The sequence below is a fragment of the Actinosynnema sp. NPDC053489 genome, from assembly GCF_044544865.1.
In the GTDB taxonomy this organism is placed as follows: Bacteria; Actinomycetota; Actinomycetes; order Mycobacteriales; family Pseudonocardiaceae; genus Actinosynnema.
Map to the genome: position 1 here is coordinate 114,133 of NZ_JBITXT010000015.1, position 55,247 is coordinate 169,379.

The following is a 55,247-nucleotide window of genomic DNA, read 5'->3' on the forward strand; positions in this document are numbered from 1 at the left end:
CTTGGTGATCGTGACGGCCGAACGAGAGCCCCGGATCCGCTGTGTCGGGGGCGTGGTGCACGACTCGGAGGGTCGACTCCTGCTCGTCCGCAGGCGCAATCCGCCAGGTGAGGGACTGTGGTCGTTACCGGGTGGCCGAGTCGAGCCCGGGGAGTCCGACGAGACCGCAATCGTGCGGGAACTGCGCGAGGAAACGGGACTCTCCGTGACCGTCGGGGCATGGGTCGGGAGCGTCACCCGTCCGGCGCCACGCGGCTGGTACGAGATCCACGACTACGCCTGCCAGGTGCGATCCGGCGTCCTCGGAGCGGGTGACGACGCGCTCGACGCCCGGTGGGTCGACACTGCGATCTTGGCCACACTTCCACTCACCGAGATGCTCCACGAGACCCTGGAGGCGTGGGGCCAACTCCCCCGCCGGTGATCGAAATCCCCCGATCAGGGGAGCCACACCACCCTTTGGCCGTGCGGCGCGGTTTTCGCCACCGCCCGCGCCGACCGGACCTCGCCGTCCTCGACCCGGACGAGCCCGACCACGCCGAACGCCGGCTCGTCCGGCCCGGGGCGCAGGTCGTCCCGCCCCGGCAGCACGTGCGCCAGGCCGTCGTCGTAGCCCTCGTGGCTGAGCCACCACAGCGGCCGGCCGAGGCCGCGCAGCGCCGCCACGAACTCCTCCCCCGCCAGGTACGGCAGGACGTTGCTGGTCAGCACCACCAGGGGCAGGTCGGCGGGCACCCGCGCGGCGGCCTCGCCCAGGTCCGCCACGGCGTCGCCGGCGACGAACTCCGGCGGCGACTTGCGCTGCACGGCCGCGGCCACCCCGAACAGCCGCAGCCGCTCCGGCTGGTCGGCCCACACGCACGCCTCCAGCCACGCGTACGTGTCCTCGTCGGTCAGGTCCGCGGGCGCCCGGTCCAGCCCCACCTTCGCGGCGACCTTCACCGCCTTCGGGATCTTCGGCAGCTCCGCGCCGGGCGCCGGCTCCAGCGCGCAGTGCAGCCCCAGCGCGGCCTTGGCGGGCCCGCCGACGAGCTGCCCGGCCTGCTGGGTCTGGTAGCGGTAGCCGTACTGGTCCAGGCCGAGCAGCAGGCCGGCCGAGCAGCCGACCTCCAGCAGCCCGACCGGTCCCTTGAGCGTGGCGAGCGCCGGGTAGAGCAGGGCGGCCCGGCGCACCTCGTTGGTCTGCACGGTCCGGGTCGAGATCAGCTCCCGCATCCGGTCCGCGCGCTGGAGCACGAAGTCGCGGAACAGCCGCCACGTGCCCTCGTCCGCGCCGTAGGTGCCGCCCAGCGACGGGTAGTAGTTCGACAGCTCGTGGAACGGCTCGGCCTGCACCAGCCGGTGCGCCGCCGCCAGGAGCAGGGTCGCGTGGGCGAACCGCTCCGGGGCGGCGGTCAGCAGACCGGCGACCTCGGCGTCGTCGGCGGCGTGCGCGGCCAGGTGCTCGTACAGGGGCGAGACGCCGTGCGCCTCGCTGCGCGCGAACCCGGCCAGTCGTCGCCGCACGAGGTCGAGCGAGGTCACGTCACTCCTTGGGTTCGGGCCTTCCCGGCTGCTCGCCGCCGCGCGCCTCGCCGTAGGAGCGCTTGGGCACCATGACCTTCCGGCGGAACACGCAGACGACCGTTCCATCCTGTTTGTACCCGCGCGTCTCGACGTGCACGACACCCCGGTCGTCCTTCGACTTCGACGGCGTCTTGTCGAGCACCTCGGTCTCACCGTAGATGGTGTCGCCGTGGAAGGTCGGCTTGACGTGCCGCAGCGACTCCACCTCCAGGTTGGCGATGGCCTTGCCCGAGACGTCCGGCACGGACATGCCCAGCAGCAGCGAGTAGACGTAGTTGCCCACGACGACGTTCTTGCCGAAGTCGGTGGTCTCCGCCGCGTAGTGCGCGTCCAGGTGCAGCGGGTGGTGGTTCATGGTCAGCAGGCAGAACAGGTGGTCGTCGTACTCGGTGACCGTCTTCCCGGGCCAGTGCTTGTAGACCGCGCCGACCTCGAACTCCTCGTAGTAACGCCCGAACTGCACCGTTCGCCTCCGTTGGCCGGCAACTGTGGGGGCCGGTGTGATCGAGGACCACTCCGGCCGGGACGACAGTGTGAGCACCGGGGGAGTACCCTCGGCAACTGGTCTGTGAGCGACTGCACCGCCGCGGCCACTCGACCCGAGGAGGTGAGGACTACCGATGAGTAACGACCCCCATCCTGCGAGTACCTCGCGCGTCCTCGTCGGGGAGCCTGCTTCGCTCAGCTAGGCCCAGCGGTACCGGTCGGGGACGTGCCGTCGTCGTTCGTCGGAGTCGACGCCCCCACCGGAGGACCTCGTGCCCAGCTTGCCCTCGCTCGGCGGCCTGAGAGGCCGCTCGCAGGACCACCGCCCGCCCGTGCCCATCCCCGTGCCGCTGTCGGCCTACGTCGTGGACTGCGGCGTGTACGTCGACGGCAAGCGCCTGCCCGGCCGCTGGTCGCACGTCGACGCGGTCGAGGAGGTGCGCAGGCGCGGCGACGGGTTCGTCTGGATCGGCCTGCACGAGCCGGACGAGCGGCAGATCCAGGGCGTGGCCGAGACGTTCGGGCTGCACGAGCTGGCCGTCGAGGACGCCGTGCACGCGCACCAGCGGCCCAAGCTGGAGCGCTACGACAACATGCTGTTCATGGTGTTCAAGACGGTCCGGTACATCCAGAACTCGTCGCCGGACACCGCCAACGAGATCGTGGAGAGCGGCGAGATCATGGTGTTCCTGGGCCGCCACTTCGTGGTGACGGTCCGGCACGGCAACCACTCGGGGCTGGCGGCGGTGCGCCGCGAGCTGGAGGAGGAGCCGGAGCGGCTGCGCTCGGGGCCCGCCGCGGTGCTGTACTCGATCGCCGACCACGTGGTCGACAACTACCTCGACGTGACCGACCACATCGAGGACGACATCGACCAGATGGAGGCGCTGGTCTTCCAGCCGCGCAGCCGGGTCAGCGCCGACCAGATCTACCTGATGAAGCGCGAGGTGCTGGAGCTGCGCCGGGCGGTGATGCCGCTGGCCGTGCCGCTGCGGCGGCTGGCGGAGGGCTACACGCCGCTGATCCCCGAGCAGGTGCGCTCCTACTTCCGCGACGTGGACGACCACCTCACCGAGGTGTCCGAACGCGTGATCAACTTCGACGAGCTGCTGACGACGCTGGTCAACGCCGTGCTGGCGAAGATCACGCTCCAGCAGAACTCGGACATGCGCAAGCTCGCCGCGTGGGTGGCGATCATCTCCGTGCCGACGATGGTGGTCGGCGTGTACGGCATGAACTTCGACGTCATGCCGGAGACCCACTGGAAGTACGGGTACCCCATGGTGATCGCGGTGATCCTCGTGGTGTGCCTGACGCTGTACCGAATATTCCGCCGGAACCAATGGCTCTGAGTCCGCTCACCTGCCCCTTCCTGCGACGGGATGTTCCGCTATGACCAGGATGCTCACCAACCTGCGGTTCTGGGTGCTCACGTTCCTGATCGGCTGGCTCGCCACGGTGACCCTGCTGATCGCGACGGGTTCCTGACCCCGGGGTTCAGTCCCAGGGCGCGGTGTCCCACGTGAACGGGACGCCGTGCCCCGCACCCGTGCCCAGGCGCAGCGAGATGCCGGCCGGCCACAGCTTGAGCAGCAGCCGGAACTCGTAGGCGCCCGCGGCGTGGGTGCGCCGCGGCTCGTAGACCAGCAGCGCCAGCGGTGCCACCGGCGTGGCGCGGGCGGCGGCGTCGGCCAGGATCGCGCGGCCCATGGCGCGGTCGGCCGGTGAGGCGTACTGCCACACGACCGAGTGCCAGACGACCGTCAGCACGTCCCGCTCCGGTTGGGCGAGCTGCTCGGCCAGCCACTCGGGGCCGGTCGCCCGCCGCACCGGCACGGGGTCGAGCCGGGCCAGGTCGATCGCGGCCTGGAGGCGGGCGAAGCGGTTGACCTGGTCGGCCCACACGAACGACGACAGGTGCAGCCGCCCGTCCTCGGTGGACACGTCCACCGGGTCGAGGTCGCAGCCGGCGCGCCGCACCAGGCGCAGGTCGTGGCGCAGGTCGACCGGCGGCCGTCCCGTCCAGCCCGGGTCGAGGGCGAACGGGCTGCCCGGGTCGCCGAAGACCTCGCCGTCGACGCGGTAGGCGACGCGGTGCGGGCGCAGGTTCAGCCCGCCGGACGCGCCGACCTCCAGCAGCCGGACCGGGAACCTGGCCCGGCGGCCCGCCTCGTCGGCGGCCAGGTGGGTGGCGGTGTGCAGGCCGCCGAACAGGGGCGCGCTGCGGCCCGGCTCGTTGGTCTGCACGACCGTGGACGTGACCAGGGCGCGCAGCTCGTCGGCCTGCTCGTGCAGCACGGTCAGCGCGTCGTCCCAGAGGGTGGCGAAGTCCGGTTCGCCGCCGACCGTCGGGTAGTGCCTCGCCAGCGCCGGCGCGCGGCCCTCCAGCACGAGCCGGTGCAGCGCGCCCGCGAACCGCAGCCCCGGCACGGTGCCGTGCCGGTCGCACTCGGCGCCCGCCATGACCCGCGCGGTCACGCCGCCGCGGGCGAGGTCCTCCGCCGCCGCGACCAGCAGGGCGCGGGTCAGCGGGCTGTGGGCTTCGCAGGCACGGGACGCGTCGAGGAACAGCTCGGCGAGCACCCTGTGACGTTAACCCGGTTTCCCTTGTGCGGCAGTAGGAGGAACGCGCTGTTCACCCTTTCACCGACAACCTGTGGCGGTCGGCGGCAGCGCTTAGGCTCGACGGGTGCCGAGGGTGCTCGCGGTGGCCGACGAGGTGGTCGAGGGCTGGTGGACCGACCGGGTGCGCCGCCACGACGTCGACCTGGTCGTGGCGGCCGGCGACCTGCCGTTCGACTACCTGGAGCACCTGTCGGGCGCGCTGGACCGGCCGTGCGTGTTCGTGCCGGGCAACCACGACGTGGACCTGACGGGGTACGCCAACGTGCGCGGGCTGTGGACGAGGGCGGGCCTGCCGGCGCGCTGGCCCGGCCCGGCGGGCGGCGTGAACGCCGACGCGCGGGTGGTGGACGTCGCGGGGTTGCGGATCGCCGGGCTGGGCGGGTCGATCCGGTACAGCGGCGGGCCGAACCAGTGGACCGAGCGGCAGCAGGCGCGGCGGCTGCGGCGGGTGGTGCGGACGGCCCGGTGGCGGCGGTTGCGCGACGGGCGCGGGGTGGACGTGCTGCTGACCCACTCCCCTCCGCTGGGCTGCGGCGACGAACCGGACCCGCCGCACCGCGGGTTCGCGTGCCTGCACGAGGGCGTGCGGCGGCTGCGCCCGCCGTTGCTGCTGCACGGCCACATCCACCCGCACGGTCAGGCCAGGCCGGACCGCGTGCTCGGCGCGACCCGGGTGGTGAACGTGGTGGGCTACCGGGTGCTGGAGATCCCGACCCGGGCGGGTTGACGAGGAGGAGCGCCGTGCCCCGTGACACCGGCTTCCCGCGCGCCGACGCGGAGAACGACTTCCTGCGCGCCCGCCGCCGCCAGGTGCTGTCGCGGTTGGCCGCGTGGCTGCGCCGCGAGCCCGACGACGTGAACATCACGCTGCCGTTCCACGAGGTGGTGGAGTCGCTGGGGGTGCTCGGCGAGCGGCGGCTGGGGCTGCGCGCGATCCGGCTGGACTCGATCGTGGGCAGCGTGGACCGGACCCGGGACTTCGACCGCCGGTTCCGGCCGACGTCGGCGCGGGTGCGGGAGCGGTGGCAGCGGCTGGCGGTGGCGCAGCGGCGGGGCGAGGCCGTGCCGCCGATCGAGGTGTACCGGGTGGGCGACCTCCACTTCGTGCAGGACGGGCACCACCGGGTGTCGGTGGCGCACGCGCTGGGGCTGGAGCTGATCGACGCCTACGTGACGGAGGTCGTGACGCGGATCGCGGCGCACGGCATCCGGCACCGGGGCGACCTGATCGTGAAGGACTACCGGCGGTTGTTCCTGGAGCGGGTGCCGCTGGGCGGCGAGGCGCGGGCGGCGGTCGTGCTGTCGGACCCGTGGGACTACGCGAAGCTGGGAGAGCACGTGGAGGCGTGGGGGTTCCGGCTGATGCAGGACGAGGGGGCGTTCCTCGACCGGGTGGTGGTCGCCCGGCGGTGGTACGCCGAGGAGTACCAGCCGGTGGTGGGGATGCTGCGGCAGGCGGACCTCGTCGGCGACCGCACGGAGACCGAGGCGTACCTGTGGGTGGCGGCGGAGCGGTACCGGCTGATCCGCACGCACCGGTGGGACGCCGACGTCATCGCGGCGCTGCGCTCGCGCCGGTGAGCTACCGCTGGCCCTCCAGCCGGGGCAGCGGGCGGGCCTGGTCCATCACCCGGTCGGTGTAGCTGTCGAGCAGGCGGGTGGCGACCTGCTGGCCGTAGCCGAGGATGACGGCCCACAGCAGCAGGGCGGCCTGGGACGCCACGCCGATCAGGCCGGTCGTGACGCCGGAGCCGAGGCCGAGGATGCCGACCACCGCGAGGGCCGCGCCGAGCAGCACCTTGATGAGGGCCTGGTAGCCGACCATGACGTACGGCGAGAGGCTGGGGCGGCGGCGCAGGAGCAGCACGACGGCCGACAGCACCGCGCCGAACGCGCCGAACACCTGCGTGAGCCACACGTCCGCGCCGGTGGCCGACTTGCCCGACGGGCACACCGTCGGCAGCTTCTCCGCGCTCACGCACATCGGGATGAGGCCGGGCTTCAGCAGGCCGACCACGCCGAGCGCGGTGTTGACGACGAACAGCACCACGGAGGTGGCGATGAGCTTGTTGCGCAGCGCCCGCGACCCGGCGTGGGCGAAGTCGGAGGCGTCGAACGCGGCCCGCAGGGCGTCCACGACGATCTCCCGCTCGACCGCGAGGGGGAACTCGCCGGGCCGCAACTCCTCCAGCGCCACCCGCCGGGGGTCGTCCTCGTCCAGGTTCTCGGCCACGCGGGCCTTCAGCCCGGGCAGCCGCCCGAGGAACCCCGGGCCCGCCGCGACGACGGCGATCTCGGCCTCGTGCAACGACCTCCAGGCCCGTTCGATGTGCCACCCGGACCACCACGACGCCACCGTCCGCCACCGCGACTCGGTGCGCGTGATCATGTCCTCGACGACGGCGGCCTCCTGCGCGGCGACGGCGCGCCACCGCGCGCTCTCCGGGTCGAGCGGGTCGGGGGGACCGAGCGAGGCGAGGTCGGCGCGCACCCGGTCGAGCCGCGACTGCACGACCAGCCGCCAGTCCGTGATCCGGGGAGCGCGCGTGGCCATGACCAGCATCGTCGCAGCCCCACCCACCTGTCGGGCGATCACCCGAAGGGGTGGCCGATGACCGGAAGGGGGTTGGGGCGCGGGCGAACAGGTGAACCTCGCGCGGGGGCGGGGGAGCGCCGGCTCGGACGGCGCTCCCCCACCCCACCGCCGGGCTCAGGCGGTGCGGCCCGGTTCGACCAGTTCGCGCAGGCGCGGCGGCATGCGCTTCTCCAGGCCGAACGGTTCCAGGTGGGCCTGGAGCACGCCGTCGAACGCCCGCTTCACCGACGCCGGGTCCCAGGTGTCGCTCTCCAGGATCGGCTGCTTGAAGAACGGGTGCCCGACCAGGTGCAGCTGCCTGCCGTTGCACCGGACGATCTGGCCCGTGATCCCGTGCGCCGCGTCGCTGAGCAGGAACAGCACCAGCGGCGCGACCTTGCCGGGCGTGCGGTCGGCCGGGATGGCCCTCAGCGCGCGCTCCGACCTCCACACCATGCGGGTGTGCGCGACCGGGCACACGGCGTTGACCCGGATGTTGTCCCCCTCCAGGTCCAGCGCCCACGACGCGCTGAGCGAGGCCACCGCGCCTTTGGTGGCCGAGTAGGCCCCGAGTTTGCGCTGACCGAGAAACGCGCCCGACGATATGTTCACGATCGAGCCGTGGCCCTGCTCGCGCATCAGGCGCATCGCCGCCATTCCGGTGTATATGACACCCAGGACGTTGACCTCCACGATCTTCCGAATCGATTCCGGGTCGTCCTCCCAGGGCAGCGCCTCGTAGTTCAACCCCGCGTTGTTCACCAGGCCGTCGACGCGGCCGAACTCCGCCTGGCACATTCCCACGATCTTCTCGGCCTCGCTGGGATCGGCCACCGTCGCCGCGCTCGCCACCGCGCGCCCGCCGTACGCCCGGATCCGCTCGGCCACGTGTTCGGCCTGGTCAGCGTCGACGTCGTTGACCACGACCGCCGCGCCGGCCTGTGCGGCCTGCATCGCGTACGCCTCACCCAGGCCACGTCCGGCCCCGGTGATCACGACCGCTTTGCCGTCAAGAATCCCCATCTCGCACTCTTCTCTGTGCTCGGCGGACTCCCCTGCCCCGGGCCCTTTACGGCCGGAGTCGTCTCCGCCTTTCACCCAGCGTTGGGGATCGGCGGCGGCCGCGGCGCGGCGAATGCGGCGAGATGCGGGTTTGCTGCGCTGAATGGCCCAGGGAGTTCGTCCCTGCCGATGCACGCGGCTGGTCGGCAACGCACCGTGAGCAGTGGAAACGCCCGGTCCGCCCTGCCCGGAAAGTGTGAAAGCCGCCCCCGGTGTCCCGGGGGCGGCTCCGCGGGGCGGGCGCGTCAGCTGTAGGTGAGGTTCCGGCCGTCGCGCGGGTCGAACAGCTGCACCTTGTCGGCGTCGAACCAGATGTCGGCCTGCTCGCCCTCGACGGCGGTGGACGTCGCGGCGATCCGGGCGACCAGCGACACGCCGCCGCCGGGCACGTCGGCCGAGCCCGCGTCGGCGGCCAGCTCGGCCAGCTCCGCCGACGTCGCCTGTTCACCCTTCAGGCTGAAATAGGCGAACTTGTCGGAGCCCATCGACTCCAGCACGTCGACGTGGTCGGTGAACGTGACGCCCTTGGCGCGCACGGCGTCGTCCACGAGCCGCGCGTCCTCGAAGTGCTCGGGCCGCAACCCCATGATCACCTCGCGGGGCGCGTCGACGCCCTCCAGCAGGCCGCGCACCCGGTCGGTGAGCGGCACGTCGCCGAGCGCCGAGCGCAGCACGCCGTCCTCCAGCGAGGCCGGCACGAAGTTCATCGACGGGGAGCCGATGAACCCGGCGACGAACAGGTTGGCGGGGTTGTCGTAGAGGTGCTGCGGCGCGCCGACCTGCTGCACCGCGCCGCCGCGCATCACCACGACCCGGTCGCCGAGGGTCATCGCCTCGGTCTGGTCGTGCGTGACGTAGACGGTGGTGGTGCCCAGCTGCTTCTGCAGCCGCGACACCGAGGTGCGCATCTGCACGCGCAGCTTGGCGTCGAGGTTGGACAGCGGCTCGTCCATCAGGAACGCCTTGGGGCTGCGCACGATCGCGCGGCCCATCGCCACGCGCTGCCGCTGCCCGCCGGACAGGTTGGACGGCTTGCGGTCCAGGTGCTGGGTGAGGTCGAGGATCTCGGCGGCGTCGCGGACCTTCTTCTCCACCGTGGCGTCGTCCACTTTGGCCAGTCGCAGCGGGAAGGCCATGTTCTCCTTCACCGTCATGTGCGGGTACAGCGCGTAGGACTGGAACACCATCGCGATGTCGCGGTCCTTGGGCGCGCGCTCGTTGACCCGCTCGCCGCCGATGCGCAGCTCGCCGGAGGTGATGTCCTCCAGGCCCGCGATCATGTTGAGGGTCGTGGACTTCCCGCAGCCGGACGGGCCGACCAGGATGATGAACTCGCCGTCGGCGATCTCGAGGTCCACGTCCCGCACGGCCACCGCGCCGTCGGGGTACTGCTTGGTCACGCTGTCCAGAACGATCTCGGCCATTGCTTCACCCCTTGACGGCGCCGGAGGTCAACCCGGCGACGATCCGACGCTGGAAGAACAACACGAAGAGGATGATCGGGACGGTGATCACCACGGCGGCGGCGGCGATCGACCCGGTCGGGTCCTCGAACTGCGAGCTGCCGGTGAAGAACGACAGCGCGACCGGCACCGTGCGGGACCGCTCGGTGGAGGTCAGCGAGATCGCGAACAGGAAGTCGTTCCAGCAGAAGATGAACACGAGGATCGCGGTGGTGAACACGCCCGGCGCGGCCAGCGGCGCGATGACCCGGCGGAAGGCCTGCCCGGGCGTCGCGCCGTCCATCTTCGCCGCCTTCTCCAGCTCCCACGGGATCTCGCGGAAGAACGCCGACAGCGTGTAGATCGCCAGCGGCAGCGCGAACGTGATGTAGGGCAGGATCAGCCCGGGCCAGGTGTCGAACAGGCCGAGCGACCGCTCGATCTCGAACAGCGGCGAGACCAGGGAGATCTGCGGGAACATCGCGATGAGCAGCGACACCCCGACCAGCAGCCGCTTGCCGGGGAAGTCGAGCCGGGCGATCGCGTAGGCGGCCATCGTGCCGAACACGACCGCGATCGCCGTGGCGATCAGCGCGATGCCGATGGAGTTCACCAGCGCGCGGACGAACTCCGTGGTGGAGAAGATCGACTTGTAGTTGTCGAACGTCCAGGCGCGCGGGATGAAGTTGCCGTCGGCCAGCGTCTCCTTGGTCTTGAACGACAGCGACACGATCCACAGCACGGGGACCAGCGCGTAGGCCACCACCAGGACGTTGAGGACGGTCCAGCGCGCCTTGCGGCCGGTCGTCACGGCCCCTCCGATGCCCGCCATCAGCGCCTCCCCCCGCTGTCGCTGCCCGGCGCGGCGGTGCCGAACAGCTTCACGAACACGAACGCGATGATCGCCACCGCGATGAAGATGAGCACCGACATGGTGGAGCCGATGCCCAGGTTCAGGCCCTTGATCAGGTTGTTGTAGGTCAGCATCGACACCGAGGACGTGCCCTGCGACCCGGCCGTGAGCACGAACAGGTTGTCGAAGATGCGGAACGCGTCGAGGGTGCGGAACAGCAGCGCGACCAGGATCGCGGGCTTCATCACCGGGACCATCACCTTGGTGAACCGCTGCCACGCGGTCGCGCCGTCCATCGCGGCGGCCTTGAGCAGGTCGTCGGGCACCAGGGCCAGGCCGGCCATCAGCAGCAGCGCCATGAACGGCGTGGTCTTCCAGATCTCGGCCAGGATCACGACCAGGATCGCCGGGATCTTCTGGGTCAGCACGGGTTCGCCGCCCGCGATCGTCTCGGCCAGGTAGCCGGTGCCGGGCGTCCAGGCGTAGCGCCAGGAGAACGCGGCGACGACCGTGACGATGCCGTACGGGATGAGCGTGGACGTGCGCACGATGCCGCGGCCGACCAGGGTGCGGTGCATGATCAGCGCCAGCGCCATGCCGAGCACCAGCTCGACCACCACCGACACCACCGTGATCAGGACCGTCACCCACATGGCGTTCCACCAGTACGGGTTGGTCAGCACCGTGACGTAGTTGTCCAGGCCGACGAACTCGGTGCGGTCGGGGAACTTCAGGTCGTAGCGCTGCAGCGACAGCCACACCGAGTACAGGATCGGCCAGCCCGCGACCGCGGCCATGATGAGGATCGCGGGCGCGCACAGCAGCAGGCCCAGCCGCCGCTCGGCCTTGCGGCCCTCGCTGAGCGCGGCCTTCGCCTTGGGCGAGAGCGCGGGTTCGGCCGCGGGGTCGGCACCCGCCCGGCCGGTGTCGGCGTTGACGGCGTGGCTCACGGCAGCACCCCCTTCGAGTCGAGCGCGTCCTGGAGTTCGGTGCGCAGCCGGTCGGCGGTCCGCGCCGGGTCGATGTCCCCGGGCGGCGACAGGATCGTGGAGATGACGGTGGAGACGTTCTGGTAGGCGGGGGTGCGCGGGCGGACGCTCGCGTTCTTCAGCGTGTCCAGGATCGCGTCCTTCATCGGGTACGGCTCGGCCATCTCCGGGTCCTCGTAGACGCTCTCGATGGTCGGCGGCACGCCGTCGTTGATGGCCGCGAACTTCTGGTGCTCGGCGTTGCGCAGGCACAGCACCGCGTCGAACGACTGGTCGGGGTGCGGCGAGAAGGCGCTGACGCCGTAGTTGACGCCGCCGACGGTGACCTTGGCGTCGCCGCCGTCGATCGACGGGAAGGGCGCCCACTTGAGGTTCTTGGCCAGGTCGGGCACGGACTGGGCGGCGGCGTAGACGTACGGCCAGTTGAGCATGAACGCGGCCTTGCCGCCCTCCATGGCCAGCCGGGCGTCGTCCTCGACGGCGTTGGAGAACGACGGGTCGACCACGTCGGAGGTGGCGAACTTCTTGAGCACCTCCAGCGCCTTGACCGCGCCGTCGTCCACCACGGCCTTGGTGCCGTCCTCGTCGAGGATGCGGCCGCCGGCGGAGCGGACCAGCGTGTTGTAGAGCACGACCAGGCCCTCGTACTGCTTGCCGGTCGCCTCCACCAGGCCGGGCTTGCCCTGCTGCTTGAGGCTGGAGCCCTGGTCGATCATCTCGTCCCACGTCTTCGGCGGGGTGGGCACGAGGTCGCCGCGGTACCAGAGGAGCTGGACGTTCGTGTTGTCGGGCGCGCCGTACAGCTTGCCGTCGTAGCGGGCGGTCTCCAGCGGCGTCTCCAGGGTGCCGTTCTCGACCTCGGTCCTGGCGCGACCGGTGAACTCCCGGATCCAGCCCGCCTTGGCCAGCTCGGCGGTCCAGGTGACGTCGAGGCCCAGCACGTCCATGCCGGGGTCCTCGGCGGCGAGCCTGCGGACCATCTGCTCGCGCTGGCCGTCGGCCTCGCGCGGCAGCTTGTGGTAGACGATCCGGTAGCCGTCGGCGCGCTCGTTGCAGTCGTCGACGATCTTCTGGAAGTTCTCCTGCGGGTACTTGTAGACGTTGATGGTGACCCCGCCGTCACCCGAACCACAGCCCGCCAGCGCGGACGACGCGATCAGCGCGGCGCCCCCTGCGACGGCCAACCGATGACCCTTGCGCCTCATCGGTCCTGCCTCCTTCCCGACAGCGGAGGAGCCAGACCGCGACGCCCGGCACCTCGTCGTGCCCACCGGCCGGCTGGGCCGACCGGTGGAACGAACGTAGGCCCGGTGATCAGGTGCCGCAACCACGCGAAGCCCGGAACGGCGTTACCCGATCAGGTGGTGGTGCAAACCTCAGTCCGTGCCGGTTTTGCCCGCGTCGGAGGGCCGCATGGCGAGTTTCGCGAGCAGGTCGCGGCCCCGTTCGGCGGAACGCGGCTGGCAGAGGACGTCGTAACGGCCGGCGACCAGTTGGCTCGCGCTCTGGAAGTCCCGCTTGCCGCGCGCCGAGCCGTAGCCGACGGCGGCGAAGATGAGGCCGAACCCGACGCCGACGACCAGGCCGGCGACGATGGGCCCGAGGCTCGTGCCGGGGCTGGTGTTGAACAGGCTGAGCAGGACGCCGACGAACAGGCCGAACCAGGCGCCCGACGCCGCGCCCGTGCCCAGCACGCGCCCCCAGGTGAGCCGGCCGGTGACCCGTTCGACGAGCATGAGGTCGACGCCCACGATCGTGACCTCCTGGACCGGGAAGTCGTCGTCGGCCAGGAAGTCGACCGCCCGCTGGGCCTCCTCGTAGGTGCTGTACGAGCCGATGGGCCAGCCGGTGGGCGGGGTGGGCAGCCGGGGAGGCACCCCGGGTCGGTTCTGGCCGGAGAAGGAACTCGTCACGGTGACCACCTCTTCGCGGTGCTGATCACCCCATCCTGCCAACACCGGGCGATCGGCGCGAAACGGATGGCCGCGAAACTGACCCGACCGTGACCTGCTGCCCCGGTCGGGCGTCCGCCACCCGACCGTCCACATCCGAACCCGCCGCCGGCCCGGCCCCGCCGGGACGTCAGCCGCGGGACCGGTAGTCGCGCAGCAGGCCGCGGCTGATGATGGTCTTCTGGATCTCGCTCGTCCCCTCGCCGATGAGCAGGAACGGTGCCTCGCGCATGAGGCGCTCGATCTCGTACTCCTTGGAGTAGCCGTAGCCGCCGTGGATGCGGAACGCCTCCTGCGTCACCTCGGCGCAGTACTCCGAGGCGATGAGCTTGGCCATGCCGGCCTCGACGTCGTTGCGCGCGCCGGAGTCCTTCAGCCGCGCCGCGTTGACCATCATCAGGTGGGCGGCCTCGACCTTGGTCGCCATCTCGGCGAGCTTGAACGCGATGGCCTGGTGCTCGGCGATCGGCTTGCCGAACGTCCGGCGCTGCTGCGCGTACTCGATCGCGAGCTCGAACGACCGCAGCGCGATGCCGCACGCCCGCGCCGCCACGTTGACCCGGCCGACCTCGACGCCGTCCATCATCTGCCGGAACCCGTTGCCGGTCGCGCCGCCCAGCACCCGGTCGGCGGGGACGCGGAAGCCGTCGAAGACCATCTCGGTGGTGTCGACGCCCTTGTAGCCCATCTTGTCGATCTTGCCGGGGATGGTGAGGCCGGGCGCGACCTCGCCGTAGCCCTCGGGCTTCTCGACCAGGAGCGTGGTGAGGTTGCGGTGCGGCTTGTCCGCGCCCTCGTCGGTCCTCACCAGCACGGCGGTGAGGTTGGACGTGCCGCCGTTGGTCAGCCACATCTTCTGGCCGCTGACGACGAAGTCGTCGCCCTCGCGCACGGCCCGGGTCCGGATCGCGGCCACGTCGGAGCCCAGTTCCGGCTCGGACATGGAGAACGAGCCGCGCACCTCGCCGGTGGCCATGCGGGGCAGGTAGCGGGCCCGCTGCTCGGGCGTGCCGTGCTGCTTGAGCATGTGCGCCACGATGAAGTGGGTGTTGATCACACCGGACACGGACATCCAGCCGCGGGCGATCTGCTCGACCACCAGGGCGTAGGTCAGCAGGGACTCGCCGAGCCCGCCGAACTCCTCGGGGATGGTGAGCCCGAACAGGCCCATCTCCTTCATGCCCTCGACGATGTCGGCGGGGTAGGTGTCGCCGTGCTCCAGCGCCTGGGCGTGCGGGATGATCTCCTTGTCCACGAAGGTGCGGACCGTCGACAGGATCTCCTCCTGGACGTCGGTGAGTCCAGCGGTCCGGGCCAGGCGCGCCATCGCGTTTCCCTTCGTAGCTCTCGGGTTACCGGCGAGTATGGACCGGTTAACGCGCGTTCGCGCCGCGGAAGTGCTCATCGCCACCCGCTGAACCGAAACAGCCGATAGCCTGGCCGCCCGGACGACCGAGCAGGGGGACGAGATGTCGCAGCCACCGCCCTACTGGCAACCGGGCCACCACCCGGGACCGCGGCCGACGAACGGGATGGCGATCGCGGCGCTGATCACCGCGTTCCTCTTCTCGCCCGCGGGGATCGTGCTCGGCATCGTGGCCCGCAAGCAGATCCGGCGCACCGGCGAGGAGGGCTGGGGCATGGCCACGGCCGGGCTGGTCGTCGGCGCGGTGCTCACCGTGCTGTGGGTCGCCGGGATCGTACTCTGGGTGATCCTGGTGATGGCGCTGTTCCGGCACGGCGGCACCTTGCCCGTGCCGACGCGCTGACCCGGACGCGCGGCCGGGTCACCGGTGCGTGCGGCCGGTCACCCCTCGAAGGCACCGAGCCAGCGGTCGAGGTGGGGGCACGCGGCGCGCAGGCGCGCGAGGCCGAGGTCTTGGACCGCCAGCGGACCGTCGATCGTCTTGACGTAGCCGGGGTGGTAGGCGAGCAGCCGTTTCGAGGGCGCGGTGGCGGGTCCGTCGTTGATCAGCTCGGGACCGCCCGCGCGGTGCACGTCGTCGCGGAGCCGGGCGGCCAGTTCGCCGCCCAGGAGCTGCCCCAGTTCCTCGGCGGCGGCGAAGACCCAGGCCTCCAACTCGTGGATCACGAGGTTGGGTCGGAACCGCGGGTCGCCGACCGCTTCCGCCAAGCGGTGCTCCACGTGCTCGACGCGCTCGTAGACGTCGCCGAACGGCCGGTCGGCCATGCCCGGGCAGTCCGCCGGGAACGCGTAGTAGTCGAACACCGTGGTGAGCACGTCGAGGCTCGTGTCGTTCAGCAGGAGCCGGACGTCGCGCTGGACCTGCGCCCAGCCGGTGATGCCGCCCTTGTGCGACGGACCGGCCGCTGGCCGCTTGGTCTTGACCAGCGACACGCTGGTGACCCACCCGAGCCCTTCGAGGTGCGGACGTATGACGGAATCGGCCACGACCTCCTCGGTCTGCCCCTCGACCAGCAGGTGGACCCGCCGGAAGGCACCGGTCACGTCTGCCCGCCCGGCCTGCCCCCGATCAGGTTCTTCTCCCACAGCTCGCCCAGCGAGTACTCCTCGATCCACGCACCGAGCCGCTCCCGATCCGGCCGGGTGAACGTCGACGCGCCGTCCACGCGCTCGACCACGATCAGGTCGTCGAGGTCGAACTGGTTCATCAGGGTGACCGATTGTGTGGCGACGAGTACCTGACTACGTGCCGACGCTTGCCTCAGCAGACCGGCCAACTGCACCACGGCGTAGGGGTGCAGACCGAGTTCCGGTTCATCCAGCACGACCAGTGAGGGCAAGGCGGGGTGCAGCAGCAATGTCGCCAAGCAGATGAAGCGAAGGGTACCGTCGGACATCTGATTGGCGGAGAACACGATGTCCGAGTCGACCTGTCGCCATCTGAGGCGGAGCCGATCATCGCCCTCGGGTCGGAGCACGAAGTCCCGAAGGAATGGCGCGACCTGCCGAACCACGCCCAAGATTCGACGGTAGGCCGCTCTGTAGGTCTTGTCGCTGCTCTCCGACAGGACCGAGAGCACGGCCGCGAGGTTGCCCGCGTCGCTCCGCAGCATCAGGTTGTCCGAGGTGGGGCCCAGTCTCTTGACGGGAGCGTTCCGGCTCGTGTCGTGGAAGTGGTAGACGCGGCAGCCCCGGAGCAGATCGATGACGTACGCAGCCCAGTCCGCGAAGAACGTCCCTTCGGATTTGTGCAGCCACGTCTCCCGGTGACCCGCCGCGATGTCCCACCGGTCACGCCTACCGGTGACGTTCTCGTGCAGAACCTCGCGCTCGAAGATGAGATCGTCGTTACTACCCGGCACCAGCACGGCCTCGTAGCCGTGCCGAGCGCCGTTGAGGCGGACGCCGATCCGTTCCACTTCCGGCTCGGTGTTCAGCAGCGCCGAAGCACCACCGTTCTTCCCGACGAAGAGCCGGAGGTCGGACTCGATCAACCGCCCGAGCAGTTCGAACACGCGGATGAAGTTGCTCTTGCCGGCGCCGTTCGCGCCGATCAGCACATTCAGCCGGCCGAGTGGCACCGAAGCCGAACGGATCGAGGTGTAGCCCTCGATCTCGATGGACGTCAGCTCCCGGTCGGTCACGCGATCACTCTACGACCACGTGCCGACCGGGAGCCCCAAGAAGTCAGTCTTCCGGCGGCGACCACACGTTCGTGCGGGACATGCCGGCGGCGCGGCCCTTGGACGAGATCACCAGGGCCATCTTGCGCGAGGCCTCGTCGATCATCTCGTCGCCGAGCATCACCGCGCCGCGCTTGCCGCCCTTCTCCGAGGTGAAGTAGTCGTACGCGTCGAGGATGTTCTCGGCGTGGTCGTAGTCCTCCTGCTTGGGGCTGAACACCTCGTTCGCCGCGTCGATCTGGCCCGGGTGCAGCACCCACTTGCCGTCGAACCCGAGCGCGGCGGAGCGACCGGCCACGCGCTTGAAGCCCTCGACGTCGCGGATCTGCAGGTACGGGCCGTCGATGGCCTGCTTGTCGTGGGCGCGGGCGGCCATGAGGATCTGCATCAGGATGTAGTGGTAGGCGTCGCCCACGTCGTAGCCGGGCGGCTGCTCGCCGACCACGAGGGACTTCATGTTGATCGACGCCATGAAGTCGGCCGGGCCGAAGATGATCGTCTCCACCCGCGGCGAGGCGGTGGCGATCGCGTTGACGTTGATCAGGCCCAGGGCGTTCTCGATCTGCGCCTCGATGCCGATGCGCCCGACCTCGTAGCCCATGGTCTTCTCGATCTGGGTGAGCAGCAGGTCCAGGGCGTGCACCTGCTCGGCGGTCTGCACCTTGGGCAGCATGATGCAGTCGAGGTTCGCGCCGGCGCCCTCCACGACCTCGGTGACGTCGCGGTAGGTCCACTCGGTGGTCCAGTCGTTGACCCGGACGACCCGGGCCCTGGCGCCCCAGCCGCCCTCGTTGAGCGAGGCCACGATGGTCTTGCGCGCGTCCGGCTTGGCCAGCGGCGCGCACGCGTCCTCCAGGTCGAGGAACACCTGGTCCGCGGGCAGCGTGCGGGCCTTGTCGATCATCTTCTGGCTCGACCCGGGCACGGCCAGGCAGGAACGACGGGGACGCTGCTGGTCGACCACTGTGGGTACCTCCTCGTACCGGCCGGTAACTCTCGTCGTGCGAAGGGTGGCACGCGCGTGTGCCGCCCGCTATTTCGTGAGTCCCGGCTCACAGGTCCGTGGCAGGCTGAACCGGTGGAGATCGAGCAGGTGCTGGACAACGCGCTGCGCAAGGCCGCGGCGGTGTGGATCCGACCCGACGGCCACGAGCCGCGGCTGGTGTGGGCGCTGTGGCGCGACGGCGCGCTGCTGGTGGCCGTCGGCGGCACGGAGCAGCAGGTACCCGGCCTGGCCGACGGCGTCCCCTGCACGGTGACCGTCCGCTCCCCCACCACCCACTCCCACCTCGTCGACGCGCGGGCCACCGCCCACCGCGCCGAACCGGACGCGGAGACCGACGCGGCGCTGCGGGCCGTCCGGCTCAACGGCAGGCCGCGGTGGGCCGACGTCTACCGCCTGGCGCCCGCGTGATCACCGTGCCGGACGGCTTCGGCGCGATCCTCGGCGAGCGGGCGCGCGAGTGGCGGGCCGCGCTGCCCGCGCTGGCCGCGGAATTCTGCGCCCGCTGGCACCTCGCCCCCGACGGCGACCCGCTCACCGGCAACGTCGCCGTGGTGCTGCCGGTGCGGCGGGCCGACGGCCACCCGGCCGCGCTGAAGCTGACCTGGCTGGACGACGAGACGCGCCAGGAGCCGGCGGCGCTGCGCGCGTGGGACGGCCGCGGCGTGGTGCGGCTGCTGGACCACGACGACGCCGGGGGTGCGCTGCTGCTGGAACGGCTCGACCACACCAGGTCGCTGGACGGCGCGCCGATCGAGGAGGCGCTGGCCGTCGCGGGCGGGTTGCTGCGCGGGCTGCGCGTCCCCGCCGGCCCGGAGTTCCGCCGCCACGAGTTCCCCGACCTGGTCGCCGAGAACGACGCGCTGGGCGGCCCGCTGCCCGCCGCGCTCGTCGAACGGGCCCGCGACCTGGGCCGCGAGCTGGCCCGCGGCGCCGGCGGCACGTTGGTCAACCAGGACCTGCACTACCACAACGTGCTGCGCGGCGACCGCGAGCCGTGGCTGATGATCGACCCCAAGCCGCTGGCGGGCGACCCCGAGTTCGCCGTGATCCCGTTGCTGTGGAACAGGTTCGGCGAGCCGGCGGGCGACCGGGGCGTGCGCGACCGGTTCGCGGCGCTGTGCGACCTCGGCGAGCTGGACGTCGGGCTGGCCCGCGGCTGGGCGTTCTGCCGGGCCGTCGACACCTGGCTGTGGTGCCTGGACCAGGGGTTGGACCGGATGGCCGCCGCCGTCGAGGCGATCGCCCGCGCCCTCCCGCCGCGGTAGTCCGCCGGGACAATCCGCCGCGGTAGTCCACAGTGGAACGCAGCGGCGCGGGCCCGCGCGGACTAACCTGATCACGTGGTCGCCGCAAACCGGGTCTTCGCCGCCCAGCTCGCCGGTCTGCCCGTGTTCGGGCCGGACGGCGAGTCGATCGGCAAGGTCCGCGACCTGGTCATCGGCCTGCGCGTGGACCGCCAGCCGCCGCGGGTGCTGGGCCTGGTGCTGGAGCTGGCGACCCGGCGGCGCATCTTCGTGCCGATGCTGCGGGTCACCTCGATCGAGCCGAACGCCGTGACGCTCGCCACCGGGACGGTCAACCTGCGCCAGTTCCACCAGCGCCCCAACGAGGTGCTGGTGGTCGGCGAGCTGCTCGACGCGCGGGTGCGGCTGGGCTCGGGCGCGACGGCCGTGCTGGTCGACGCCGCGATGGAGCCCACCCGGACCCGCGACTGGCGGATGACCCGGGTGGCGGTGCGGGAGCGCACCGGGCGGCTGGCCCGCCGCGGCCCGGTGCAGGTGCTGCGCTGGGACGAGCTGTCCGGGCTGTCGGTGACGGAGCTGGCGGGCCAGCCGCAGGGCGCGCAGCACCTGGTGGCGGTCTTCGAGACGATGCGGGCGGCGGACGTGGCGCTGGCCCTGCACAGCCTGCCGTTCAAGCGCCGCTACGAGGTGGCCGAGGCGCTGGACGACGAGCGGCTCGCCGACGTGATCGAGGAGATGGCCGAGGAGGACCAGAAGGACCTGCTGGCGCACCTGGACGAGGAGCGCGCGGCGGACATCCTGGAGGCCATGAACCCCGACGACGCGGCGGACCTGCTGGCGGAGCTGCCCGAGGGCGAGCAGGAGCGGCTGCTGGGGCTGATGGAGCCGGAGGAGTCCGCGCCGGTGAAGCGGCTGCTGAAGTACAGCTTCGACACCGCCGGCGGCCTGATGACGCCCGAGCCGGTGGTGCTCGCGCCGGACGCGACGGTGGCCGAGGCGCTGGCGCACGTGCGCAACCCGGACCTGACGCCCGCCCTGGCCAGCATGGTGTTCGTGTGCCGGCCGCCCACGGCCACGCCGACCGGCCGCTACCTGGGCTGCGTGCACATCCAGCGGCTGCTGCGCGAACCGCCGTCGGACCTGGTCGCGGGCGTGCTGGACACCGACCTGGCGACGCTGTCGCCGTCGGCGTCGCTCGGCGACGTGACGCGCTACTTCGCCGCCTACAACCTGGTGTGCGGGCCGGTGGTGGACGAGAGCGACCACCTGCTCGGCGCGGTCACCGTGGACGACGTGCTGGACCACCTGCTGCCCGACAACTGGCGCGAAACGGGGCTGACCCATGCCTGAGCTGCCGCGTCGCCGGCTCGACCAGCCGCGCACCGAGGGCCGGTTCCGGCTGGCGCTCGACCCGGAGGCGTTCGGCCGGTTCTCCGAGCGGCTCGCCCGGTTCCTGGGCACCGGCAAGTTCCTGTTCTGGCAGACGCTGATCGTGATCGTCTGGATCACCACGAACCTGGTCGCGGTGTCGCTGCGCTGGGACCCCTACCCGTTCATCCTGCTGAACCTGGCGTTCTCGACGCAGGCCGCGTACGCCGCGCCGCTGATCCTGCTGGCGCAGAACCGGCAGGACGACCGGGACCGGGTGTCGCTGGAGGAGGACCGGGCGCGGGCCGCGCAGACCAAGGCCGACACCGAGTACCTGGCCCGGGAGCTGGCCGCGCTGCGGCTGGCGGTGGGCGAGGTGGTGACCCGCGACTACCTGCGCAGCGAGCTGGAGCGGGTGTTCCGGGAGCGCAAGCGGACCGTCAAGGACGACGTTCCGTCACCGTGAGCCGTCACCGCGGGCGCGGTCAGGGCTCGTCGGAGGCCAACCGGTCGCACGTGCGGCCGAACGCCTCCAGCTCCGCGTGGTCGAACGACTCGGCGAAGTGCCTGGCCACGCCGGCGTGGTGGGTGCTCGAGGCGACCCGCAGCCGGTTCAGGCCCTGCGCGGTGAGCACCGCCACCACGCCGCGGCCGTCGCCGTCGGCGCGTTCCCGCAGCACCAGGCCCGCGCGTTCCAGGCGGTCGACGAGCCTGGTCACGCCCGAGCGGGACAGCAGCACGGCGTCGGCCAGCTCCGTCATCCGGAGCCGGTGCTGCGGCGCCTCGGCGAGCTGGACCAGGACGTCGTAGGCCGCGAGCGACAGGCGTTGCCCGGCGAGCAGTTCGGCTTCCAGGACCCGGGTGAGCCTCGCGTGCGCCCGGAGGAAGGATCGCCACACCCCCAGCTCGGTACGGGTGGGCAACCGGGCAGATCCGGTTTCCGGCACGGGTACCGATGTTACGGAAAGCACGCGGCCGGGTGCGCGCTGCCCCCGGATCGGAGGTGACCAACCGGTAGCTTGGAGGTGCGCGGCACGGCCGTAGCATGGCGGTCCCACCACCTCTCCCGAAGGCGTTTCCCGTGACTCTTCCAACCGTTGACGACGTGCAGAAGGCGTTGGCCGGTGTGCAGGACCCGGAGATCCGGCGACCGATCACCGACCTCGGCATGGTCAAGGGCGTCGTGGTCGGCGACGACGGGGTCGTGGACGTCGCGGTCTACCTCACCGTGTCCGGCTGCCCGCTGCGCGACAAGATCACCGCCGACGTGACCTCCGCGGTGTCGGCGCTCGACGGCGTGGCCGGCGTCCGCGTCGAGCTGGACGTGATGAGCGACACCCAGCGCACCGAGCTGCGCAAGTCGCTGCGCGGCGGCGTCGAGGAGCCGGTGATCCCGTTCGCGCAGCCCGGTTCGCTGACCCGGGTGTACTGCGTCGCGTCGGGCAAGGGCGGCGTCGGCAAGTCCTCGGTGACGGTGAACCTGGCCGTGGCGATGGCCGCGCGCGGGCTGTCCGTCGGGGTTGTCGACGCCGACATCTACGGCCACTCCATCCCGCGGATGCTGGGCACGGAGGGGCGGCCCACCCAGGTCGAGAAGATGATCATGCCACCGCAGTCGCACGGCGTGAAGCTGATCTCCATCGGCATGTTCACGCCCGGCAACACCCCGGTCGTGTGGCGCGGCCCGATGCTGCACCGGGCGTTGCAACAGTTCCTGGCCGACGTGTTCTGGGGCGACCTGGACGTGCTGCTGCTGGACCTGCCGCCGGGCACCGGCGACATCGCGATCTCGGTGGCGCAGCTCGTGCCCAACGCCGAGATCCTGGTCGTGACGACGCCGCAGCAGGCCGCGGCCGAGGTGGCGGAGCGGGCCGGGTCGATCGCCCTGCAGACGCGCCAGCGGATCGCGGGCGTGATCGAGAACATGTCGTGGCTGGAGCTGCCGGACGGGACGCGGATGGACGTGTTCGGCACGGGCGGCGGGCAGGCCGTGGCGGACTCGCTGAGCCAGGCGGTGGGCGCGGACGTGCCGCTGCTGGGCCAGGTGCCGCTCGACCCGCGGCTGCGCGAGCAGGGCGACGCGGGCACCCCGATCGTGCTGGCGCACCCCGGGTCGGCCGCCGGCCAGGTGCTGACGACCGTGGCGGGCAAGCTGTCGACGCGGTCGCGCGGGCTGGCGGGCCGCCTGCTCAACGTCTCACCGGCCGGCCGCTGACCGCACCCCGCGCGGGGGCTCCCCGATCGGGAGCCCTCGTTCCGTGCAGCCCTTGTTCCGTGCCGCCCGCGGCGGTGGCGGTCAGGTGGCGTCCGGGTCGAACGGCGGGCGCTCGCCGCGTTCCAGCGGGCGCTCCCGGGTGGTGTCGCGGACCGGCGGGACGGCCGGGTGGCCGTTCGGCTTGTCCACCGGGTCGTCGTCCCACAGGTGCTTGGTGATCGCGCGCTTCGGGTCGAAGTTGCGCAGCTCCCGCAGGTCCTCCAAGGGCTTGCGGAGCTGCTCGAACTCCGGCCCCATCTCCTGCTTGAGCTGCTCCCGCGCGCCGTTGGCGTACTCGCGGACGCGGCGGATGCTCTTGCCGACCCACGCGGCGGCCTCCGGCAGCCGCTCCGGCCCGAGGATGAACAGGCCCGCCACGACGATGACGAGGATCTCAAGCCACCCGATGCTGTCGAACACCCTCGTGCCCCACCTTCCGCGCCCCAAGCCCTGACCGCCAGCGTAGCCGTCAGTCGGACCGCAAAGTCACCTGCACGGTCAGCTCCCGACCCTGCCTGGCCAGCACGACCGGCACCGTCTCGCCGATTTCACGGTCCCGTACCGCGACCGTCAGCTCGGCGGCGTTGCGCACCACCCGGTCGCCGACGCGGGTGATCACGTCGCCCTCCACGATGCCCGCCGCGGCCGCCGCGCCGCCCTCGGGGACGTTCTGCACCTGGGCGCCCTCGGCGGTCTCGGCCGACGCCGACCGCACGTTGACGTTCATGTCCGCGTGCTTGACCTGGCCGTCGCGGATCAGCGCCTGCGACACCTTGCGCGCGTAGTTGCCGTTGATGGCGAACCCGAGGCCGACCGAGCCGCCGGTCTCGGTGCGGATCGACGAGTTGATGCCGACCAGCGCACCGGAGGAGTCGACCAGCGCGCCGCCGGAGTTGCCGGGGTTGATGGCCGCGTCGGTCTGGATCGCGTCGTAGGTGACCTGGGGGCCGCCGTTCTCGCCCGCCGCGGTCACCGGCCGGTGCAGGGCGCTGACGATGCCCTCGGTCACGGTGTTCGACAGCGACAGCGGCGAGCCGATGGCCAGCACGGTGTCGCCGACGGCCAGCTCGTCGGAGTCGCCGAACTGGAGCACGGTCGGGTTGTCCACCTCGACCTTCACCACCGCGAGGTCGGTCTTGGAGTCGCGGCCCACGACCTGCGCCACGGCCCGCTTGCCGTCGGTGAACACCACGGTCAGCTTCGCCGACGTGTCCTGCACCGCCGGGGCGACCACGTGGTCGTTGGTCAGCACGTAGCCCTTGCCGTCGATCACCACGCCGGAGCCGACACCCGCCACGTTCGCGCCCTTGAACTCGATGGACACGACGCTGGGCGTGACCCGCTTGGCGATGTCGGCGACCGACCCGACCGGGCGCTCCTTGCCGGGCTTGACCTCGGCGAGCGTGACGCCGCCGTCGGTGAGCGGGTTGTCGGCCCGGCCCAGCAGCCAGCCGACGATGCCGCCGACCGCGCCGACCAGCAGCGCGGCCGCCAGCAGCAGCGCCAGGCCGGCGGGCTTGACGCGCCGGCCGAACAGCAGCTCGGGCACGCTGAGCTGCGGTCCGGGCGCCGGTTCCGGCTTGGGGCCCTCGGGCTGCTCGGTGACGGCCGGCGGGCCGATGACGGCCGACGCGCCCGGGTCGCGCCACGCGTCGCCGGCGGGCCTGCCCTCCCAGAAGACTGGCTCGACCTCGGGCTCGCCGGCCAGGTCGACGGGCGGGCGTTGCAGGAGGGTGGAGTCGTCGCCGCGCGGCCGGCCGAACGCCGTGGACAGCGCCTCCGGCGGCGGCGGGGCGAGCTGGACGGGCGAGTGGCCGTTGAGGCCGGGGCGGTCGGCGGAGAACGCGCCGGACACGCCGTGCGGCCTGCCGAACACGGCCTGCTGCCCGGGGTCCACGGGCGGGCGGTTCAACGGGCGGGGCGCGAGCCTGCGGTGCGCCCCGTCGTCAACGCCCGACCTGGGGGTCCCGTTGCCCTGTTCTGGCTCGCTCATCGCTCCCCGCACGTCGTCACGCCATGGTTGTCGCGGGGCCATCGTGCCCGGTGACCGGTGAAGTTGCCGTCAGCGGGCTTCCGGCGGTCCTCCCAGGTGCTCTTCCCGAAAGGGCTTCCCGACGCCCCTCAGCGACCCAGCGGGCCGCTGTTCGCGACCGGGCGCAGCACGCCGACCGGCTCCCGGTCGGCGACCGACGTGGGCGCGACGACGGGCGAGAGCTGCGGGGGGTTGCCCTGGGCGGGCGCGGGCGCGGGGTCCTCGGCTCCCGGGGCGACCAGGGCGAGCGCGCCGAGCATGAGGCCGGAGACGACGACACCGGCGCCCTGGCGCGCGCGTTTGCCGCCGAACAGGCTCGCGGTGAAGCGGCTACCGCCGCCGGTGCCGAAAGGGCGGCCGGACCCCAGCACGGGACCGTCGCCGAACGCGACCCGGTCGGGCCGCTGGACCGTGACGAGCTGGCCGTCCTCGGTGACGGCGAGGCCGTCCGGGGCACGCGGCAGCTCGACCTCCTGCGGGATGGCCCCCAGCCTGGCCAGCAGGCTCGCGGGCGCGCACGGCGCGTCGGCGGCGCGCACGGCCGACCTCGCCTGCTGCTGCGAGTACGCCTCGGCGGCGCAGAACGGGCAGCGCGCCAGGTGCGCGGCGGCCCTGCTGTGCGCCGAGGCGGACAGCTCCCCGTCGACGAAGGCGACGACCGCGTCGGGCAGCAGGTGCTGCTCGGGCAGTTGCCAACCTCGCAGGTCGGTCATGCAGAGTCCTCCCGAAGCAGACTTCGGCGGCGTTCCAGTGCGACCCTCAGGGCCTGGCGGCCCCGGTGGATCCTGCTCCTCACGGTACCGAGTTTGACGCCGAGGGTGGCGCCGATCTCCTCGTAGGAGAGACCTTCCACGTCGCACAGCACCACGGCGGCGCGGAACTCCGGCGGCAGCTCGTCCAGCGCGGCCTGCAGCTCCGGGTCGAGGTGCGTGTCGGCGTAGACCTCCTCGGGCGTGGGGTCGTCGCCGGGGATGCGGTCGCTCTCCTCGGGCAGGGCCTCCATGCGCACGCGCGAACGGCGGCGGGCCATGTCGAGGAAGAGGTTCGTGGTGATGCGGTGCAGCCAGCCCTCGAAGGTGCCGGGCTTGTACGACGCCAGCGACCGGAACACCCGGATGAACGTCTCCTGGGTGAGGTCCTCGGCGTCGTGCTGGTTGCCGGTGAGTCGGTAGGCCAACCGGTACACCCGGTCGGCGTGCTCCCGCACGACTTCGTCCCACGTGGGCGGGACCCACTCCGCGGCCTCGATGGGCGCCGTGGGCGCGGGCGCCGTCAGTGCGGGGTTCGGCTGCTTTGGCATCGGGCGGTTAAGCACCTCCAGTGGGCTGGCTGCCCTGCTGCACGGGTCAACGCTGCGGTCCCCCGTCGTGTTCCCGTCGTTCCTGCTCGTCATGCGTGGGACCAGCCTGACGTCCTCGCTTATAACCATCGTGAGAGTCGGCTGAGAGCACGCTGAGAATCCGGGTCGTCACCCGGGACCGCCCCCGCCGGCAGGCGGCGGCGTTAGCCTTCGTGCTGTGGATTCGCCGACGCGCGAGTACGTGGAGGGCTACCTGCCCGAGGACGCCGTGATCGCGGCGGCCAGGGCCCGGGGCGCCGAGCTGGGGTGCGTGCCGATCGGGTCCGGCGGCGGGGCGGCGCTGCGGTTCCTCGCCGCCGCGCTGCAGGCCAGGGCCGTGGTGGAGATCGGCACCGGCGCCGGGGTCGGGGCGCTGTACCTGCTCGGCGGCATGCCCGCGGCGGGGGTGCTGACCTCGATCGACGTGGCGCCGGAGCACCAGCGGGCGGCGCGGGTGGCGTTCGCCGAGGCGGGGGTCGCGGTGTCGCGCACCCGGCTGATCAGGGGCCGGGCGCTGGAGGTGCTGCCCAGGCTGACCGACGGCGCGTACGACCTGGTGTTCGTGGACGCGGCGAAGTCGGAGTACCCGGAGTACCTGGCCGAGGGCGTGCGGCTGCTGCGGCCGGGCGGCGTGATCGCGTTCGACAACGTGCTGTGGCACGGCCGGGTGGTCGACCCGGCGCACCGCGACCCGGACACGGTGGCGATGCGGGAGGTGGCGCGGGCGGTGCGCGAGGACGGGCGCCTGGTGCCGGTGATCCTGCCGCTGGGCGACGGGCTGCTGGTCGCGGCCAAGACCGGCTGACCGCACCGCGCCGCGGGGTCCCCGACCACGTCGGACGGGGACCGCCGGCCGCCCGTCAGAACGCCGTGACGCCCTTCCCCAGCACGGTCACCCCGCCCGTCGACACGGTGTAGCGCTGCCGGTCCGTCGCCGGGTCGACGCCGATCAGCGCGCCGTCGGGCACCACGACGTTCTTGTCCAGGATCGCCCGCCGCACGACCGCGCCGCGCCCGATGCGCACGCCCGGCAGCAGCACGCTCCCCTGCACCACCGACCCGACCTCCACGACCACGTCCGAGCTGATCACGGACCCGTGGACGGTGCCGGAGATGATCGACCCGGGCCCCACCATGGAGTCCTCGGCGCTGCCGCCCGCGATGAACTTCGCCGGCGGCAGGGGCGGGGTCGCGGTGCGGATCGGCCACGCCTGGTTGTAGAGGTTGAACACGGGGTGCACGGACACCAGGTCCATGTGCGCCTCGTAGTAGGCGTCGATGGTCCCCACGTCCCGCCAGTAGCCGCGGTCGCGGTCGCTCTCGCCCGGCACCTTGTTGTCGGCGAAGTCGTAGACGTGCGCCTGCCCCTGGTCGACGAGCATCGGGATGATGTCGCCGCCCATGTCGTGGTCGGAGTCGGGGTTGGCCGCGTCGGCGCGCAACGCCTCGATCAGCGCCTCCGTGGTGAACACGTAGTTGCCCATCGACGCGAAGGTGACCTCCGGGTCGTCGGGCACGTGCGGCGGGTCCGCCGGCTTCTCCAGGAACCGGGTGATCAGGCCGGACGCGTCGGAGTCGATGCAGCCGAACGCCTTGGCCTCCGCCCGCGGCACCCGGATGCCCGCGACCGTGACGCCCGCGCCCGTCGCCACGTGCTGCTCCACCATCTGCCCGGGGTCCATCCGGTAGACGTGGTCCGCGCCGAAGATGATCACGTGCTCGGGCTTCTCGTCGTTGACGAGGTTCAGCGACTGGAAGATGGCGTCGGCGCTGCCGGTGTACCAGCGGGGACCCAGCCGCTGCTGCGCCGGCACCGGCGTGACGTACTGCCCGAGCACATTCGACAGCCGCCAGGTGGTCGAGATGTGCCGGTCCAGGGAATGGGATTTGTACTGGGTGAGCACGCAGAGCTTGACGAAACCCGCGTTCACGAGGTTGGACAGGACGAAGTCGACGAGCCGGTAGTTACCGCCGAAGGGCACCGCCGGCTTTGCCCGGTCGGCGGTCAACGGCCACAACCGTTTGCCTTCGCCACCGGCGAGGACAATTCCTAGAACGTGCGGTTGCCCTTTCACGACAACGACCCTAACCGGGTGAGCACCGGCCCACCAACGGCGAAGGGGCGGCGACTCCGCCCGTTCACCCGGCCGACCCCGGCGCCGGCTTACGGTGAGCCCCGTGCGAATTGGACTGCTGACACGGGAGTACCCGCCGGAGGTCTACGGCGGAGCTGGGGTGCACGTCGGTTTCCTGGTGCCGAGGCTGCGCGAACTGGTCGACGTGGACGTGCACGCCTTCGGCGGGCCGCGCGCGGACGCCAGGGCGCACAACCCGGCCCACGGCCTGGAGCGGGCCAACGCCGCGCTGGCCACGCTGTCGGTGGACCTGGAGATGGCCGCCGCGCTCGGCGACGCGCAGCTCGCGCACTCCCACACCTGGTACGCCAACATGGCCGGTCACCTGGCGAAACTGCTGCACGGGATCCCGCACGTGGTGACCGCGCACTCGCTGGAGCCGCGCCGGCCGTGGAAGGCCGAGCAGCTCGGCGGCGGCTACCGGGTGTCGTCGTGGGTGGAGCGGACGGCCTACGAGGCGGCGGACGCGGTGATCGCCGTCAGCGAGGGCATGCGGACCGACGTGCTGGACTGCTACCCGGCGCTGGACCCGGCGCGGGTGCACGTCGTGCGCAACGGCATCGACACCACCGCCTACCACCCGGTGTCCGAGACCGACGCGCTGGTCCGGCACGGGATCGACCCGGACCGGCCGATCGTGGCGTTCGTCGGGCGCATCACCCGGCAGAAGGGCGTCGGGCACCTGGTCGCCGCCGCGCACCGGATCTCGGCGGACGCGCAGGTCGTGCTGTGCGCGGGCGCGCCGGACACCCCGGAGATCGCGGAGGAGACCCGCCTCGCGGTGGCCGGGCTGGCGGCGTCGCGGCCCGGCGTGTTCTGGATCCAGCAGATGCTCCAGCCGGCCGAGGTGCGGCAGATCCTGAGCCGTTCGACGGTGTTCGTGTGCCCCTCGGTGTACGAGCCGCTGGGCATCGTGAACCTGGAGGCGATGGCGTGCGGCACCGCCGTCGTGGCCTCCGACGTGGGCGGCATCCCGGAGGTCGTGGACCACGGGCGGACCGGGCTGCTGGTGCACTACGACGAGAAGGACGTCGAGGCGTACCGGACGGCGTTGGCCGACGCGGTGAACGAGGTGCTGGGCGACCCGGCGCGGGCGGCGGCGTTCGGCGAGGCCGGGCGGGCGCGGGCGGTCGAGGAGTTCTCGTGGGCGACGGTGGCCGAGCAGACCGTGGCGGTGTACGAGGCGGCACTGAACAACGCGAAGTGATGTGCGTCACAGAAACGTGATGCAACGGCCGGGGCACCCGACCGCCTTTAGTCAGTAGGGGCGACTACTGGGGGCCGGTATGCGGTGGCTCGTGCTCCTGCTCGCGCTGGTGGCCGGAGGGTGCGCCACGCCCGCGTTCAGCGCGGAGCAGGTCAGGTTCACGATCGAGGGAGAGGCGGTGCTGGACGCGTCCGGCCTGCAGGCGCGGGCCGAGGCGGAGCTGAGCTACACACTGTCGTTCGGCTACGTGGCCCGGACCGGGCGGGACGCGGTGAGCTGCTGGTTCGCCCGCACCGGTGAGGCGTTCGAGGTGGACACCCGGCTGTGGTGCGGTCCCGTGCAGGTGCCCGGCACGGCCGCCACGACCGACTGGGTGCCGGTGCCGCTCAAACGGGTGGACCGCAGCGCGTCCGGGGTCCGGCTGGAGGTGGAGCCGCCGCAGGTGCCCGCGCAGGGCGCGCGCAGCACGCCGGTGGGCAGGCTCGTCCGCACCGACGGGCGGGAGACCGACGCCGACCAGGGCGTCGGCCAGGCCGGGCCCGACTTCCTGGCCGTGCTGCCCGACGACGGCCGGGCGCTCGACCCGGCGTCCGCGATGGTGCGCGACGACCAGCTCGAGGTGCGCGTGACGGGGCACTCGTCGCCGTCGGTGGTGGCCACCCCGGAGGGTGACCTGCGGGCGGAGCACGGGGTGGCGCTGCGGGTGCTGCGGGTGCGGGTGACGCGGCACGCCGAGGTGGACTCGGCGTTCGGGCAGACGCCGTGGCGCGGCTGGCTGCCGCAGCCGCCGGAGCTGTCGCTGGACGTGCCGGGCAGGCGGCACCGGCTGCCCGCCGAGAGGCTGCCCGCCGACGGCTCGGCGCTGGTCGTCTACACGGTCCCGATCGCGGGCGGGCCGGAGTCGCTGGTGCTCGACACGGTGGGGACCAAGTCGCTGCAACAACGCGTCGAGGTGCCGTCCGGGCAGGTCGTCGGGGACGCGCCGAAGTCGTTGCGGCGCGGTCCGGGGCCGGAGGCGACCTCGGTGCCGGTCCCCGTGACGGTGGGCGGTTCGGCCGGGTCGGTGGAGGTCGTGCGGGCCCGGGTGGGTCGGCAGCGGCCCGTGTCGTCCAGCGCCCAGTACGAGCTGGCCACCGCCGGCGACGGGATGGCGCTGGTGGAGCTGCGGCTGGTGGGGCACGGGCTGCCGAACCTGGTGACGGCCGCGCAGACCGCGCCGCTGGTCGTGCTGACGCTGCCGGGCGGCCAGGCGGCGCGGCAGGTGGGCGCGCGCTACGGCGGCGACACGTTCCCGGTGGCGGTGGTGTTCGAGGTGCCGGAGGACACGCGGACGGCCACGTTGGCCGTGAGGGCCGGAACGGTGACCGTGCCCCAGGGGCCCGCGATCCCGGTGGCCGGCGGCCCGGGCGTGGACCTACCGCTCGACTTCTGAGCCCACCACATCACTTCGGCTTCCCGCCCCCACCCCGGCCCGCGACCGCCGCCTGCGACTCGCCGGCCGACCTGCGCCTGCCACTCACCGCTCAGCCCCGCACCACCCGGCTGCCCACCGGCCCGCCCACCGGTCCGGCTTACGCCCGCCGCCTGCGACCCGCCGGCCGGCCTGCGCCCACCACCCGCCAGTCCGGCCGGCACCCTTCCCCCTCGACCCCGGCGTGCATCGCCGGACGTCCCGGGGCGCATGCACCCGCGGCCCTCGGTCCCAGGACCCCTGCCGGGCCGGCCAACGCCAACCACTCACTCACCGGGCCCGTCAGCCCCGGTCAGCCAGGCGTCCACGGGCGGGTAGGAGCGAGGGGTGCGGCCTGGGCTCGCGGGCGATGGGAGCGGGTGGCGGGGTCGGGGGCGGGGTGCCGGGGTCGGGGGCGGGTGGCGAGGTCGAGGGTGGTGGGGGTCGAGGGGTGGTTGGCGGCGGTTGCGGTTCCTCGATTCAACCGAGGAGTGGTAACAGTGTTTCCGTACAGTTTGGCGCTAGGTTCACTCGATCGTGTTCGAGGCGGCGGCGTAGGTCTCGGCCAGTTCGGTGAGGGTGCGGGCGGCGAAGCCGGTGGCCCCGACGACCACCTCGTCGTACACCTTGTCGGCGCGGGCCGGACCGGCGATGTCCAGGTGCGCCCACGGCACACCGCCCGTGAACTCCTTCAGGAACAGCGCCGCGGTGATCCCGCCCGGCCCCGGCGGGCACTGCCGGACGTCCGCCAAGTCGCTGCGCACGTCCTCCGCCAGGTCCTCCGGCAACGGCATCCGCCACCACGCCTCACCGACCCGCGCCCCGGCCTCCGCCACCCGCGCGGCCAGGTCGTCGTCGGTCGCGAACAGGCCGCCCGTGCGAACACCGAGCGTGACCTTCATGGCACCCGTCAGGGTGGCCACGTCGACCAGCACGTCCGGCCGCAGGTTCCGGACCGCGTACGCCAGCGCGTCGGCCAGCACGAGCCGACCCTCCGCGTCCGTGTTCGTGACCTCCGTCGTCGTGCCCCCGTAGTGCGTGATCACGTCACCCGGCCGGTACGCCGACCCGGACACGTGGTTCTCCGCCGCCGGCACCAACCCCGTCACCCGGACGGGCAGGCCCTGCCGCGCGATCGCCACGAGCGCCGCGATGACCGCCGCACCACCGGACATGTCCGTGCGCATCAGGTGCATCCCGTCGGCCGGCTTGATCGAGATCCCGCCGGTGTCGAACGTGATCCCCTTGCCGACCAGCACCACGTGCGGCCCGCCCTCGGCACCCGACCACGTCAGCTCGACGAACCGCGGCGGCCTCGACGAACCGCCGCCCACCGCCAGCACCCCGCCGAACCCCTGCTCGGCCAGCCACTTCTCGTCCCGCACGTCGACGCGCAGCCCGGGCACGCCGCGCGCCGCCTTCACCGCCGCCGAGGCCAACCACGACGGGTCCTTCACATTTGACGGCGTGTTCGCCAGGTCGCGGCCGAGCGACGTCGCCGCGGCCAGCGCGTTCGCCTTCCGCACCGCGTCCGCCAGGGGGACGCCTGCACCGGCGTCACCCGCCCCGGCCTCCGCGCCAGTCTGCGCACCGCCCGTGACCAGGCGCAACGACTTCACCCGGGCCGGCGGGTCCTCGCCGGTCACCTTGAACCGGTACCCGCCGACGGCCGCGCCGAGCGTGAACGCGGCCACCGCCTCGGCGGTCACGTCCCCCGGCAGCCGCACGTCGAACGTCGCCTCACCCGACCTCTCGGCGTCCGCGTGCAGCGCCCGCACCAGGGACGCGCCCGCCCTGCGCCAGTCGCCGGGAGCGCCCTCGCCGACGCCGACGACCCACGTCCGCCCCTGCCGGACCGTCGCACCGGCCGCGCCGCCGACCTCACCCGGATCGGTGACGTCCTCGCCGCCGGGCCCGAGCCGCACCGGGTCGCCGGGGAACGCGACGAGCACCGCGGGCACACCTCGCCGGAGGGTGTCGGCCACCTCGACGGTGACCAGCGGGGTGGGCAGCGGTGCTCGCACGGGGACCTCCTGGGGAGCCGACGCGGTGGGTGCCGTCGGGCGGTGGGGTGGGTGAAGCCGCAGGTGAGCGCCCCGGCACGGCGGTGTCAGCGCCGGGCGGCACGCGACGTAGCGATGCCCCGGTTCCACTGTGGAAACCGGGGCGTCGACGCTTGCTCGGTCCGGCGGGTCAGCCGGCGGCCGCCTTGAGGGCGTCGCCCAGGGCGTTCGCCTCATCCGCCGACATCTCGACGACGAGGCGCCCACCACCTTCGAGTGGAACGCGCATCACGATGCCACGCCCCTCCTTGGTGACCTCAAGGGGACCGTCGCCGGTCCGGGGCTTCATGGCCGCCATCGCGTGCTCCCTCCGTCAACATCTTCCCCGTCCGACCAGGGCCGGATACTCCGCCCATTCTCCCCTATGCGGACTCGGCAGCGAAACCGAACCGATCTTTCCGACCGGCCGGCGACCGGTTGCCGATCTTCGCGCAGCCGCAGATCAGGGCCAGGATCGCCGTGCCGCAACGACTTCGGCGGCCGACCCGCGACCGTCACCTGGTCGTGACCGACGACGCTGTTGTGGCGTGTCGCGGGGCCGCCCTGACAGACTCGACCCTCGTGCGAGCCCGTTCCGCGCTCTTCGACGTCTACGGCGGCCACCTCCGCGAACGGGGTGGCGCGGCGACGATCGCCGCGCTCGTCCGGTTGCTGGAGCCGCTGGACTTCGCCGCGCCGGCCGTGCGGACGGCCGTCTCGCGCACGGTGCGGCAGGGCTGGTTGGAGCCGGTGCGCCTGCCGGACGGCCCGGGCTACGCGATGACACCTCGCGCGGAAAGGCGGCTGGACGAGGCCGCGGCCCGCATCTACCGGACCCGGCCGTCCACGTGGGACGGTCGGTGGCACGTGGTGGTGCTGGAGGAGCTGCCGGCGCGGGAGGCGCGGGACCGGCTCGCCTCCTCGCTGCAACTGCTCGGCTACGGGGCGCTGGGCCCTGTGACGTGGGTCGCGCCGCGCCCGTCGCCGGAGCTGGCGGACGTGCTGACCGCCGAGGACGTGCGGGGCAGCACGTTCCGCGGCGAGCACGAGGGCGACCCGGCGGAGCTGGCGGCCCGGGCCTGGGACCTGGCCACGCTGGGGCGGGACTACGCGCGGTTCGTGGCCGAGTGGGATCCCGTGATGTCCGCTGTGGACGGTACGTCGCCGCCGTCGGCGTTCGCCGCGTCCCAGCGGTTCCTGCACGCCTGGCGCAAGTTCCTGTTCCGCGACCCCGGCCTGCCGCGCGAGCTGCTGCCCGCCGACTGGCCGGGTGCGGGGGCGGCCGCGTTCTTCGACCGGCACACCAACCGGCTCGCGCCCGCGGTGGCCAAGTTCGTCGACGACTGCCTCGCTCACCACTAACCGGAGGTCAACCCGTGTCCGAACTCCTCATCGACGACGCTGACGGCGTTCGCACCTTCACGCTCAACCGGCCCGAGTCGTTCAACTCGTTCACGGTGGCGCTGAAGGAGCGGTTCCTGGGGGCCCTGGTCGAGGCCGCGGCGGACGACGCGGTGCGGGCGGTGGTCGTGACCGGCGCGGGGCGGGCGTTCTGCGCGGGTCAGGACCTGAAGGAGCACGTGGCGCTGCTGGAGGCGGGCGACCCGTCGCCGCTGCGCACGGTGGAGGACCACTACAACCCGCTGGTCAAGGCGATCGTGGGCATGCCGAAGCCGGTGATCGCCGCGGTGAACGGCATGGCGGCGGGCGCGGGGGCGTCGCTGGCGTACGCGTGCGACCTGCGGGTGGCGGGCGAGGGGGCGAAGTTCCTGATGGCGTTCGCCAACGTGGGGTTGACGGCGGACTCGGGCGCGTCGTGGACGTTGCCGCGGCTGATCGGGCACGGCCGGGCGATGGAGATGATGCTGCTGGCGCAGCCGGTGGGCGCGGAGGAGGCGCTGCGGATCGGCATGGTGGGGCAGGTCGTGCCGGACGGCGAGGTGCTGTCGACGGCGCTGGCGCTGGCCCGGCAGCTGGCCGCCGGGCCGACCACGGCCTACGCCAAGATCAAGGAGGCGTTGGCGTTCTCCGGTGAGCTGGCGGCGGCGCTGGAGGTGGAGGCCCGCACGCAGGCGGAGGCGGGTGCGACGGCCGACCACCGGGAGGCGGTGGCCGCGTTCGTGGCGAAGCGGAAGCCGACGTTCACCGGTCGCTAGTGGCGCGGAAGCAGGCCGCGACGTGGTCGTCGACCATGCCCGTGGCCTGCATCAGCGCGTAGCAGGTGGTGGGGCCGAGGAAGACGAAGCCGCGGCGCTTGAGCTCCTTGGCCATGGCCTTGGACCCCGGGGTGACGGCCGGCACGTCGGCGCTGGTGGCGGGGCGTTCGTGGTGCTCGGGCGCGAACGACCAGAGCAGGTCGTCCAGCGGCACGTCCAGCTCGGCGACGGCGCGGGCGTTGTTGATCGTGGCGTTGATCTTGGCGAGGTTGCGGACGATGCCCGCGTCGGCCATCAGGCGGGTGACGTCGTCGGGTCCGAACGCGGCGACGGCCTCGGGCTTGAACCCCGCGAACGCGGCGCGGAAGTTCTCCCGCTTGCGCAGGATGGTGATCCAGGACAGGCCGGACTGGAACGACTCCAGCGCCATCCGCTCGAACATGGCGGCCTCGCCGCGCACCTCGACGCCCCACTCGGTGTCGTGGTAGGCGGCGTAGTCGGGGGTGCTGTCGCCCCACGGGCAGCGGACGGGGTCGGTCATGCGCGGTACTCCCGGGCGAAGGTGGCGAATCGGCGCAGCGACCACTTGACGCCCGGCGCGAAGGCCAGGTTCAGCGGCAGCGCGATGTCCTCGGACCAGACGAGTTCGCTGCGCGCGTCGCCGCGGGGGACGACGACGAACTCGCCGGTGCCGCGCACGAGCCGGCCGGTGTGCTCGACGGCGCAGCGCACCGGCGGTTCCCAGGCGGTGATGCGCATGGTGTCGGTGAACCCGAGCGGGCCGATGCCGGTGAACGCGGTGAGCCCGCTGCCCTCGCCGGCGCCGTCGCCGCTGGTCACGCGGACGGTGGTGGCGAGCATCCACTCGCCCTGCCTGGTCCAGTCGGTCAGGGCGGCCCAGGTGGTGCGGGCGGGCGCGTCGACGTGGACGCGCAGCTCAAGCCGGGTCACGCTCGGGCTCCCGGGTGGGTGCGGCCTCCGGCGCGATGGGTTCGGGCCCAGCGGGTTCGGGCCCAGCAGGTTGGGGCCCAGCGGGTTCGGGCCCAGCAGGTTGGGACGCAGCAGGTTCGGGCGCCGTGGCTTCGGGCGCGGCTTCGGTGACCGTGCGCGCGCCGGGGCCGGTGGTGGTCCTGACCGCGACGGGCGGCCGGTGCTCGACGCCCAGCTCGGCCTCCAGTTCCACGACGCGGGTGCGCAGCCGGTCGACCTCGTCGGCCAGGCGGTCCAGCGCCCAGTCCACCTCGGTCATCTTGTAACCGCGCAGGACCTGCTGGAACTTCAGGTCGCGCACGTCGTCCGGGGTCACGTCGTCGGAGGGCAGGCGGGTCGGCGACGCGCCGGGCGGCAGCGGCGCCAGCTCCTCGCCCCGCCCGAACACCAGCGCGGCCAGGAGGAAGACCACGGCCGCGACGAGCGCCATGACGACGATGTAGATGAGCGCTGAGGTCACGTGACGATCGTGGCACATGCCCGCCGGTCAGGCCGACGAGAACACCAGACAGCGGCGGGCGAGGACGGCCAGGCGCAGCGCGACGGCGAGCGACGCCGCGGTCGCGACGGCCACCGGGGGCGAGACGACCAGCCGCGCGGCGTCGACGTAGGCGGTGGCGGCGAGGATCGCGACGTGGCCCAGCAGGGACACGCCGACCGCGCCGACGGCGACCGCGCCGGCGAGCCGGGCCAGCGCGGGGGTGCTGACCGAGGTGCGGGCCAGGCGTCGGCCGACGAGCAGTGCGAGCACCGCCGCGCCGGCCACGACCCACGCGGAGGCGTCGGTGAAGCGGGCGACGGCGAGGTACCAGCCGGGCGGCGGCACGGCGAAGTCGTCCCACGCGCCGATCCAGAACCGGCGGTTGAGCTCCCACAGCACGGACACCAGCGGGACGACGAGCAGCATCGACCGCAGCGTGCGGGCGCCGTGGGCGAGGCCGAGGAGGCCCTGGTACTCGCGGGCGACGGCGGTGACCGGGCCGAACTCGGCGACCGCGCGGCGTTGCGCGTCCTCCTCGCCCAGGCCCCGGTCGCGGTGGGCGGCGGCGGCGTCGTGGAGGCTGTCGCGGGCTTCGGCGAGCAGGTCGTCCTTGACCGGCCCGGGTCCGCGCAGCCGCCGGTCCAGCGCGGCGACGTAGTCGTCGATCAGGCCTGCGCCGGCCACGGCCCGCCTCCCAGGACGCCCTCGATCGCGGTGGTGAACTCGCGCCACGCGACGCGTTCGTCGGCGAGCGCGCGCTGGCCCGCCCTGGTGAGCCGGTAGGTGCGGCGCTGCCGCCCGCCGACGGTGCTCCACTCGCTGGTCACCAGGCCCGCGGTCTCCAGTCGGCGCAGGGCCGGGTAGACGGTGCCGGTGGGCAGGTCGAGCGCGCCGCCGCTGCGCCGCTGCAACGCCTCGATGATGGCGTAGCCGTGCAGCCGGCCGCCGTCGAGCGTGGCCAGCAGGAGCGCGTCGAGATGCCCGCGCAGCGCGTCGGACTTCATGGGTAGCCACTCTACTGGTCCGGACAAGGGTCGGGATCGGGGACATCCCCGATGTTGCGTTGGCTGGCTACATATAAGTTCCCTACTCATGGATGCTCTCGGACTGGCCCGGCTCCAGTTCGCCACCACGACGTCGTTCCACTTCCTGTTCGTGCTGCTCACGCTCGGGCTGGTGACGGCGGTGGCGATCATGCAGACCCGGGCCGCGCTGTCCGCCGACCCCGTGCACGCCCGGATGGCGCGCTTCTGGGGCCGGCTCTACGTGGTCAACTACGCGCTCGGCATCGCGACCGGCATCGTCATGGAGTTCCAGTTCGGGCTGAACTGGTCGGGCCTGTCGACCTTCGCGGGCGACGTGTTCGGCGCGCCCCTGGCGCTGGAGGCGCTGGTGGCGTTCTTCCTGGAGTCGACGTTCCTCGGCCTGTGGATCTTCGGCTGGGACCGGTTGCCCCGGGCGGTGCACCTGGCGCTGATCTGGCTGGTCGCGCTGACCGCGTACGCCTCCGCGTTCTGGATCATGGTGGCGAACGGGTTCCTCCAGCACCCGGTCGGGCACGAGGAGCGCGACGGCGTGCTGCGGCTGGTCGACTTCTCCGCGCTGGTGGCGAACCCGACGTTCGGCACGGCGTTCCTGCACGTCTGCGCCGCGTCGGTGACCGCGGGCGGGGTGTTCCTGACCGGCGTGAGCGCCTGGCACTTCCTGCGGCGCACGACCGAGGTGGACTTCTTCCGCCGGTCGCTGCGGCTCGGCGTGGTGCTGACGGCGCTGGCCACGCCGCCGCTGGTCGCGTTCGGGTTCGGGCAGTTCCCGATCGTGCGGCGGTACCAGCCGGAGAAGTTCGCCACCGCGGGGCCGCTCGACGGGGCCGGGCTCGGGTTCATGGTCCAGATCGGGCTCGTGCTGCTGCTGGTGAGCTGGCTGACCGTGCCGCTGCTGGCCCGCGACGCGGTGGTGCGGCTGCGGTTCCCGCTGTACCTGATGGTGGCCGGCATCCCGCTGCCGTTCGTCGCGGCGATCGGCGGGTGGCTGTTCCGCGAGGTCGGGCGGCAGCCGTGGCTGATCCAGGGCGTGCTGACGACCCGGGACGCCGTCTCGCACGTCGGCCGGGAGCAGCTGCTCGTGTCGTTCGTCGCGTTCACGGCCGTGTTCGCGCTGCTCGCGGTCGCGGACTGGGTGCTGCTCGCGCGGCTGGCGCGGCGGGGACCGGTGTCGTCCGACGACGAGCCCGTGTCGCCGCTGGTCCCGGCGCTGTGAGGGGGGTGGGGTCGTGCAGAGCGTGTGGGTTGCCTTGCTGACGTTCCTGACCTGCGGTTACTTCGCGCTGGCCGGTGTCGACTACGGGGTCGGGGCACTGCTGCGGGTGGTCGGGCGGGACGAGCGGGGGCGGCGGGAGGTGCTGCGGGCGGTGACGCCGTTCTTCCTCGGGAACGAGGTGTGGCTGGTCGCGGCGGTCGGCGTGCTGTTCGGGGCGTTCCCCCGGCTGGAGGGTGAGCTGCTGTCGTCGCAGCACACGGTGTTCGCGGTGCTGTTGGCGGGGCTCGTGTGCTTCACGGTGGCGGTGCAGTTGCGCTCGCCCGGGTGGGACTTCGTGGTGGTGGGCGGTGCGCTGGTGGTCGCCGCGGGGTGGGGCGTGCTGCTGGGGCGGGTGCTCGGCGGGCCGGTGTGGTTGTGGGGCGCGGGGATGGTCTCGGTGTTCGCCTGGCACGGCGCGGTGTTCCTGAGCGGGCGGCTGACCGGTGCGGTGCGGGCGCGGGCGGTGCGGCTCGCCCGCCTGCTGCCGGTGCCCGGGGTGGCCTTCGCGGTGGCCGCCGTCGTGACCGCCGGAGCGGTGCCCGCGCCCTGGTTCGGGGTGGTGGCGGTCGTGGCGCTGGGGTTGTTCGCGGTGGCTTTCGCAGCGTTGCGCTTCCAGTGGTATCGCACCGCTTCGCTGTGCAGCGCTGCGGTGTGCGCGTCGCCGGTGGTGGCGGTGTTCGGGGCGCGGTCGGTGGTGACGGCGGCGGTGGTGGCGGACGTGCCGACGCTGCGGGTGCTGACGTGGGCCGCCGTCGTGGTGGTGCCGTTGGTGCTGGTGTTCCAGTGGGCGACTTGGCGGATGTCCCGTGCGGCACGTTGACCGGCGGTACGTGGTCGTCCTGACCGGGCTGGCGGTGCTGACGGCGCTGGTCGTGCTCGCCCAGGCCGAGGTGCTGGCGTCGGTGCTGACCGGCGGGTGGTCGGCGTGGTGGCTCGCGGCGGTGATCGGGGTCCGTGCGGTGGTGGTGTGGACGATGCAGAGGGAAACGCAACGTTGCGCGTCCTCGCTCAAGGCCGCGTTGAGGAAGCGGGTCCTGCGGGCGGCGTCTGCGTCGGGGCAACCGGCGGGGTCGGCGGTGACGCTGGTCGTGAAGGGCGTGGACGCGGTGGAGCCGTACTTCGCCGGCTACCTGCCGCAGCTCGTCATCGCCGCGGTGGTGCCGGTGGCGGTGGTGGCGCGGCTGTCGTTCGCGGACCTGCCGTCGGCCCTGGTGGTGCTGCTGACCCTGCCGCTGGTGCCGGTGTTCGCCGCGCTGGTCGGCCTGCGCACCCGCGACCGGACGCGGGCCCAGTGGGCCGGGCTGGCCGTGGTCGGCGGGCACTTCCTGGACGTGGTGCGCGGCCTGGGCACGCTGAAGGTGTTCGGGCGCGCGGCGGCGCAGGCGCGGACCGTGCGGGCGATGGCGGGGGCGCACGCGGCGGCGACCATGCGGACGCTGCGGGTGGCGTTCCTGTCGGCGCTGGTGCTGGAGCTGGTGGCGACGACGTCGGTGGCGCTGGTGGCCGTGCCGGTGGGCCTGCGGCTGCTGCACGGCGGCGTGACGCTCCAGGTGGCGCTGCTGGTGCTGCTGCTGGCACCGGAGGCGTACCTGCCGCTGAGGTCGGCGGGCTCCCAATTCCACGCCTCCGCCGAAGGGCCGGCCGTCCTCGAAGCCGTGAGCGCGCTGGAAACCGCGACCGCGCGGGAGGCGGCGACCGCGCCGCATCGGGGTGCCGTGGCCGTCGGGCCGGTGCGCGCCCCCGACCTGCGGACCGCCGACCTCGTCGTCGAACGGGTCTCGGTCGAGTACCCCGGGCGGGTGGTGGTGCCCGACCTCTCGCTGCACGTCCGGGCCGGTGAGCGGGTGGCCGTGGTCGGGCCCAGCGGGGTCGGGAAGAGCACGTTGCTGGCCGTGGTGCTCGGGTTCGTCACACCCGCGTCCGGACGCGTGCTGGTGGGCGGGGTGGACCTGCGCGAGGTCGAGTGGGAGTCCTGGGCCCGGCAGCTCGCCTGGGTGCCCCAGCGGCCCACGCTGTTCCCCGGCACGGTCGCCGACAACATCGCGCTCGGGTCGACCGGCGACGTCCGGGCCGCCGCGGCGGAGCTGGGGCTCGGCCACCTGGTCGACGCCGAGCACCCCTTGTCGTCCGGCGAGCGGCAGCGGGTGGGGCTGGCGCGGGCGTTGGCGCGCGACGACGCCCGCCTGCTGCTGATGGACGAGCCCACGTCCCGGTTGGACGGCGGCACCGAGGAGGCGGTGCTGCGGGCCACCCGGCGGCTGCTGTCGGGGCGGACGGCGGTGGTCGTGGCGCACCGGCCGGCCGTGCTCGGCGAGGTGGACCGGGTGGTGGCGCTCGGATGAGGCGCGTGGTGCTCGCGGTGGTCGCCGGGGTGGCCGCCGAACTGGCCGGCATCGGCCTGGTGACCACGGCCGCGTGGCTGGTCGTGCGGGCCGCGCAGCAGCCGCCGCTGTCGGCGTTGGCGGTGGCGGTCGTGGCGGTGCGGACGCTGGCCCTGGCCCGCGGCGGCCTGCGGTACGCCGAGCGGCTGGCCGGGCACTCGGCCGTGCTGCGGCACCTGGCGGAGGTGCGCGGGCGGGTCTACGAGGCCCTACTGCGCCGGCCGCTGCCCGACGGGGACGCGCTCGTCCGGCTGGTGTCCGATGTGGACGGTGTGCGGGACGCGCTGCTGCGGTGCGCGCTGCCCGCGGCGGTGGCCGGGGTCGTCGGCGTGGTCGCGCTGGTGGCGACGGGGTTCGCCCGGCCCCTCCTCGTCGGCGTGCTGGTCACCGCGTGCGTCCTGCCGGCGGTCGCCCACCACGCGGCCCGGCGGCACCTCGCCGCGGTGGCGCCGGACCGGGCGGACCTGGCGGAGCGGGCCGTCGTGCTGCTGGAGGGCGCGCGGGAGCTGGCCGCGTTCGGCGCGCTGGACCGCGAGCTGGCGGCGACCGGCCGGGTGGTCGACGCGCTGGCCGACCGGGAACGGCGCGGCGGCTCCGGCGAGGCGGCGGTGGCGGTGGTGGCCGTGGTCGTGCAGTTCGGGGTGGCGCTGGCCCTGCTGCGGCAGGGCGCGCCGGCCCCGGTGGTGCTCGGGTCGATCGCCGTGCTGGAGGTGACGGTGCCGCTGACGTCGGCCGGGCGTCGGTGGGCCGAGGTGCGCGGCTCGGTCGGCCGGGTCCGCGAGGCCCTGCGCGCCACCGCGACCGCGCCGCCGCACGTGGAGCTGCCGACGGGCCGGGTCGGGGTCGTGGGCGCGAGCGGGGCGGGCAAGAGCACGTTCCTGCGGGCCCTCGCCGCCGCGCACCCCGGCGTCGCCCGGGGCGTCCTGGACGACGCGCACGTCTTCCACACCACCGCGGCGGCCAACGTGCGCCTGGCCCGCCCGGATGCCTCACCGGAGGAGCTGGACCGCGTGGCCGCGCTCGTGGACCTGGACGTGCCGTGGGACGCGGTGGTCGGCGAGAACGGCGGCGCGCTGTCGGGCGGCCGGCGCCAACGCCTGCTCCTGGCCCGCGCCCTGCTGGCCGACCCGGACGTGCTGCTGCTGGACGAACCGGTCGAGGGCCTGCCCGTGGAGCACGGCGACGCGGTGCTGCGCCGCGTGCTGGACCACGCCCGCGGCGGCGTCGTGCTCGTCACGCACCGGCTCGCGCCGCTGGTCGACTTCGACCGGATCGTGGTCTTCGAGGACGGCCGCGTCACCCAGGAGGGCACCCACGCCGAGCTGGTCGCGACCCCCGGCCACTACCGCGACCGCTGGAGCACCGAGCGCATGGCGGGCCGGTCCTCGGCGGGCACGTCCACCGGCGACGGCAGCCACTCCCCGTCGAACGGCACGAACTGAGTCAGCGTCGACGACGCCACCGGCACGCCGCAGCGGCGCAGCGCGGTGACCGCGATCTGAGCCGCCATGGGCCCGAGCTGGCGCAGGTCGCGGTTGCGGTGCTTGCGCACGCCCAGGTTGACCTGGGCGATCCCGGCCAGCCCGTACCGGGCGTGGGCGTCGAGGAGCAGGCCGATCTCCACGCCGTAGCCGGGCGCGAACGGCACCGACTCCAGGAACTCGCGCGTGCCCGCGTACTCGCCGCCCAGCGGCTGCACGACGCCGGCCAGCTCCGGCCGCAGCGCGTTGAGCAGCGGCCGGGCCGCCAGCTCGGTGACCCGGCCGCCACCCGTGCTCTCCAGCCGCAGCGGACGCCGGTAGAAGCCCTTCACCAGGTGCACGTCCCGGGTCAGCAGCGGCCCGAGCAGGGCGGGCACGAACTCCGGGTCCGGGTCGATCAGGTCGGAGTCGAGGAACACCACGAGGTCGCCGGTGGTGGCCGCCAGCGAGCGCCACAGCACCTCGCCCTTGCCGGGTCGCGGCGGGAGGTGCGGCAGCACGTCGGCGCGGTGCACGACCCGCGCGCCGGCCGCCGCCGCGCGGGCCGCCGTGTCGTCGGTCGACCCGGAGTCCACGACCACCAGCTCGTCCACGAGGGTGCCCAGCAGCGGGCGCACGACGCCGACCACGGCGCCGACCGTGGCCTCCTCGTCCAGCGCGGGCAGCACGACGCTGACCGTGCGCCCCTCCTTGCGCTCCACGAGCTCCGGGACCGTCCACCGCGGACTCTGCCACGTGTTCGCGGCGAACCAGTCGGCCATCAGGCCAGCGCCCGGAGCACGCGGGCGGGCGGGCGCGTGCCCGCGATGCTCGCCACCATCTCGACCACCCGGCGGGTCTGCCGCACCTGGTGCGCCCGGAACACCCGCGCGCCCGCCCACGCGGCCACGGACGTCGCGGCGAGCGTGCCGTCCACCCGGTCCTCCAGCCCCACGCCGAGGGTCTCGCCGACGAAGTCCTTGTTGGACAGCGCCATCAGCACCGGCCAACCGGTGGCGACCAGCTCGTCCAGCCGCCGCAGCAGCTCCAGGCCGTGCCAGGTGTTCTTGCCGAAGTCGTGGGTCGGGTCGATCAGCACGCCCGCCGCGGGCACGCCCAGCGCCACCACCCGCTCGGCGCGCCCGACCAGCTCCTCGACCACGGCCGCCACCACGTCGGCGTACCGGACGCGGTGCGGGTCGGTGCGCGGCGGCAGGCCGCCGGTGTGGGAGCAGACGATGCCGACGCCGAACTCCGCCGCCACCTCGGCCAGCGCCGGGTCCGCGCCCGCCCACGTGTCGTTGAGCAGGTCCGCGCCCGCCTCGCACACCGCGCGGCCGACCTCGTGCCGCCACGTGTCGACGCTGATCACCAGGTCCGGGTGCCGCTCGCGGACGGCCGCGACGAACGGCACGACCCGCCGCGCCTCCTCGGCGGCGTCCACCACCTCGCCCTTGGCGCCGGCGCGGACGCCGCCGACGTCCACGATGTCCGCGCCCTCGGCGACCGCCCGGTCGACCGCGGCCATGGCGGCGTCGTCGGCGAACGTCGCCCCGCGGTCGTAGAACGAGTCGCGCGTCCGGTTGACGATCGCCATCACCAGCGCGCGATCCCCGGCGACCTCACGTGACCCGAACCGCATGACCGCATGGTGCCACGCCCCACCCGCCGGTGAGTTGCGTCACAGACATCTGCTACCGGTGAGTAGGGTTCGTGTTGACTCACGGGCGACACCCTGCGTGATCCCGGTCACGGTCAAGGAGGACCTCGTGCGCCGATCACTCCCCCTGCTGCTCGCCGCCCTCGTGGCGCTCGTGCTCGCGCCACCCGCCCAGGCCGCGCCCGGCTTCGCGGTGGCCTACCAGACCATCCCCGGCGAGGGCGGCACCCCGCTGCGCGCCTTCGTCGTCACGCCCACCGGACGCGGCAGCGGACCGTTCCCGCTGGTCGTGCTGCCGTCGAGCTGGGGCGTGAACAACATCGAGTACGTCGGCGCGGCGGCCAGGTTCGCCTACGAGTCCGGCTACTCGGTGATCAGCTACACCTCCCGCGGGTTCCACGACTCCGGCGGCGAGATCGACGTGGCCGGGCCGGACACCGTGGCCGACGTCAGCCGCGTGATCGACTGGGGCCTGGCGCACGCCGCCGGCGACCCGGCGCGGATCGGCGTCGGCGGCATCTCCTACGGCGCCGGCCAGTCGCTGCTGGCCGCCGCCCGCGACCCGCGGATCAAGGCGGTGGCCTCGCTCAGCACGTGGACCGACCTCGCGCGCTCCCTCTACCCGAACGAGACGGTCGGCGCGCAGGCGGTCGAGCTGCTGCTGGCCGCCGGGAAGCTCACCGGGCGACCCGGCCCGGTGCTGCGCGACGCGGAGACCGCCTACCGGGAGGGCCGGTTCGCCGACGTGCTGCCGATCTCGCCGCCGCGCTCCCCCGCCACGCACGTGTCGTCCATCAAGGCCGCGGTGCTGATCGGCAACGCGTGGAACGACGGGCTGTTCGCGCCGAGCCAGGTCACGGATTTCTTCGGCGCGTTGAGCGGGCCCAAGCGGCTGATGCTGTCGCCCGGCGACCACGCCACCGCCGAGCTGTTCGGCGCGGCCGGCCTGCCGAACGAGATCTGGGACTCCGTCGGCCGGTGGTTCGACCACCACCTCAAGGGCGTGGCCAACGGCATCGACCGCGAGGCGCCCGTGCAGGTCAAGCCGAACAACGGCGGCGCCTGGCGCGGCTACCCCACGTGGGCCGCGGCCACCGGCCGGACGCAGACCGTGCCGCTGGGCGCGGACCGCATCGGCGCCGGGTGGCCCACGATCGCCGAGAGCGGCACGGTCCTGGTGTCCGGTGCGTTGCAGGGCTTCCTCAAGCTCCCGGTCGGCGTGTCGACGCCGTTGATCGACCGGGGCGCGGCGGCGGTGTGGCGCGGGCCCGTGCAGTGGACCGCCACCTCCGTCAGCGGCACGCCGCGCGCCCACCTCGGCGTGACCACCAGCGCCGCGCGCACCACGCTCTACGCCTACCTGTACGAGGTGAACGCCCTCGGGCTCGGCGCGCTGGTCACGCACAAGCCCGTGACGCTGACCGGCGCGGGCAGCCGGGTGGTCGACCTCGACCTGGAACCGGTGGTGTGGGACGTGGCCGCGGGCAACCGGCTCGTGCTCGTCGTGGACACAGTCGACGCCCGGTACCAGGGGTCGAGCGCGCTCGGCTCGACCGTCGCGTTCGGCGCGGACTCGCGGCTGGACGTGCCGCTTGCCTGACAGCGGTTGTCAGGCATCCCTGCGAGGATCACGGGCATGGAATCCAAGTCGACGTTCAAGATCACCCGATGGGACCAGACCGTCTACGACGAGGCGGAGCCGCAACTGGGTCGGGCGGTCGTGGACAAGGCCTACCGCGGTGCCCTGGAGGGCACCAGCACGGCCGAGCTGACGATGTGCCAACCGTCGGACGGCTCGGCGGGCTACGTGGGCACCGAGCGGTTCGTCGGCACGCTGGAGGGCCGGTCGGGGACGTTCGTGCTGCAGCACGGCGCGATCATGTCCCCGGCCGGGGAGCGGTTCTGGGGCCACGTCGTCCCCGGCTCGGGCACCGGCGAGCTGGCCGGCATCTCCGGCACCGCCCGGCTGGAGCACGAGCTGATCGTCCTGGACGTCGACCTTGGCTGACCGGGAACGGGTGATCGCCTACCGGGTCGCCGCGCACCAGTTCGACCGCACCACCACCGAGGCGGCCGACCTGCGGGTGTTCGACCTCGGGCTGCAGGACTCGGAGCGGTCGGCGGTGCCCGCGCTGGCCGCGCGCCTGGACCGGGTGCCCGACCTGGACCCGTTCACGCTCACGTGGAGCGTGCGGGGAGCGCCGCACCGGCACCGCGCCGACGAGGTGCCCGCGCTGGCGGCCCGGCTGTGGCCGTTGAGCGACGCGGACGCGGTGGCCCGGATGGGCCGGCCGCCGCTCGCGGACGGGCTGGCCGCGCTGCGCGAGGTCGCGACGGCGCTGCGCGAGGTGGTGACCGGGCCGATGACCAAGGGCGAGGCGTCGTCCCGGCTCACCGCGCGGGTCCGCCCGGACGTCACCGCCTGGTGCCGGGGCTGCGAGGCCACGCACGTGCTGGACCCCGTCTTCCGGCTCGCCGTGCTGCCGGCCGGCCTGCGGTTCGACCCGCGGGCCAAGGCCGTCACGTTCGTGCCGCTGGAGGGTCGCCCGGAGGTGCCGGAGTCGTCCCGGGGCTTCGACGCGCTCGTCGCCGACTACCTGCGGCTGCACGGCCCAGCCGGGCCCTCCGAGGTGGCGCACTACTTCGGCGCGCCGGTGCGCGAGGTCAAGGACGCCTGGCCGGACGACCTGGTGGCCGTGTCCAAGCGGGCGTGGCTGCCGGCCGACCGGATGGCGGCGTTCGAGAACCCGCCCGAACCCGAGGTGGTGCGGCTGCTGCCGCCGCTGGACCCCTACCTCAACGCCCGCGACCGCGACCTGCTCGTGCCCGACAAGGAGCACCAGAAGCAGGTGTGGCGCATCCTCGGCCGGCGCGGCGCGCTGCTGGTCGACGGCGAGATCCTCGGCACGTGGCAGGCCAGGGCGACGGGCCCGCGCCTGGACGTGAAGGTCGCGCCGTTCGTGCCGCTGGACGTGGACATGTTCGCCGAGGAGGCCACCAGGCTGGCGGCCGCCCGCGGCCTGGCCGAGGCGGCGGTCAGCTAGCGCACGCGTCGAGCGCGGCTTCGACGTCGTCGGTCACGACCAGCGAGTCGAGCGCGAACCGGGACACGAAGCCGCGCTCCCGCAGCTCCTCCAGCCACGCGACCAACCCCCGGTAGTGGCCGTCGACGTCCAGCAGCACCACCGGTTTGGTGTGCATGCCCAGCACCCGCGACGTCCAGACCTCGAACAGCTCCTCGCACGTGCCGATGCCGCCGGGCAGCGCCAGGAACGCGTCGCCGTGCGCCTCCATCAGCGCCTTGCGGTCGCGCATCGTCTCGACCACCAGCAGGTCGTCGGCGTCGGAGTCGGCCACCTCGCGATCCACCAGGCCGCGCGGGATCACCCCGGTGGTGCGGGCGCCTCCCTCGCGGGCCGCCCGCGCCACCGCGCCCATCATCGACGTGCGGCCGCCGCCCCACGTCAGCGACCAGCCGCGGGCCGCGATGCGCCTGCCCACCTCGGCCGCCAGTTCCAGGTAGCCGTCCGGGACCGTCCGCAACGACCCGCAGTACACCGTGACCGCGGTCAATGCGCGTCCGCCCACGCCTTGTGCGCCTCGTGCACCACGCGCACCGCGTCGTCGATGTCGTCGGTCAGGTGCAGCAGGTCCAGGTCCTTCGCGCTGACCTTGCCGCTGTCCAGCACCGAGTCGCGCACCCAGTCGTACAGGCCCTGCCAGTAGGACTTGCCGAACAGCACCACCGGGAACTTCGTGACCTTCTTGGTCTGCACCAGGGTCAGCGCCTCGAACAGCTCGTCCAGCGTGCCGAACCCGCCCGGCAGGCAGATGAACGCCTGCGAGTACTTGATGAACATGGTCTTGCGCACGAAGAAGTAGCGGAAGTTCACGCCCAGGTCGACCCAGGGGTTCAGGCCCTGCTCGAACGGCAGCTCGATGCCCAGCCCGACCGAGTACCCGCCCGCCTCCGAGCAGCCCCGGTTCACCGCCTCCATCGCGCCCGGACCGCCGCCGGTGATCACCGCGAACCCGGCCTCGGCCAGCGCGCCGCCCAGCTTGCGGCCGATCTCGTACTCGGGGTGGTCGCGGCCGGTGCGGGCCGACCCGAACACGGTCACCGCGCTCGGCACCTCGGCCAGCGCGCCGAAGCCCTCCACGAACTCCGCCTGGATGCGCAGCACCCGCCACGGGTCGGTGTGCACCCAGTCGCTGTGGCCGCGCGAGTCCAGCAGCCGCTGGTCGGTGGTGGTCAGCTCGTCACGCCGCCCGCGGCGCAGGACGACCGGTCCGCGCTGCTTCTCCTTGGGGTGCTCGTCCACGCCTTCCGTCATTGGCCGGAGTCTAGCCGCGTGCCGCGTCCGGGCCGACGAACCGGCGCAGGACTTCCGCGCACCGACGGATCTGGTTCACCGGGACGTTCTCCTGCCGCGTGTGCGCGAGCGTCGGGTCGCCGGGGCCGAAGTTCACCGCGGGCATGCCCAGGGCGGCGAACCGGGCCACGTCGGTCCAGCCGAGCTTCGCCACGGGCGTGCCGCCGGCGGCCGCGACCAGCTCCTGGGTGATCGGCGCGGTCAGCCCGGGGGCGGCGGCGGGCGAGGAGTCGGTGACCGTGACGTCGTAGCCCTCGAACAGCTCCCGCAGGTGCCGCTCGGCCTGCTCGGGCGTGCGGTCGGGCGCGAAGCGGTGGTTCACGGTCAGCACGGCCTCGTCCGGCACGACGTTGCCCGCGACGCCGCCGCCGATCCGCACCGCCTGCAGGCCCTCGCGGTAGTGGCAGCCGTCGATCTCGACCCGGCGCGGCTCGTAGGTCTCCAGGCGGCGCAGGGCCTCGCCGAGCGCGTGGATCGCGTTCACGCCCATCCAGCCGCGCGCGGTGTGGGCGCGCACGCCCTCGGTCCGGACCTCGATCCGCATCGTGCCCTGGCAACCGGCCTCGATCACGCCGTCGGACGGCTCGCACACGATCGCCAGGTCGCCGCGCAGCCACTCGGGCAGCTCCCGCTCGACCCGGCCCAGGCCGTTGCGGACCGCGTCGACCTCCTCGCAGTCGTAGAAGACGAACGTCAGGTCGTGGCGCGGGTCGGTGACCGTGGCGGCCAGGTGCAGCATCACCGCGTCACCGCCCTTCATGTCGACCGTGCCGCAGCCGTGCAGCACGCCGTCCTCCAGCCGGGACGGCAGGTTGTCGTTGATCGGCACGGTGTCCAGGTGCCCGGCCAGGACCACCCGCGACGGGCGGCCCAGCGCCGTGCGGGCCAGCACGGTGTTGCCCGACCGGGTGACCTCGAGGTCGGTCTGCTCCCGCAGCGACCGCTCCACCAGGTCGGCGATGCGCTGCTCGTCGCCGGAGACGCTGGGCGTGTCGACCAGCGCGGCGGTCAGCTCGACGGGATCGGCGGCGAGGTGCAAGGTGTCGGCCACCCGGCGCACGTTACCGTTGACACCCGTGAGCACCGCAAACCCCACCGGCGCGTACGGCGTCGGACTCGCCACCGTCACCCCCACCGGCGCCGTGCTGGACACGTGGTTCCCGTCGCCGTCGCTCGGCGACGCGGACCCCGGCGTGGCGCTGCTGTCGTCCGCGGAGGTCTCGGCCGAGCTCGGTGAGGCCGCCGCCAAGCAGCTCGGCGTGGACGCCGAGCGCGACGTCGAGGTCGTCGGCGTCCGGGTCGGGATCGGGTCGCTGGCCGACGCGCCCGCGTCCACCTACGACGTGTGGCTGCGGCTGCACCTGCTGTCGACGCGGCTCGTGCGGCCGCACGGCGCGAACCTCGACGGGATCTTCGGGCTGCTGAACAACGTGGTGTGGACGAACTTCGGGCCGTGCGCGGTGGAGGGGTTCGAGCAGGCGCGGCTGCGGTTGCGCGCGCGGGGGCCGGTGACCGTGTACGGGGTGGACAAGTTCCCCCGGATGGTGGACTACGTCGTGCCGAGCGGGGTGCGGATCGCGGACGCGGACCGCGTGCGGCTGGGCGCGCACCTGGCGCCCGGCACGACCGTGATGCACGAGGGGTTCGTGAACTTCAACGCGGGCACGCTGGGCACGTCCATGGTGGAGGGCCGCATCTCCGCCGGTGTCGTCGTCGGTGACGGTTCGGACGTCGGCGGCGGTGCGTCGATCATGGGGACGCTGTCGGGCGGCGGCAAGCAGGTGATCTCGATCGGCGAGCGGTGCCTGATCGGCGCGAACGGCGGCGTCGGCATCTCGTTGGGCGACGACTGCGTCGTGGAGGCCGGCCTCTACCTCACCGCGGGCACCAAGGTGACCGGCGAGGACGGCGCGGTCGTGAAGGCGGCCCGCCTGTCGGGCCTGTCGAACCTGCTGTTCCTGCGCGACTCGACCACGGGCGCCGTCAAGGTCCGCCCCCGCCAGGGCACGGGTATCGAACTGAACGCCGCCCTCCACCACAACGACTGACCGCGAGAGTCCTACCTCCACGTCGCGTGAGTCGTACCTCCACGTCGCGTGAGTCCTACGTCCAGCGCGCGAGAGTCCTACGTCCAGGACCCGTGAGTTCAACACTCGGCAAACCGGCCGGTCGGTCGAACGGCGAACTCGGGGGTCGCGAACGTAGGACTCACGCGTCCTGAACGTAGGACTCTCGAGGCCTGAACGTACGACTCACGAGGGTTGAGCGTTGGACTCTCGCGCGGTCAGGTGGTCAGGCGGGTGGTGGCGGTGGCGATGGCGGAGTCGGTGGCGGTCAGGGCGATGCGGACGTGCTTGTCGCCCGTCGGGCCGTAGAACGTGCCGGGGGCCGCCAGGACGCCCCGCTCCGCCAGCCAGCCGACGGTCTCCCACGCGTCCTCGCCGCCCCGCGACGACCACAGGTACAGCCCGGCCTCCGAGTGGTCGACGGTGAACCCCGCAGCGGTCAACGCCGGCAGCAGCACGTCCCGCCGCGCCCGGTACCGCTCGCGCTGCTCGGCCACGTGCGCGTCGTCGGTCAACGCCGCCGCCATCGCCGCCTGCACGGGCCGCGGCACGATCATCCCGGCGTGCTTGCGCACCTCCAGCAACGACGCCACCAGCGCCGGGTCGCCCGTCACGAACCCCGCCCGGTACCCGGCCAGGCTCGACGACTTCGACAGCGAGTGCACCGCCAGCACCCCGTCCAACGACCCGCCGGACACCGCCCGCGCCAGCACGGACACCGGCGACGCCGTCCACGCCAGCGCCAGGTAGCACTCGTCGGACGCGACGACCGCCCCCACCGCCCGCGCGTCGGCCACGGCCCGCGCCAGCTGCTCCGCCGACAGCACCCGACCGGTCGGGTTGGACGGCGAGTTCAACCACACCAGCGACGTCCCGGGCGGCGGCGGCTCGCCGTCGGCCAGCCGCACCACCGAAGCACCCGCCAGCCGCGCGCCCACCTCGTACGTCGGGTAGGCCAGCGCGGGGATGGCCACCACGTCACCCGGCCCCAGGCCCAGCAACGTCGGCAGCCACGCCACCAGCTCCTTGGACCCGATCGTCGGCAGCACGGCCGCCGGGTCGAGCCCGACCACCCCGTGCCGCCGCTCCAGCGCGCCGACGACCGCCTCGCGCAACGCGGGCGTGCCGTGCGTGGTCGGGTACCCGGGCTGGTCGGCGACCGTGCCGAGGGCGTGCCGGATCACCTCCGGGACCGGGTCCACCGGCGTGCCGATGGACAGGTCGACCACGCCACCGGGGTGCGCGCGCGCCTTGGCGGCGTGGTCGGCCAGGGAGTCCCAGGGGAAGTCCGGGAGGTTCCTGCGCGACGTCACTCGTGCGACGCCTGCGGGGGGAGGGCCTTGATGAACGGCGGGTCGGCGCTCACCTTGCCGACCTTCGAGGCGCCGCCGGGGGACCCCAGCTCGGCGAAGAAGTCCACGTTCGCCTTCGTGTACTCCTTCCACTCGTCCGGCACGTCGTCCTCGTAGTAGATGGCCTCGACGGGGCACACCGGCTCGCAAGCACCACAGTCGACGCACTCATCCGGGTGGATGTAGAGCATCCGGTCGCCTTCGTAGATGCAGTCGACGGGGCACTCTTCGATGCACGCCTTGTCGAGCACGTCCACGCACGGCTGGGCGATCACATAGGTCACTGCGCTCTCCTGCTCTAGTTCTGGTCCACACCGCGCAAGCCGGAGAGTACGCGGCGGAGTCGATTGTCCAACGCTCAGGCTTGCCTTATCCGCACCGTGCTCCACCTCACAGACCACCGCCGACCTGCGCGGGGCACGATGCGGGCATGCGGGACGTCACCGAGTTGGAGCAGCGGTGCGCCGACGCGTGGCCGGCGCTGGTGGACCAGCCCCTCGGCCAGTGGCGGCTGCGGGCGGCGGGCGGCTTCACCGGACGCGCCAACAGCGCCCTGACCTCGGGCGATCCGGGCGTTCCGGTGCCGGACGCGCTCGCCCGGGTGGTCGACTTCGCGGGCCGCAACGGCATGGCGCCGACGGCTCACGTGGTGGTCGGCGCACCCGTCGAAGCGCGCGTCGAGGCGGCCGGTTGGCGGGTCGACGTGGATCACCCGGGCGGCGCGGAGTCGCTGGTGATGACCGGCGGGCCGGCCGGGTTCGCCTCCCCGAAGGCCGCGGGCGTGGTCGTCGCGGACGCCCCGCCTCCCGGGTGGTGGGAGCTGGCCGCGCAGCGGGACCCGACGCCCGCGCAGCGGCACGTGCTGACCTCCGGCGACCGGGTCGGCTTCGGCGCGGTCCTCCGCGACGGGGTGGCGGTGGCCGCCGTGCGCGGCGCCGTCGTCGGCGACCTGCTGCACGTGGCGCGGCTCGCGGTCCACCCCCGGGCACGCCGGCGCGGCCTGGCCCGGGAGCTGATGCGCGGCCTCGCCGCCTGGGGCGTCGAGCACGGCGCGACGACGTGCGCGCTGCAGGTGGCCGAGCACAACCGGCCCGCGATCGCGCTGTACGAGTCGCTGGGCTGCGCCGAGCACCACCGCTACCGCTACTGGGTGGCGAACCACGCGTAGGCGTCCTTGCGGACCCGCTTCAACGCCGAGCGCTCGCCGAAGTAGTCGCCGATCACGCCGACGACGGGCAGCATGCCCAGCGCCTGGTGGTGGAGCCGGCCCTGCGGGCGCTTGTCCAGCTCGTCCTCCAGCTTCCACAGGACCTTGGCGAGCTTCCAGACCGTCGACCCGATCGCCCGGAACGTGGACCGCTCCCCCAGCCCCTCGGTCAGCCGCGCGGTCTGCTCGTCCTCGGCGCGCCGGTCGACCGGCAGCCCGTCGACCTCGCGCTGGAACAGCACGTGCGCGAGCAGCCGCACGCGGTCCTCGGTGGAGGTGAACCCGCGCTCTCCCGCCATGGCCGACAGCAGCAGCCCCTGGCCCGCCGCGCCGAGCGCGGACTGGACGGGCAGCCGGTCGGCCAGCACGCCGCCGACGCCGGGCAGCGCGGCCACCAGGTTCACCAGCCTGCCGACCCGGTTGAGCCAGAACTCGTCGCGTTGGCGCACGTCCATGCGGGCCCACGCGGCCGTGCCGGGCACCTTCACGGCGGCGAGCCGGTCCCACAGCCGGTCCACGAGCCCGCGGTCGGCGTCGCGCTCGACCTCGCGGTCCCGCAGGCCGAGCAGGTTCGCGTCGCGCAGCGCGTCCAGCAGCGGGCCCGTCGCCCGCACGAACGGGCGCAGCGCCCGCACCACGTCCCGGTCAGTGATCGCCTCCGGCACCGGCCGTCCTCCCCATGTGCGCGCCCACCGCGATGGCGCCCGGCAACGCGCCCCCGGCGAACAGCACCAGGGTGCGCCAGTCGTTGAGGAGTACCACGTCGCCGCCCGGGCCGAACAACCCGAACAGCAGCAGCGTGCCGACCCACACCAGCAGCGGCGACACGGCGGCCAGGGTGCGGTGGGCGTGCCCGGAGGCGGCCACCACCAGCAGCGGGGTGGTCACGATCGCGACCACCACCGTGATCGGGAACGGCAGGTCGTCCAGGCGGGGCAGCAGCGTGCCGTCCAGCCGCAGCGGCAGGAAGAACAGCTCCAGCACCGCCAGCACGAACGCCGCGACCGCGATCCCGGCCAGCGCCAGGCGATCGGTCAATCCAGCCCCCCGAACAGGTCGGTCTCCGCGCCCCGCGCCGGGCCCTTGGCCAGCACGTAGTGCTCGGCCTGCACGACGGGCTGCGCGATGCCGTTGGACAGCGCGTAGCACGCCCGGCCCGCGCCGTCCTGCCACACGCTGATCTGCGTGGAGTGCGCGCGCAGCGCCCGCAGCTTGGCGACCAGGTGCTCGGAGATGTCGATCGTGGTGGTGATCTCGGCGTCGTCGGTGACGACCAGCTCGCCCTCGGCGGGCAGCCGCCACGGCAGGTCGGGGATCTCCGCCAGCGCCGCCGCGCCCGCCTCCGCCGCCGCCCGCGAGGTCACGGCGTGGAACACCCGGTCCACGTCCGCGGCCGCCGCCATCGTGATCTGGTGCGCCCGGATGTGGTCGGGGTGGCCGTAGCCGCCGAACGCGTCGTAGGTGACCACGACCTGCGGCTTCACCGACGTGATGATGTCCCGCAGCGCCTCGGCCTGCTCGTCGAACGAGCCGTTGACGAACGCCCGGGGGTGCCCGTTCGCCTCGACGCCCGCCATGCCGGAGTCG

60 protein-coding genes and 1 pseudogene (1 of these 61 running past the window's edge) are annotated in these 55,247 nt (G+C 73.2%); 24 read left to right on the forward strand and 37 right to left on the reverse strand.

All coding sequences use genetic code 11. The features are described 5' to 3' along the window. Positions 1–55 precede the first annotated feature (55 nt). Positions 56–424 carry an NUDIX hydrolase gene (locus tag ACIGNX_RS29000; protein WP_396544074.1) on the forward strand — a complete coding sequence of 123 codons (369 nt, stop codon included), beginning with the start codon at positions 56–58 and terminating at the stop codon, positions 422–424. Between the two features lie 14 nt (positions 425–438). Here ACIGNX_RS29000 and ACIGNX_RS29005 read toward each other — a convergent pair whose 3' ends face one another. Next, on the reverse strand, positions 439–1,524 hold the full coding sequence (locus tag ACIGNX_RS29005) for a DUF2332 domain-containing protein (RefSeq protein WP_396543985.1): 1,086 nt from the start codon (positions 1,522–1,524) through the stop codon (positions 439–441). A 1-nt stretch (position 1,525) separates the two neighbouring features. After that, positions 1,526–2,029 (reverse strand): MaoC family dehydratase, encoded by a 504-nt coding sequence (locus tag ACIGNX_RS29010; protein WP_396543986.1) that lies wholly within the window; start codon positions 2,027–2,029, stop codon positions 1,526–1,528. 295 nt (positions 2,030–2,324) lie between these two features. Between ACIGNX_RS29010 and corA the strand changes: the two genes are divergently transcribed. Continuing rightward, a complete protein-coding gene (gene corA / locus ACIGNX_RS29015; RefSeq protein WP_396543987.1) occupies positions 2,325–3,404 on the forward strand; it encodes a magnesium/cobalt transporter CorA in 1,080 nt (359 codons plus the stop codon). A 145-nt stretch (positions 3,405–3,549) separates the two neighbouring features. Here corA and ACIGNX_RS29020 read toward each other — a convergent pair whose 3' ends face one another. Then, on the reverse strand, positions 3,550–4,635 hold the full coding sequence (locus tag ACIGNX_RS29020) for a DUF2332 domain-containing protein (protein WP_396543988.1): 1,086 nt from the start codon (positions 4,633–4,635) through the stop codon (positions 3,550–3,552). A 106-nt stretch (positions 4,636–4,741) separates the two neighbouring features. On the opposite strand from ACIGNX_RS29020, the gene ACIGNX_RS29025 reads away from it, so the two are divergent. Both ACIGNX_RS29025 and ACIGNX_RS29030 read left to right on the forward strand, forming a co-directional pair. Beyond that, positions 4,742–5,404, forward strand: coding sequence for a metallophosphoesterase (locus ACIGNX_RS29025; protein ID WP_396543989.1), 663 nt, complete (start codon positions 4,742–4,744; stop codon positions 5,402–5,404). A gap of 14 nt (positions 5,405–5,418) precedes the next feature. Beyond that, on the forward strand, positions 5,419–6,258 hold the full coding sequence (locus ACIGNX_RS29030; protein WP_396543990.1) for a chromosome partitioning protein ParB: 840 nt from the start codon (positions 5,419–5,421) through the stop codon (positions 6,256–6,258). Between the two features lies 1 nt (position 6,259). Here the strand turns inward: ACIGNX_RS29030 and ACIGNX_RS29035 are convergent, their stop codons facing one another. The 8 genes from ACIGNX_RS29035 to ACIGNX_RS29070 form a co-directional block, all read right to left on the reverse strand. Beyond that, positions 6,260–7,231: a hypothetical protein gene (locus ACIGNX_RS29035; protein WP_396543991.1), complete on the reverse strand. Its 972-nt coding sequence runs from the start codon at positions 7,229–7,231 to the stop codon at positions 6,260–6,262. Positions 7,232–7,387: 156 nt separating this feature from the next. Further along, the gene (locus ACIGNX_RS29040) at positions 7,388–8,275 is read right to left on the reverse strand and encodes an SDR family NAD(P)-dependent oxidoreductase (RefSeq protein WP_396543992.1); all 888 of its coding nucleotides are present in this window, start codon (positions 8,273–8,275) and stop codon (positions 7,388–7,390) included. A gap of 284 nt (positions 8,276–8,559) precedes the next feature. Then, the gene (locus ACIGNX_RS29045) at positions 8,560–9,738 is read right to left on the reverse strand and encodes an ABC transporter ATP-binding protein (protein WP_396543993.1); all 1,179 of its coding nucleotides are present in this window, start codon (positions 9,736–9,738) and stop codon (positions 8,560–8,562) included. 4 nt (positions 9,739–9,742) lie between these two features. Then, the gene (locus ACIGNX_RS29050; protein WP_396543994.1) at positions 9,743–10,588 is read right to left on the reverse strand and encodes a carbohydrate ABC transporter permease; all 846 of its coding nucleotides are present in this window, start codon (positions 10,586–10,588) and stop codon (positions 9,743–9,745) included. After that, positions 10,588–11,559 (reverse strand): carbohydrate ABC transporter permease, encoded by a 972-nt coding sequence (locus tag ACIGNX_RS29055; protein WP_396543995.1) that lies wholly within the window; start codon positions 11,557–11,559, stop codon positions 10,588–10,590. The genes ACIGNX_RS29050 and ACIGNX_RS29055 overlap by 1 nt, the downstream gene beginning before the upstream one ends. Next, on the reverse strand, positions 11,556–12,803 hold the full coding sequence (locus tag ACIGNX_RS29060) for an ABC transporter substrate-binding protein (RefSeq protein ID WP_396543996.1): 1,248 nt from the start codon (positions 12,801–12,803) through the stop codon (positions 11,556–11,558). Before ACIGNX_RS29060 ends, ACIGNX_RS29055 begins: the two co-directional genes overlap by 4 nt. Positions 12,804–12,974: 171 nt before the next feature. Continuing rightward, positions 12,975–13,511 carry a general stress protein gene (locus tag ACIGNX_RS29065; protein ID WP_396543997.1) on the reverse strand — a complete coding sequence of 179 codons (537 nt, stop codon included), beginning with the start codon at positions 13,509–13,511 and terminating at the stop codon, positions 12,975–12,977. Between the two features lie 169 nt (positions 13,512–13,680). Further along, positions 13,681–14,877, reverse strand: a complete 1,197-nt coding sequence (locus ACIGNX_RS29070; protein WP_396543998.1) for an acyl-CoA dehydrogenase family protein — start codon at positions 14,875–14,877, stop codon at positions 13,681–13,683. Positions 14,878–15,019: 142 nt separating this feature from the next. Here ACIGNX_RS29070 and ACIGNX_RS29075 point away from each other — a divergent pair, with 142 nt between their 5' ends. Then, on the forward strand, positions 15,020–15,319 hold the full coding sequence (locus ACIGNX_RS29075; protein ID WP_396543999.1) for a DUF4190 domain-containing protein: 300 nt from the start codon (positions 15,020–15,022) through the stop codon (positions 15,317–15,319). 38 nt (positions 15,320–15,357) lie between these two features. Here the strand turns inward: ACIGNX_RS29075 and ACIGNX_RS29080 are convergent, their stop codons facing one another. The 3 genes from ACIGNX_RS29080 to ACIGNX_RS29090 are packed head-to-tail and all read right to left on the reverse strand — an operon-like array spanning position 15,358 to position 18,123. After that, entirely contained in the window at positions 15,358–16,020 is a 663-nt protein-coding gene (locus ACIGNX_RS29080) for a DUF4276 family protein (protein ID WP_396544000.1), read from the reverse strand. After that, positions 16,017–17,120 carry an AAA family ATPase gene (locus tag ACIGNX_RS29085; protein WP_396544001.1) on the reverse strand — a complete coding sequence of 368 codons (1,104 nt, stop codon included), beginning with the start codon at positions 17,118–17,120 and terminating at the stop codon, positions 16,017–16,019. Before ACIGNX_RS29085 ends, ACIGNX_RS29080 begins: the two co-directional genes overlap by 4 nt. Positions 17,121–17,163: 43 nt before the next feature. After that, entirely contained in the window at positions 17,164–18,123 is a 960-nt protein-coding gene (locus ACIGNX_RS29090) for an HpcH/HpaI aldolase/citrate lyase family protein (RefSeq protein ID WP_396544002.1), read from the reverse strand. 114 nt (positions 18,124–18,237) lie between these two features. Here ACIGNX_RS29090 and ACIGNX_RS29095 point away from each other — a divergent pair, with 114 nt between their 5' ends. From ACIGNX_RS29095 to ACIGNX_RS29110, 4 genes are all read left to right on the forward strand, one after another. After that, on the forward strand, positions 18,238–18,573 hold the full coding sequence (locus ACIGNX_RS29095; RefSeq protein WP_396544003.1) for a hypothetical protein: 336 nt from the start codon (positions 18,238–18,240) through the stop codon (positions 18,571–18,573). Further along, a complete protein-coding gene (locus ACIGNX_RS29100) occupies positions 18,570–19,430 on the forward strand; it encodes an aminoglycoside phosphotransferase family protein (RefSeq protein ID WP_396544004.1) in 861 nt (286 codons plus the stop codon). Before ACIGNX_RS29095 ends, ACIGNX_RS29100 begins: the two co-directional genes overlap by 4 nt. Positions 19,431–19,505: 75 nt before the next feature. Beyond that, a complete protein-coding gene (locus tag ACIGNX_RS29105; protein ID WP_396544005.1) occupies positions 19,506–20,759 on the forward strand; it encodes a magnesium transporter MgtE N-terminal domain-containing protein in 1,254 nt (417 codons plus the stop codon). Continuing rightward, on the forward strand, positions 20,752–21,243 hold the full coding sequence (locus ACIGNX_RS29110; protein ID WP_396544006.1) for a DUF1003 domain-containing protein: 492 nt from the start codon (positions 20,752–20,754) through the stop codon (positions 21,241–21,243). The genes ACIGNX_RS29105 and ACIGNX_RS29110 overlap by 8 nt, the downstream gene beginning before the upstream one ends. A 19-nt stretch (positions 21,244–21,262) precedes the next feature. Here the strand turns inward: ACIGNX_RS29110 and ACIGNX_RS29115 are convergent, their stop codons facing one another. Then, entirely contained in the window at positions 21,263–21,724 is a 462-nt protein-coding gene (locus tag ACIGNX_RS29115; protein WP_396544007.1) for a MarR family winged helix-turn-helix transcriptional regulator, read from the reverse strand. A gap of 134 nt (positions 21,725–21,858) precedes the next feature. On the opposite strand from ACIGNX_RS29115, the gene ACIGNX_RS29120 reads away from it, so the two are divergent. Further along, the gene (locus tag ACIGNX_RS29120) at positions 21,859–22,992 is read left to right on the forward strand and encodes a P-loop NTPase (RefSeq protein ID WP_396544008.1); all 1,134 of its coding nucleotides are present in this window, start codon (positions 21,859–21,861) and stop codon (positions 22,990–22,992) included. A gap of 81 nt (positions 22,993–23,073) precedes the next feature. Here ACIGNX_RS29120 and tatB read toward each other — a convergent pair whose 3' ends face one another. The 4 genes from tatB to sigE all read right to left on the reverse strand — a co-directional run bounded on the left by tatB (position 23,074) and on the right by sigE (position 26,363). After that, the gene (gene tatB / locus ACIGNX_RS29125) at positions 23,074–23,451 is read right to left on the reverse strand and encodes a Sec-independent protein translocase protein TatB (protein WP_396544009.1); all 378 of its coding nucleotides are present in this window, start codon (positions 23,449–23,451) and stop codon (positions 23,074–23,076) included. Between the two features lie 49 nt (positions 23,452–23,500). Next, positions 23,501–25,024 carry a trypsin-like peptidase domain-containing protein gene (locus ACIGNX_RS29130; RefSeq protein ID WP_396544010.1) on the reverse strand — a complete coding sequence of 508 codons (1,524 nt, stop codon included), beginning with the start codon at positions 25,022–25,024 and terminating at the stop codon, positions 23,501–23,503. 128 nt (positions 25,025–25,152) lie between these two features. Then, entirely contained in the window at positions 25,153–25,776 is a 624-nt protein-coding gene (locus ACIGNX_RS29135; RefSeq protein WP_396544011.1) for a zf-HC2 domain-containing protein, read from the reverse strand. Then, on the reverse strand, positions 25,773–26,363 hold the full coding sequence (gene sigE, locus ACIGNX_RS29140) for an RNA polymerase sigma factor SigE (RefSeq protein WP_396544012.1): 591 nt from the start codon (positions 26,361–26,363) through the stop codon (positions 25,773–25,775). Before sigE ends, ACIGNX_RS29135 begins: the two co-directional genes overlap by 4 nt. A gap of 217 nt (positions 26,364–26,580) precedes the next feature. On the opposite strand from sigE, the gene ACIGNX_RS29145 reads away from it, so the two are divergent. Further along, the gene (locus ACIGNX_RS29145) at positions 26,581–27,207 is read left to right on the forward strand and encodes an O-methyltransferase (RefSeq protein WP_396544013.1); all 627 of its coding nucleotides are present in this window, start codon (positions 26,581–26,583) and stop codon (positions 27,205–27,207) included. A 55-nt stretch (positions 27,208–27,262) separates the two neighbouring features. On the opposite strand, the gene glgC is transcribed toward ACIGNX_RS29145, so the two are convergent. Next, entirely contained in the window at positions 27,263–28,477 is a 1,215-nt protein-coding gene (glgC, locus tag ACIGNX_RS29150) for a glucose-1-phosphate adenylyltransferase (RefSeq protein WP_396544014.1), read from the reverse strand. Between the two features lie 103 nt (positions 28,478–28,580). Between glgC and glgA the strand changes: the two genes are divergently transcribed. After that, the gene (gene glgA / locus ACIGNX_RS29155) at positions 28,581–29,744 is read left to right on the forward strand and encodes a glycogen synthase (RefSeq protein ID WP_396544015.1); all 1,164 of its coding nucleotides are present in this window, start codon (positions 28,581–28,583) and stop codon (positions 29,742–29,744) included. A gap of 79 nt (positions 29,745–29,823) precedes the next feature. Further along, positions 29,824–31,176, forward strand: a complete 1,353-nt coding sequence (locus tag ACIGNX_RS29160; protein WP_396544016.1) for a hypothetical protein — start codon at positions 29,824–29,826, stop codon at positions 31,174–31,176. A gap of 545 nt (positions 31,177–31,721) precedes the next feature. Here the strand turns inward: ACIGNX_RS29160 and ACIGNX_RS29165 are convergent. Together ACIGNX_RS29165 and ACIGNX_RS29170 are read right to left on the reverse strand one after the other, a co-directional pair. Next, entirely contained in the window at positions 31,722–33,218 is a 1,497-nt protein-coding gene (locus ACIGNX_RS29165) for a leucyl aminopeptidase family protein (protein ID WP_396544017.1), read from the reverse strand. A gap of 169 nt (positions 33,219–33,387) precedes the next feature. Continuing rightward, positions 33,388–33,555 (reverse strand): DUF3117 domain-containing protein, encoded by a 168-nt coding sequence (locus ACIGNX_RS29170; protein ID WP_012783412.1) that lies wholly within the window; start codon positions 33,553–33,555, stop codon positions 33,388–33,390. 263 nt (positions 33,556–33,818) lie between these two features. Between ACIGNX_RS29170 and ACIGNX_RS29175 the strand changes: the two genes are divergently transcribed. Continuing rightward, entirely contained in the window at positions 33,819–34,598 is a 780-nt protein-coding gene (locus ACIGNX_RS29175; RefSeq protein ID WP_396544018.1) for a PaaX family transcriptional regulator C-terminal domain-containing protein, read from the forward strand. 14 nt (positions 34,599–34,612) lie between these two features. Next, positions 34,613–35,392, forward strand: coding sequence for an enoyl-CoA hydratase-related protein (locus tag ACIGNX_RS29180; protein WP_396544019.1), 780 nt, complete (start codon positions 34,613–34,615; stop codon positions 35,390–35,392). Here ACIGNX_RS29180 and ACIGNX_RS29185 read toward each other — a convergent pair. The 5 genes and pseudogenes from ACIGNX_RS29185 to ACIGNX_RS29205 all read right to left on the reverse strand — a co-directional run bounded on the left by ACIGNX_RS29185 (position 35,379) and on the right by ACIGNX_RS29205 (position 37,867). Then, the gene (locus tag ACIGNX_RS29185; RefSeq protein ID WP_396544020.1) at positions 35,379–35,933 is read right to left on the reverse strand and encodes a DNA-3-methyladenine glycosylase I; all 555 of its coding nucleotides are present in this window, start codon (positions 35,931–35,933) and stop codon (positions 35,379–35,381) included. The genes ACIGNX_RS29180 and ACIGNX_RS29185 overlap by 14 nt on opposite strands. Next, on the reverse strand, positions 35,930–36,343 hold the full coding sequence (locus tag ACIGNX_RS29190; protein WP_396544021.1) for an SRPBCC family protein: 414 nt from the start codon (positions 36,341–36,343) through the stop codon (positions 35,930–35,932). The genes ACIGNX_RS29185 and ACIGNX_RS29190 overlap by 4 nt, the downstream gene beginning before the upstream one ends. Before the next feature lie 214 nt (positions 36,344–36,557). Then, positions 36,558–36,842 (reverse strand): annotated as a pseudogene (locus ACIGNX_RS29195) (DivIVA domain-containing protein); the annotation flags it as partial. 27 nt (positions 36,843–36,869) lie between these two features. Then, positions 36,870–37,547 (reverse strand): permease prefix domain 1-containing protein, encoded by a 678-nt coding sequence (locus tag ACIGNX_RS29200; RefSeq protein WP_396544022.1) that lies wholly within the window; start codon positions 37,545–37,547, stop codon positions 36,870–36,872. After that, positions 37,529–37,867 (reverse strand): PadR family transcriptional regulator, encoded by a 339-nt coding sequence (locus tag ACIGNX_RS29205; protein ID WP_396544023.1) that lies wholly within the window; start codon positions 37,865–37,867, stop codon positions 37,529–37,531. The genes ACIGNX_RS29200 and ACIGNX_RS29205 overlap by 19 nt, the downstream gene beginning before the upstream one ends. Before the next feature lie 88 nt (positions 37,868–37,955). Between ACIGNX_RS29205 and ACIGNX_RS29210 the strand changes: the two genes are divergently transcribed. Genes ACIGNX_RS29210 through ACIGNX_RS29225 form a run of 4 tightly spaced genes read left to right on the forward strand, consistent with a single transcriptional unit; the run spans position 37,956 to position 42,984 of the window. Further along, on the forward strand, positions 37,956–39,122 hold the full coding sequence (locus ACIGNX_RS29210; RefSeq protein ID WP_396544024.1) for a cytochrome ubiquinol oxidase subunit I: 1,167 nt from the start codon (positions 37,956–37,958) through the stop codon (positions 39,120–39,122). A gap of 13 nt (positions 39,123–39,135) precedes the next feature. After that, positions 39,136–39,981, forward strand: a complete 846-nt coding sequence (locus tag ACIGNX_RS29215) for a cytochrome d ubiquinol oxidase subunit II (protein ID WP_396544025.1) — start codon at positions 39,136–39,138, stop codon at positions 39,979–39,981. Beyond that, positions 39,968–41,503, forward strand: a complete 1,536-nt coding sequence (gene cydD, locus ACIGNX_RS29220; RefSeq protein WP_396544026.1) for a thiol reductant ABC exporter subunit CydD — start codon at positions 39,968–39,970, stop codon at positions 41,501–41,503. Before ACIGNX_RS29215 ends, cydD begins: the two co-directional genes overlap by 14 nt. Then, entirely contained in the window at positions 41,500–42,984 is a 1,485-nt protein-coding gene (locus tag ACIGNX_RS29225) for an ATP-binding cassette domain-containing protein (protein WP_396544027.1), read from the forward strand. Before cydD ends, ACIGNX_RS29225 begins: the two co-directional genes overlap by 4 nt. On the opposite strand, the gene ACIGNX_RS29230 is transcribed toward ACIGNX_RS29225, so the two are convergent. Together ACIGNX_RS29230 and folP are read right to left on the reverse strand one after the other, a co-directional pair. Next, positions 42,885–43,784, reverse strand: coding sequence for a glucosyl-3-phosphoglycerate synthase (locus tag ACIGNX_RS29230; RefSeq protein ID WP_396544028.1), 900 nt, complete (start codon positions 43,782–43,784; stop codon positions 42,885–42,887). The two genes, ACIGNX_RS29225 and ACIGNX_RS29230, sit on opposite strands and share 100 nt — an antisense overlap. Next, positions 43,784–44,644, reverse strand: a complete 861-nt coding sequence (folP, locus tag ACIGNX_RS29235) for a dihydropteroate synthase (protein WP_396544029.1) — start codon at positions 44,642–44,644, stop codon at positions 43,784–43,786. The genes ACIGNX_RS29230 and folP overlap by 1 nt, the downstream gene beginning before the upstream one ends. A 127-nt stretch (positions 44,645–44,771) precedes the next feature. Here folP and ACIGNX_RS29240 point away from each other — a divergent pair, with 127 nt between their 5' ends. The 3 genes from ACIGNX_RS29240 to ACIGNX_RS29250 are packed head-to-tail and all read left to right on the forward strand — an operon-like array spanning position 44,772 to position 47,706. After that, positions 44,772–46,262, forward strand: coding sequence for a CocE/NonD family hydrolase (locus tag ACIGNX_RS29240; RefSeq protein WP_396544030.1), 1,491 nt, complete (start codon positions 44,772–44,774; stop codon positions 46,260–46,262). A gap of 36 nt (positions 46,263–46,298) precedes the next feature. Then, on the forward strand, positions 46,299–46,670 hold the full coding sequence (locus ACIGNX_RS29245; RefSeq protein ID WP_396544031.1) for a DUF3224 domain-containing protein: 372 nt from the start codon (positions 46,299–46,301) through the stop codon (positions 46,668–46,670). Then, positions 46,663–47,706, forward strand: a complete 1,044-nt coding sequence (locus tag ACIGNX_RS29250) for a DNA glycosylase AlkZ-like family protein (RefSeq protein ID WP_396544032.1) — start codon at positions 46,663–46,665, stop codon at positions 47,704–47,706. Before ACIGNX_RS29245 ends, ACIGNX_RS29250 begins: the two co-directional genes overlap by 8 nt. Here the strand turns inward: ACIGNX_RS29250 and ACIGNX_RS29255 are convergent. Genes ACIGNX_RS29255 through dapE form a run of 3 tightly spaced genes read right to left on the reverse strand, consistent with a single transcriptional unit; the run spans position 47,699 to position 50,086 of the window. Then, positions 47,699–48,250, reverse strand: coding sequence for a TIGR00730 family Rossman fold protein (locus ACIGNX_RS29255; RefSeq protein ID WP_396544033.1), 552 nt, complete (start codon positions 48,248–48,250; stop codon positions 47,699–47,701). The genes ACIGNX_RS29250 and ACIGNX_RS29255 overlap by 8 nt on opposite strands. Then, positions 48,232–48,996, reverse strand: coding sequence for a TIGR00730 family Rossman fold protein (locus ACIGNX_RS29260; RefSeq protein WP_396544034.1), 765 nt, complete (start codon positions 48,994–48,996; stop codon positions 48,232–48,234). The genes ACIGNX_RS29255 and ACIGNX_RS29260 overlap by 19 nt, the downstream gene beginning before the upstream one ends. Positions 48,997–49,006: 10 nt before the next feature. Further along, entirely contained in the window at positions 49,007–50,086 is a 1,080-nt protein-coding gene (gene dapE, locus ACIGNX_RS29265; RefSeq protein ID WP_396544035.1) for a succinyl-diaminopimelate desuccinylase, read from the reverse strand. Between the two features lie 25 nt (positions 50,087–50,111). Between dapE and dapD the strand changes: the two genes are divergently transcribed. Continuing rightward, positions 50,112–51,083: a 2,3,4,5-tetrahydropyridine-2,6-dicarboxylate N-succinyltransferase gene (gene dapD, locus ACIGNX_RS29270; RefSeq protein ID WP_396544036.1), complete on the forward strand. Its 972-nt coding sequence runs from the start codon at positions 50,112–50,114 to the stop codon at positions 51,081–51,083. A 236-nt stretch (positions 51,084–51,319) separates the two neighbouring features. Here dapD and dapC read toward each other — a convergent pair whose 3' ends face one another. Together dapC and fdxA are read right to left on the reverse strand one after the other, a co-directional pair. Then, the gene (dapC, locus tag ACIGNX_RS29275; protein ID WP_396544037.1) at positions 51,320–52,414 is read right to left on the reverse strand and encodes a succinyldiaminopimelate transaminase; all 1,095 of its coding nucleotides are present in this window, start codon (positions 52,412–52,414) and stop codon (positions 51,320–51,322) included. Further along, on the reverse strand, positions 52,411–52,737 hold the full coding sequence (fdxA, locus tag ACIGNX_RS29280; protein WP_396544038.1) for a ferredoxin: 327 nt from the start codon (positions 52,735–52,737) through the stop codon (positions 52,411–52,413). The genes dapC and fdxA overlap by 4 nt, the downstream gene beginning before the upstream one ends. A 146-nt stretch (positions 52,738–52,883) precedes the next feature. Here fdxA and ACIGNX_RS29285 point away from each other — a divergent pair, with 146 nt between their 5' ends. Continuing rightward, a complete protein-coding gene (locus ACIGNX_RS29285) occupies positions 52,884–53,621 on the forward strand; it encodes a GNAT family N-acetyltransferase (protein WP_396544039.1) in 738 nt (245 codons plus the stop codon). On the opposite strand, the gene ACIGNX_RS29290 is transcribed toward ACIGNX_RS29285, so the two are convergent. The 3 genes in view from ACIGNX_RS29290 to mshB are tightly spaced (each overlapping or abutting the next) and all read right to left on the reverse strand, a layout consistent with a single transcriptional unit that may run on beyond the window. Further along, complete coding sequence (locus ACIGNX_RS29290; protein ID WP_396544040.1) at positions 53,597–54,325, reverse strand: hypothetical protein; 729 nt, start codon at positions 54,323–54,325, stop codon at positions 53,597–53,599. The two genes, ACIGNX_RS29285 and ACIGNX_RS29290, sit on opposite strands and share 25 nt — an antisense overlap. Next, a complete protein-coding gene (locus tag ACIGNX_RS29295) occupies positions 54,306–54,698 on the reverse strand; it encodes a hypothetical protein (protein ID WP_396544041.1) in 393 nt (130 codons plus the stop codon). The genes ACIGNX_RS29290 and ACIGNX_RS29295 overlap by 20 nt, the downstream gene beginning before the upstream one ends. Further along, on the reverse strand, positions 54,695–55,247 hold the 3' portion of the coding sequence (mshB, locus tag ACIGNX_RS29300) for an N-acetyl-1-D-myo-inositol-2-amino-2-deoxy-alpha-D-glucopyranoside deacetylase (protein ID WP_396544042.1). Its footprint extends 287 nt past the window's final position; only the last 553 of its 840 coding nucleotides appear in the window; the start codon falls outside the window, past its right edge; it ends in the stop codon at positions 54,695–54,697. Before mshB ends, ACIGNX_RS29295 begins: the two co-directional genes overlap by 4 nt.

Excerpts from the sequence above, each read along its gene's own strand:
- ACIGNX_RS29035 (WP_396543991.1), bottom strand. The coding sequence starts at position 7,231 with ATGGCCACGCGCGCTCCCCGGATCACGGACTGGCGGCTGGTCGTGCAG.
- ACIGNX_RS29040 (WP_396543992.1), bottom strand. The coding sequence starts at position 8,275 with ATGGGGATTCTTGACGGCAAAGCGGTCGTGATCACCGGGGCCGGACGT.
- ACIGNX_RS29045 (WP_396543993.1), bottom strand. The coding sequence starts at position 9,738 with ATGGCCGAGATCGTTCTGGACAGCGTGACCAAGCAGTACCCCGACGGC.
- ACIGNX_RS29050 (WP_396543994.1), bottom strand. The coding sequence starts at position 10,588 with ATGGCGGGCATCGGAGGGGCCGTGACGACCGGCCGCAAGGCGCGCTGG.
- ACIGNX_RS29060 (WP_396543996.1), bottom strand. The coding sequence starts at position 12,803 with ATGAGGCGCAAGGGTCATCGGTTGGCCGTCGCAGGGGGCGCCGCGCTG.
- ACIGNX_RS29070 (WP_396543998.1), bottom strand. The coding sequence starts at position 14,877 with ATGGCGCGCCTGGCCCGGACCGCTGGACTCACCGACGTCCAGGAGGAG.
- ACIGNX_RS29075 (WP_396543999.1), top strand. The coding sequence starts at position 15,020 with ATGTCGCAGCCACCGCCCTACTGGCAACCGGGCCACCACCCGGGACCG.
- ACIGNX_RS29110 (WP_396544006.1), top strand. The coding sequence starts at position 20,752 with ATGCCTGAGCTGCCGCGTCGCCGGCTCGACCAGCCGCGCACCGAGGGC.
- ACIGNX_RS29130 (WP_396544010.1), bottom strand. The coding sequence starts at position 25,024 with ATGAGCGAGCCAGAACAGGGCAACGGGACCCCCAGGTCGGGCGTTGAC.
- ACIGNX_RS29135 (WP_396544011.1), bottom strand. The coding sequence starts at position 25,776 with ATGACCGACCTGCGAGGTTGGCAACTGCCCGAGCAGCACCTGCTGCCC.
- sigE (WP_396544012.1), bottom strand. The coding sequence starts at position 26,363 with ATGCCAAAGCAGCCGAACCCCGCACTGACGGCGCCCGCGCCCACGGCG.
- ACIGNX_RS29160 (WP_396544016.1), top strand. The coding sequence starts at position 29,824 with ATGCGGTGGCTCGTGCTCCTGCTCGCGCTGGTGGCCGGAGGGTGCGCC.
- ACIGNX_RS29170 (WP_012783412.1), bottom strand. The coding sequence starts at position 33,555 with ATGGCGGCCATGAAGCCCCGGACCGGCGACGGTCCCCTTGAGGTCACC.
- ACIGNX_RS29185 (WP_396544020.1), bottom strand. The coding sequence starts at position 35,933 with ATGACCGACCCCGTCCGCTGCCCGTGGGGCGACAGCACCCCCGACTAC.
- ACIGNX_RS29205 (WP_396544023.1), bottom strand. The coding sequence starts at position 37,867 with ATGAAGTCCGACGCGCTGCGCGGGCATCTCGACGCGCTCCTGCTGGCC.
- ACIGNX_RS29210 (WP_396544024.1), top strand. The coding sequence starts at position 37,956 with ATGGATGCTCTCGGACTGGCCCGGCTCCAGTTCGCCACCACGACGTCG.
- ACIGNX_RS29225 (WP_396544027.1), top strand. The coding sequence starts at position 41,500 with ATGAGGCGCGTGGTGCTCGCGGTGGTCGCCGGGGTGGCCGCCGAACTG.
- ACIGNX_RS29230 (WP_396544028.1), bottom strand. The coding sequence starts at position 43,784 with ATGGCCGACTGGTTCGCCGCGAACACGTGGCAGAGTCCGCGGTGGACG.
- folP (WP_396544029.1), bottom strand. The coding sequence starts at position 44,644 with ATGCGGTTCGGGTCACGTGAGGTCGCCGGGGATCGCGCGCTGGTGATG.
- ACIGNX_RS29245 (WP_396544031.1), top strand. The coding sequence starts at position 46,299 with ATGGAATCCAAGTCGACGTTCAAGATCACCCGATGGGACCAGACCGTC.
- ACIGNX_RS29260 (WP_396544034.1), bottom strand. The coding sequence starts at position 48,996 with ATGACGGAAGGCGTGGACGAGCACCCCAAGGAGAAGCAGCGCGGACCG.
- ACIGNX_RS29285 (WP_396544039.1), top strand. The coding sequence starts at position 52,884 with ATGCGGGACGTCACCGAGTTGGAGCAGCGGTGCGCCGACGCGTGGCCG.